53 protein-coding genes and 3 tRNA genes (1 of these 56 only partly in view) are annotated in these 56,373 nt (G+C 67.9%); 31 read left to right on the top strand and 25 right to left on the bottom strand.

The window, feature by feature from the left end; genetic code table 11:
* A protein-coding gene (locus HGBR_RS16510) for a tyrosine-protein kinase domain-containing protein (protein ID WP_019158275.1) crosses the window boundary here: on the bottom strand, nt 1–1,048 show its 5' portion. It extends 584 nt beyond the left edge of the window; 1,048 of the gene's 1,632 nt are visible here — the first part of the coding sequence; it begins with the start codon at nt 1,046–1,048; its stop codon lies beyond the left edge, outside the window.
* Between the two features lie 168 nt (nt 1,049–1,216).
* On the opposite strand from HGBR_RS16510, the gene HGBR_RS05230 reads away from it, so the two are divergent.
* Nucleotides 1,217–2,503 carry an adenylosuccinate synthase gene (locus tag HGBR_RS05230; protein WP_026077360.1) on the top strand — a complete coding sequence of 429 codons (1,287 nt, stop codon included), beginning with the start codon at nt 1,217–1,219 and terminating at the stop codon, nt 2,501–2,503.
* 11 nt (nt 2,504–2,514) lie between these two features.
* Here the strand turns inward: HGBR_RS05230 and HGBR_RS16505 are convergent, their stop codons facing one another.
* Both HGBR_RS16505 and purL read right to left on the bottom strand, forming a co-directional pair.
* Nucleotides 2,515–3,750, bottom strand: coding sequence for a hypothetical protein (locus HGBR_RS16505; protein WP_019158273.1), 1,236 nt, complete (start codon nt 3,748–3,750; stop codon nt 2,515–2,517).
* A gap of 21 nt (nt 3,751–3,771) precedes the next feature.
* On the bottom strand, nt 3,772–6,105 hold the full coding sequence (purL, locus tag HGBR_RS05220) for a phosphoribosylformylglycinamidine synthase subunit PurL (RefSeq protein ID WP_026077359.1): 2,334 nt from the start codon (nt 6,103–6,105) through the stop codon (nt 3,772–3,774).
* 119 nt (nt 6,106–6,224) lie between these two features.
* On the opposite strand from purL, the gene trhO reads away from it, so the two are divergent.
* Entirely contained in the window at nt 6,225–7,112 is an 888-nt protein-coding gene (gene trhO / locus HGBR_RS05215) for an oxygen-dependent tRNA uridine(34) hydroxylase TrhO (RefSeq protein ID WP_019158271.1), read from the top strand.
* Between the two features lie 15 nt (nt 7,113–7,127).
* On the opposite strand, the gene HGBR_RS16500 is transcribed toward trhO, so the two are convergent.
* The 5 genes from HGBR_RS16500 to purD form a co-directional block, all read right to left on the bottom strand.
* The gene (locus HGBR_RS16500; RefSeq protein WP_019158270.1) at nt 7,128–8,186 is read right to left on the bottom strand and encodes a DUF6882 domain-containing protein; all 1,059 of its coding nucleotides are present in this window, start codon (nt 8,184–8,186) and stop codon (nt 7,128–7,130) included.
* A 27-nt stretch (nt 8,187–8,213) separates the two neighbouring features.
* A complete protein-coding gene (gene purQ, locus HGBR_RS05205; RefSeq protein WP_245533273.1) occupies nt 8,214–8,975 on the bottom strand; it encodes a phosphoribosylformylglycinamidine synthase subunit PurQ in 762 nt (253 codons plus the stop codon).
* Nucleotides 8,976–8,989: 14 nt separating this feature from the next.
* Complete coding sequence (gene purS / locus HGBR_RS05200) at nt 8,990–9,256, bottom strand: phosphoribosylformylglycinamidine synthase subunit PurS (RefSeq protein WP_019158268.1); 267 nt, start codon at nt 9,254–9,256, stop codon at nt 8,990–8,992.
* Between the two features lie 93 nt (nt 9,257–9,349).
* Nucleotides 9,350–10,312 (bottom strand): glycosyltransferase family 2 protein, encoded by a 963-nt coding sequence (locus HGBR_RS05195; RefSeq protein ID WP_019158267.1) that lies wholly within the window; start codon nt 10,310–10,312, stop codon nt 9,350–9,352.
* The gene (gene purD, locus HGBR_RS05190; protein ID WP_026077357.1) at nt 10,309–12,510 is read right to left on the bottom strand and encodes a phosphoribosylamine--glycine ligase; all 2,202 of its coding nucleotides are present in this window, start codon (nt 12,508–12,510) and stop codon (nt 10,309–10,311) included. The genes HGBR_RS05195 and purD overlap by 4 nt, the downstream gene beginning before the upstream one ends.
* A gap of 105 nt (nt 12,511–12,615) precedes the next feature.
* On the opposite strand from purD, the gene HGBR_RS05185 reads away from it, so the two are divergent.
* Genes HGBR_RS05185 through HGBR_RS05165 form a run of 4 tightly spaced genes read left to right on the top strand, consistent with a single transcriptional unit; the run spans nt 12,616 to nt 16,310 of the window.
* Nucleotides 12,616–13,482 carry an ABC transporter permease gene (locus tag HGBR_RS05185; RefSeq protein WP_019158265.1) on the top strand — a complete coding sequence of 289 codons (867 nt, stop codon included), beginning with the start codon at nt 12,616–12,618 and terminating at the stop codon, nt 13,480–13,482.
* Complete coding sequence (locus tag HGBR_RS05180; protein WP_026077356.1) at nt 13,466–14,239, top strand: ABC transporter ATP-binding protein; 774 nt, start codon at nt 13,466–13,468, stop codon at nt 14,237–14,239. The genes HGBR_RS05185 and HGBR_RS05180 overlap by 17 nt, the downstream gene beginning before the upstream one ends.
* Nucleotides 14,236–15,327 carry a glycosyltransferase family 2 protein gene (locus HGBR_RS05175; protein WP_019158263.1) on the top strand — a complete coding sequence of 364 codons (1,092 nt, stop codon included), beginning with the start codon at nt 14,236–14,238 and terminating at the stop codon, nt 15,325–15,327. The genes HGBR_RS05180 and HGBR_RS05175 overlap by 4 nt, the downstream gene beginning before the upstream one ends.
* A gap of 8 nt (nt 15,328–15,335) precedes the next feature.
* Complete coding sequence (locus HGBR_RS05165; RefSeq protein ID WP_147522250.1) at nt 15,336–16,310, top strand: hypothetical protein; 975 nt, start codon at nt 15,336–15,338, stop codon at nt 16,308–16,310.
* Between the two features lie 33 nt (nt 16,311–16,343).
* Here the strand turns inward: HGBR_RS05165 and HGBR_RS19340 are convergent, their stop codons facing one another.
* On the bottom strand, nt 16,344–17,480 hold the full coding sequence (locus tag HGBR_RS19340) for a glycosyltransferase (RefSeq protein ID WP_161601839.1): 1,137 nt from the start codon (nt 17,478–17,480) through the stop codon (nt 16,344–16,346).
* A 112-nt stretch (nt 17,481–17,592) separates the two neighbouring features.
* Here HGBR_RS19340 and HGBR_RS05155 point away from each other — a divergent pair, with 112 nt between their 5' ends.
* The 10 genes from HGBR_RS05155 to HGBR_RS05110 all read left to right on the top strand — a co-directional run bounded on the left by HGBR_RS05155 (nt 17,593) and on the right by HGBR_RS05110 (nt 26,974).
* Nucleotides 17,593–18,057, top strand: coding sequence for a DUF3151 domain-containing protein (locus tag HGBR_RS05155; RefSeq protein ID WP_019158260.1), 465 nt, complete (start codon nt 17,593–17,595; stop codon nt 18,055–18,057).
* A 5-nt stretch (nt 18,058–18,062) separates the two neighbouring features.
* Nucleotides 18,063–19,082: an asparaginase gene (locus HGBR_RS05150; protein ID WP_019158259.1), complete on the top strand. Its 1,020-nt coding sequence runs from the start codon at nt 18,063–18,065 to the stop codon at nt 19,080–19,082.
* Nucleotides 19,079–19,477 carry a sterol carrier family protein gene (locus HGBR_RS05145; RefSeq protein ID WP_019158258.1) on the top strand — a complete coding sequence of 133 codons (399 nt, stop codon included), beginning with the start codon at nt 19,079–19,081 and terminating at the stop codon, nt 19,475–19,477. Before HGBR_RS05150 ends, HGBR_RS05145 begins: the two co-directional genes overlap by 4 nt.
* Before the next feature lie 55 nt (nt 19,478–19,532).
* Entirely contained in the window at nt 19,533–20,975 is a 1,443-nt protein-coding gene (locus HGBR_RS05140) for an aldehyde dehydrogenase family protein (RefSeq protein WP_026077353.1), read from the top strand.
* A 19-nt stretch (nt 20,976–20,994) separates the two neighbouring features.
* Nucleotides 20,995–21,990, top strand: coding sequence for an acyltransferase family protein (locus HGBR_RS05135; protein ID WP_083882724.1), 996 nt, complete (start codon nt 20,995–20,997; stop codon nt 21,988–21,990).
* Nucleotides 21,991–22,064: 74 nt separating this feature from the next.
* Nucleotides 22,065–22,487: a hypothetical protein gene (locus tag HGBR_RS18690; RefSeq protein ID WP_019158255.1), complete on the top strand. Its 423-nt coding sequence runs from the start codon at nt 22,065–22,067 to the stop codon at nt 22,485–22,487.
* 13 nt (nt 22,488–22,500) lie between these two features.
* Entirely contained in the window at nt 22,501–24,018 is a 1,518-nt protein-coding gene (gene purF / locus HGBR_RS05125; protein ID WP_019158254.1) for an amidophosphoribosyltransferase, read from the top strand.
* The gene (gene purM / locus HGBR_RS05120; protein WP_019158253.1) at nt 24,018–25,133 is read left to right on the top strand and encodes a phosphoribosylformylglycinamidine cyclo-ligase; all 1,116 of its coding nucleotides are present in this window, start codon (nt 24,018–24,020) and stop codon (nt 25,131–25,133) included. The genes purF and purM overlap by 1 nt, the downstream gene beginning before the upstream one ends.
* A gap of 107 nt (nt 25,134–25,240) precedes the next feature.
* Nucleotides 25,241–25,870: a glycosyltransferase family 2 protein gene (locus HGBR_RS19335; RefSeq protein WP_083882723.1), complete on the top strand. Its 630-nt coding sequence runs from the start codon at nt 25,241–25,243 to the stop codon at nt 25,868–25,870.
* A protein-coding gene (locus tag HGBR_RS05110) for an IS3 family transposase (protein WP_147522246.1) occupies nt 25,824–26,974 on the top strand; the annotation gives its coding sequence in 2 pieces (ribosomal slippage) (nt 25,824–26,094 and nt 26,094–26,974; 1,152 coding nt in all). The genes HGBR_RS19335 and HGBR_RS05110 overlap by 47 nt, the downstream gene beginning before the upstream one ends.
* A 332-nt stretch (nt 26,975–27,306) precedes the next feature.
* Here HGBR_RS05110 and HGBR_RS05105 read toward each other — a convergent pair.
* Nucleotides 27,307–27,513 carry a DUF3073 domain-containing protein gene (locus HGBR_RS05105; protein WP_019158250.1) on the bottom strand — a complete coding sequence of 69 codons (207 nt, stop codon included), beginning with the start codon at nt 27,511–27,513 and terminating at the stop codon, nt 27,307–27,309.
* 214 nt (nt 27,514–27,727) lie between these two features.
* Between HGBR_RS05105 and HGBR_RS05100 the strand changes: the two genes are divergently transcribed.
* Genes HGBR_RS05100 through HGBR_RS05090 form a run of 3 tightly spaced genes read left to right on the top strand, consistent with a single transcriptional unit; the run spans nt 27,728 to nt 30,984 of the window.
* Entirely contained in the window at nt 27,728–28,546 is an 819-nt protein-coding gene (locus tag HGBR_RS05100) for a DUF8083 family protein (RefSeq protein WP_019158249.1), read from the top strand.
* 16 nt (nt 28,547–28,562) lie between these two features.
* Nucleotides 28,563–29,849 (top strand): MFS transporter, encoded by a 1,287-nt coding sequence (locus HGBR_RS05095; protein ID WP_019158248.1) that lies wholly within the window; start codon nt 28,563–28,565, stop codon nt 29,847–29,849.
* Nucleotides 29,850–29,907: 58 nt separating this feature from the next.
* The gene (locus tag HGBR_RS05090; RefSeq protein ID WP_019158247.1) at nt 29,908–30,984 is read left to right on the top strand and encodes an acyltransferase family protein; all 1,077 of its coding nucleotides are present in this window, start codon (nt 29,908–29,910) and stop codon (nt 30,982–30,984) included.
* Here HGBR_RS05090 and HGBR_RS05085 read toward each other — a convergent pair.
* From HGBR_RS05085 to HGBR_RS05075, 3 genes are all read right to left on the bottom strand, one after another.
* Nucleotides 30,967–31,950, bottom strand: a complete 984-nt coding sequence (locus tag HGBR_RS05085; RefSeq protein WP_161601838.1) for an acyltransferase family protein — start codon at nt 31,948–31,950, stop codon at nt 30,967–30,969. The genes HGBR_RS05090 and HGBR_RS05085 overlap by 18 nt on opposite strands.
* A gap of 36 nt (nt 31,951–31,986) precedes the next feature.
* On the bottom strand, nt 31,987–33,096 hold the full coding sequence (locus HGBR_RS05080) for a fatty acid desaturase family protein (RefSeq protein WP_019158245.1): 1,110 nt from the start codon (nt 33,094–33,096) through the stop codon (nt 31,987–31,989).
* Nucleotides 33,097–33,297: 201 nt separating this feature from the next.
* On the bottom strand, nt 33,298–33,501 hold the full coding sequence (locus HGBR_RS05075) for a cold-shock protein (RefSeq protein WP_019158244.1): 204 nt from the start codon (nt 33,499–33,501) through the stop codon (nt 33,298–33,300).
* Between the two features lie 521 nt (nt 33,502–34,022).
* Between HGBR_RS05075 and HGBR_RS05070 the strand changes: the two genes are divergently transcribed.
* Nucleotides 34,023–35,234, top strand: a complete 1,212-nt coding sequence (locus HGBR_RS05070) for a globin domain-containing protein (protein ID WP_019158243.1) — start codon at nt 34,023–34,025, stop codon at nt 35,232–35,234.
* A gap of 93 nt (nt 35,235–35,327) precedes the next feature.
* On the opposite strand, the gene HGBR_RS16485 is transcribed toward HGBR_RS05070, so the two are convergent.
* Entirely contained in the window at nt 35,328–36,041 is a 714-nt protein-coding gene (locus HGBR_RS16485; RefSeq protein WP_161601837.1) for a helix-turn-helix domain-containing protein, read from the bottom strand.
* Between the two features lie 191 nt (nt 36,042–36,232).
* Here HGBR_RS16485 and HGBR_RS05060 point away from each other — a divergent pair, with 191 nt between their 5' ends.
* The 4 genes from HGBR_RS05060 to HGBR_RS05045 all read left to right on the top strand — a co-directional run bounded on the left by HGBR_RS05060 (nt 36,233) and on the right by HGBR_RS05045 (nt 39,609).
* Nucleotides 36,233–37,864: an AMP-binding protein gene (locus tag HGBR_RS05060; RefSeq protein ID WP_019158241.1), complete on the top strand. Its 1,632-nt coding sequence runs from the start codon at nt 36,233–36,235 to the stop codon at nt 37,862–37,864.
* 78 nt (nt 37,865–37,942) lie between these two features.
* Nucleotides 37,943–38,317: a YidH family protein gene (locus HGBR_RS05055; RefSeq protein ID WP_019158240.1), complete on the top strand. Its 375-nt coding sequence runs from the start codon at nt 37,943–37,945 to the stop codon at nt 38,315–38,317.
* Complete coding sequence (locus tag HGBR_RS05050) at nt 38,317–38,661, top strand: DUF202 domain-containing protein (RefSeq protein ID WP_019158239.1); 345 nt, start codon at nt 38,317–38,319, stop codon at nt 38,659–38,661. The genes HGBR_RS05055 and HGBR_RS05050 overlap by 1 nt, the downstream gene beginning before the upstream one ends.
* 66 nt (nt 38,662–38,727) lie before the next feature.
* A complete protein-coding gene (locus tag HGBR_RS05045; RefSeq protein WP_019158238.1) occupies nt 38,728–39,609 on the top strand; it encodes an alpha/beta hydrolase family protein in 882 nt (293 codons plus the stop codon).
* 170 nt (nt 39,610–39,779) lie between these two features.
* Here HGBR_RS05045 and HGBR_RS05040 read toward each other — a convergent pair.
* The 3 genes from HGBR_RS05040 to HGBR_RS05030 all read right to left on the bottom strand — a co-directional run bounded on the left by HGBR_RS05040 (nt 39,780) and on the right by HGBR_RS05030 (nt 40,146).
* Nucleotides 39,780–39,852, bottom strand: a tRNA-Phe gene (locus tag HGBR_RS05040).
* Between the two features lie 90 nt (nt 39,853–39,942).
* Nucleotides 39,943–40,016 (bottom strand) — tRNA-Asp (locus tag HGBR_RS05035).
* Between the two features lie 57 nt (nt 40,017–40,073).
* Nucleotides 40,074–40,146, bottom strand: a tRNA-Glu gene (locus HGBR_RS05030).
* A 181-nt stretch (nt 40,147–40,327) separates the two neighbouring features.
* Between HGBR_RS05030 and HGBR_RS05025 the strand changes: the two genes are divergently transcribed.
* Complete coding sequence (locus HGBR_RS05025; RefSeq protein ID WP_019158237.1) at nt 40,328–40,687, top strand: metallopeptidase family protein; 360 nt, start codon at nt 40,328–40,330, stop codon at nt 40,685–40,687.
* A gap of 78 nt (nt 40,688–40,765) precedes the next feature.
* Entirely contained in the window at nt 40,766–41,263 is a 498-nt protein-coding gene (gene ybaK / locus HGBR_RS05020; RefSeq protein WP_019158236.1) for a Cys-tRNA(Pro) deacylase, read from the top strand.
* Nucleotides 41,264–41,266: 3 nt separating this feature from the next.
* Here the strand turns inward: ybaK and HGBR_RS05015 are convergent, their stop codons facing one another.
* On the bottom strand, nt 41,267–41,893 hold the full coding sequence (locus tag HGBR_RS05015) for an IMPACT family protein (protein ID WP_019158235.1): 627 nt from the start codon (nt 41,891–41,893) through the stop codon (nt 41,267–41,269).
* Between the two features lie 190 nt (nt 41,894–42,083).
* On the opposite strand from HGBR_RS05015, the gene HGBR_RS05010 reads away from it, so the two are divergent.
* Entirely contained in the window at nt 42,084–43,436 is a 1,353-nt protein-coding gene (locus HGBR_RS05010; RefSeq protein ID WP_019158234.1) for an aspartate aminotransferase family protein, read from the top strand.
* On the top strand, nt 43,436–44,239 hold the full coding sequence (locus HGBR_RS16480) for a GOLPH3/VPS74 family protein (protein WP_019158233.1): 804 nt from the start codon (nt 43,436–43,438) through the stop codon (nt 44,237–44,239). Before HGBR_RS05010 ends, HGBR_RS16480 begins: the two co-directional genes overlap by 1 nt.
* A gap of 6 nt (nt 44,240–44,245) precedes the next feature.
* Here HGBR_RS16480 and HGBR_RS05000 read toward each other — a convergent pair whose 3' ends face one another.
* From HGBR_RS05000 to HGBR_RS04975, 6 genes are all read right to left on the bottom strand, one after another.
* Nucleotides 44,246–45,898 (bottom strand): amidohydrolase, encoded by a 1,653-nt coding sequence (locus tag HGBR_RS05000; RefSeq protein WP_019158232.1) that lies wholly within the window; start codon nt 45,896–45,898, stop codon nt 44,246–44,248.
* 273 nt (nt 45,899–46,171) lie between these two features.
* Nucleotides 46,172–47,878 (bottom strand): thiamine pyrophosphate-dependent enzyme, encoded by a 1,707-nt coding sequence (locus tag HGBR_RS04995; protein WP_019158231.1) that lies wholly within the window; start codon nt 47,876–47,878, stop codon nt 46,172–46,174.
* 23 nt (nt 47,879–47,901) lie between these two features.
* Complete coding sequence (locus HGBR_RS04990) at nt 47,902–48,726, bottom strand: amino acid ABC transporter ATP-binding protein (RefSeq protein ID WP_019158230.1); 825 nt, start codon at nt 48,724–48,726, stop codon at nt 47,902–47,904.
* A 51-nt stretch (nt 48,727–48,777) separates the two neighbouring features.
* Nucleotides 48,778–49,596, bottom strand: a complete 819-nt coding sequence (locus HGBR_RS04985) for an amino acid ABC transporter permease (protein ID WP_019158229.1) — start codon at nt 49,594–49,596, stop codon at nt 48,778–48,780.
* A gap of 138 nt (nt 49,597–49,734) precedes the next feature.
* Nucleotides 49,735–50,562: an ABC transporter substrate-binding protein gene (locus HGBR_RS04980; RefSeq protein ID WP_019158228.1), complete on the bottom strand. Its 828-nt coding sequence runs from the start codon at nt 50,560–50,562 to the stop codon at nt 49,735–49,737.
* A gap of 221 nt (nt 50,563–50,783) precedes the next feature.
* Entirely contained in the window at nt 50,784–51,995 is a 1,212-nt protein-coding gene (locus HGBR_RS04975; RefSeq protein WP_019158227.1) for an MFS transporter, read from the bottom strand.
* Nucleotides 51,996–52,253: 258 nt separating this feature from the next.
* On the opposite strand from HGBR_RS04975, the gene HGBR_RS04970 reads away from it, so the two are divergent.
* Both HGBR_RS04970 and HGBR_RS04965 read left to right on the top strand, forming a co-directional pair.
* Nucleotides 52,254–53,141 carry a lysophospholipid acyltransferase family protein gene (locus HGBR_RS04970; RefSeq protein ID WP_019158226.1) on the top strand — a complete coding sequence of 296 codons (888 nt, stop codon included), beginning with the start codon at nt 52,254–52,256 and terminating at the stop codon, nt 53,139–53,141.
* A gap of 198 nt (nt 53,142–53,339) precedes the next feature.
* Nucleotides 53,340–54,122, top strand: a complete 783-nt coding sequence (locus HGBR_RS04965) for a glucose 1-dehydrogenase (RefSeq protein WP_019158225.1) — start codon at nt 53,340–53,342, stop codon at nt 54,120–54,122.
* On the opposite strand, the gene HGBR_RS04960 is transcribed toward HGBR_RS04965, so the two are convergent.
* On the bottom strand, nt 54,085–55,452 hold the full coding sequence (locus tag HGBR_RS04960) for an MFS transporter (RefSeq protein ID WP_019158224.1): 1,368 nt from the start codon (nt 55,450–55,452) through the stop codon (nt 54,085–54,087). The genes HGBR_RS04965 and HGBR_RS04960 overlap by 38 nt on opposite strands.
* 109 nt (nt 55,453–55,561) lie before the next feature.
* Between HGBR_RS04960 and HGBR_RS04955 the strand changes: the two genes are divergently transcribed.
* Entirely contained in the window at nt 55,562–56,143 is a 582-nt protein-coding gene (locus HGBR_RS04955; RefSeq protein WP_218915936.1) for a TetR/AcrR family transcriptional regulator, read from the top strand.
* Nucleotides 56,144–56,373 lie beyond the last annotated feature (230 nt).

Genomic DNA, 56,373 nt, shown 5'->3' with positions numbered 1-56,373 from the left:
GGAGCTGGCCCGCTGGGATGACGAACAATCCCTCGACGGGTGTGGCCGTGATGACCTGGGACAGGTCGACAGCGCCCGCGATGACCTGCGTCAGCCCCACTGTTCCGTCGACCTGGAAGGAGTGGTGCACGGTCGGCCGCCGGAGGTCCGCGTCGACCAGGACCACTCGTTGGCCTGATTCCGCAACGACGCGTGCCAGGTTGCCCGCGATCGTCGACTTGCCCTCACCCTGGAACGATGAGGTGATGACGATGGCCTGTGGGGGACTGTCCACGTTCACGTAGCGCAGGTTCGTCCGCAGCTTCCGCAGCGCCTCGCGGGCTGCGAAATCGTCCGGCTCGTCGATGAGGCCCTCTTCACGTTTCACTGCGGGAGCGGAGGGCAGGACCGCCAGATTCGGATGCTCGGTGATTGCCTCGAGGTCGCGTGTCGTGCGGATGCGCGTGTCGATCCGGAACCGGTAGTACGCGAAGCTGTAGCCCAGAAGGAGGCCGATGCCTCCCCCGGCCAGCACGAATGCGGAGTAGTTCGGAGAGACGGGGGAGCCGGGCAGTCCTGCATTCTGGTAGGGCTCCAGCGTGACCGGCGGGTTCTCGCGGACCTCGCCGCCGTTCTGCATCTTGTTGGCCTCTTCCGCGACTGCCTCGATTGCGGCATTGGCCCTCTGTTGTGCCTTCTCCGCCGTCTCCGCACGCGCGACGACGGTGATGATCGGCATGTTCGGGTCGACGGTCGCCTCGAGAGAACCGGCGATGGCTCCGGCGCTGTCCTCGGTCTCCGTGCGCTCTGCGACGCCCTCAGCGACTGACTGGGTGCCGAAGAGGGGGACGTAGGTCTGGGCGACCGACAGAGTGGCGGTGTTCAGATTGCTGATCCCCTGAGCGTCACCGCCGGTGCTGGCAGTCACCACATAGCCCAGAGCGGAGGCCTCGAACACCTGCGGGCGCGTCAGTGCGACGCCGAAAGCGATCACAGCGCCCACGACGGCGCACGCGGCGATGAGAACCGCATGCCGGATCGTCATGCGCAGGAAGTCTGAGACTGTCATCGAGTAGTCCTCGTCACGAGAGTTTTTCAGGGAGGAAAGGCGACCTTCATCGTACCGTGATCGGACCATCGCACTGCGCGAGTCGTGAAAGCTGTGGTGCGGGGGACTGGGCCGGGGGGAGCGGTAGGCTGTCTTCGCAGAGTCCGTCTATCGCATGAGGTGATCGCAGTGCCAGCTCTGGTCGTCGTGGGAGCCCAATGGGGCGATGAAGGCAAGGGGAAGACGACGGACATCCTGGGGACCCGCGTCGATTACGTCGTGAAGCCCAACGGAGGGAACAACGCAGGCCATACCGTCGTGGTCGCCGGGGAGAAGTACGAGCTGAAGCTCCTTCCAGCCGGAATCCTGTCGCCCAACGTGACCCCTGTGATCGGCAATGGAGTCGTCGTGAACCTCGAAGCGCTCTTCGAGGAGATCGACATGCTCGAATCACGTGGCGCCGACACCTCCAGGCTTCGCGTCTCGGCTGGCGCGCACCTCGTTGCCCCCTACCATCAAGTACTCGACAAGGTGACGGAGCGCTTCCTGGGTAAGAGGGCTATCGGCACGACCGGCCGCGGAATCGGCCCCGCGTACTCGGACAAGGCCGGGCGCCTGGGGATCCGAGTGCAGGATCTGTTCGACGAGTCGATCCTGCGGCAGAAGGTGGACGGTGCACTCCGCCAGAAGAATGAACTGCTCGTCAAGGTCTACAACCGCCGTGCGGTCCTCACAGACGAGATCGTGGAGTACTTCCTGTCGTTCGCGGCGCGGCTTGAACCCTACGTGTCAGACACGTCGAAACTCGTGAACGACGCTCTGGACCGCGATGAGCTGGTCGTCATGGAGGGCGGTCAGGCGACGATGCTGGACGTTGACCACGGCACCTATCCATTCGTCACCTCGTCCAACCCGACTGCCGGTGGTGCCTGCGTGGGCGCGGGGATCGGCCCCACGCGGATCGATCGGGTCGTGGGCATCGTGAAGGCCTACACCACGCGTGTGGGTGCGGGGCCGTTCCCCACCGAGCTGTTCGACGAGATGGGCGAGCACTTGCAGAAGAAGGGTGGGGAGTTCGGTGTCAACACCGGACGGCCTCGCCGCTGCGGATGGTACGACGCGGTCGTTGCCCGCTACGCGGCGCGGGTGAACGGCTTCACGGACTATGTCCTCACCAAACTCGACGTGTTGTCAGAGCTCGAGACGATTCCCGTGTGCGTCGCGTACGACGTGGATGGTGTGCGCCATGACGAGATGCCCATGACGCAGACCGGTTTCCACCACGCGAAGCCCATCCTGGAACATTTCCCCGGATGGCAGGAAGACATCTCCGGTGCAAGGACGTTCGATGAGCTCCCGCCAAACGCTCAGGCATACGTGGAGGCATTGGAGCGCCTGTCGGGATGCCGCATCTCCGTGATCGGAGTGGGACCTGACCGCGAGCAGTCGATTGTGAGGCACGACCTCATCGACTGACGCAGCGATGCTCAACGGGGTCGCGTGGTGCGAAGCGGTTTCAAATCCGGTCCTTGTTCGTCGCGCAACGCGACCAGCTCTGGATCGGTGGTTTCTGCGTACATCGCGTAAGCAAGGGCCAGCCCCCACCAGAGTGTGAAGAACACTTCGCCCAGCCGCGACGCGCATAGCAGCAGTGCGACCGCAAGAGCCTGAGATGCGAGGAGTTCGTGGCTCATCAGTGATTTGAACGGACGGCCCATGACGACGAGTGTGGTCAATACCGCAAAGGCCAGCCACACATATCCGCCCTCGACCTGCGCACTCCAGAACGAGTTGTGGAAGAACCACGTCCGGTCATCCAAGAACACATAGGCCTCACCTAGGCCGGTGCCATACCACGGGCTTTCGTCGACTTTGATCTGGGACGCTGCATCGATGCGCCCGCGCAGGAGGTCAGAACCGGCGCGATCCTCGAAAGCCCCGACCTGGGCGTAATTGTTCTCTATGAAGTCGATGACCCAGAACATCCCGATTGCCAGAACCCATTTGACAATGTTGGGGAGTTTTGGCGACAGAAGCACCCAGAGAATCGCGAACGCGAAAGCTGCCATCGATGTCCGAGAACCCGTGAGCCACAGGCACCCCAATGTAATGACCACCGTCATCGATCTGGAGACATACGACTTCTGAAAGGCGAAGACAAGAATGCCCAGGACGCAGTACGCGAGCCCTGCTACGTTCTTATCGCTGATGAGACCCGTCAGGTAGTCCCCGTAGACTGCGGAATACGCGACACCGAGGACATAGTTCGCAGGGACGTTCACGAGCAACGCCGCGGCGAAACCGTAGACAGTCGCTTTGAGGCTGATCCTTCCGGAGGCCAGGCAGAGCGCATAGGCGACGGTAGCGACGATGCGGATCAGCCGGAGCCTCCAGTCCGCGGCGTCGGGGGACGGGACTGCGGCCGCGGACACGACGGCGATATAGATGAAGCCAGCGCAGAAGACGGGGATCACAACCCGGGTGACCCGCAGTTCGTGAACTGGTGCGCGGAAGAACGCGATGGTGACCAGCCCTGCGATCAGGAGTTCTTGCGTGGGAACCCCACCCGCAGCGGGGATGAGCCCGGCGACGACGATGAGCGCGAACCCAGATAGGAAGTCGAAGAGGTTGAGGTCGCCGACGTCCTGCGCACCCGCCTTCAGACGGTCGCGCAAGCGCGCGCCGTGGTGCGCCGATGACTTATACGCGCGGTCGTCGGCCATCCTGCTCCTGCCGTCCTCGTATCAACCGAACTGGCGCGGCAATGTGCCCTGGTGGGCGGCCGCCAGTTCCTCCAGACCGATCGAGAAGTGATCGACGAACTCCAGTGCGTTCGGGTGCTCGTCGTCGCCCACATCGGTCATACCGATGCGTACGAACGGGATACCGCGAGCAGTGCACATGTCGGAGAATCGCACTTCTTCGCTGCGCGGCACAGCGACAATGGCGCGAGCGGTCGACTCGGAGTACAGCGCGGTGAAGAGGTCGATCCCGTCGCGCTCCAGCAGTTCCGTGACCCAGATCCGTGCGCCCGTGCCCCACCGGAGCGCGGATTCCACAAGGGCCTGCGCCAGCCCGCCCTCCGACAGGTCGTGGGCCGCGTCGATCATGCCGTCGCGGGACGCGTTGATGAGGATCTCGCCCAGCAGCTTCTCGTCCTCAGGCCGGTACTGCGGCGGGACACCGCCCAGGTGGCCGTGGACCACATCCGCCCAGGCGGAGCCGTCCAGCTCGTCCTGCGTCGTGCCCAGCAGGTAGATCGTTTGCCCCGGGGAGCGCCAGCCGCTGGGCGTCGCACGCAGCACGTCGTCGAAAACTCCCAGTACTCCTACGACAGGCGTGGGGTGGATCGCGGTGGTGCCCGTCTGGTTGTACATCGACACGTTCCCGCCAGTGACCGGAATCCCGAAATCGACGCACGCGGAGGAGAGCCCTTCGACGGTCTGCGCGAACTGCCACATGATCTCCGGGTCCTCCGGCGACCCGAAATTCAGGCAGTCGGTCACGGCCAACGGGCGTGCACCTGCGGTCACGATGTTGCGGTGGGCTTCCGCAAGTGCGAGCTGGGCTCCCAGAGCCGGATCGAGATAGCTGAACCGTCCGTTCGCGTCGGTGGCCAGTGCGATCCCCCGTCCGGTCTCCTCATCGACACGGATCACGCCTGCATCGTCAGGGAACGCGAGTGCCGTGTTGCCCTGGACGTAACGGTCGAACTGAGAGGTGATCCAGTCCTTCGCACACAGGTTGGGAGACGCGGCGAGGTCGAGGACCGTCTGACGGAGTTCGTCGTCGGTCGCCGGCTTCGCAAGGCCGGCCGCATCCACCGTGTTGGCGCGAGTCGCTTCCGTCCAGCTGGGCCGGGACATAGGGCGGTCGTACACCGGTCCATCATGTGCGACGGAACGTGGCGGAACGTCGACGATGATGTCGCCCTGCCACTCGATGACGAGACGCCCGGTGTCGGTGACCTCACCCAGAACGCTCGCCTCGACCTCCCACTTGTCCGTGATGGCGAGGAACTCGTCCAGCTTGTCCGGGCGGACGACTGCCATCATCCGCTCCTGCGACTCCGACATGAGGATCTCCTCAGGCGTGAGCGTGGGGTCGCGCAGCAGAACCTCCTCGAGGTTCACATGCATCCCGCCATCGCCGTTCGACGCCAGCTCGGACGTCGCACAACTGATGCCCGCAGCGCCCAGGTCCTGGATGCCCTCCACGGTGCCGGCGCGGAACAGCTCCAGGCAGCATTCGATGAGGACCTTCTCCGCGAAGGGATCGCCCACCTGGACGGCCGGTCGCTTCGACGGCTTCGAATCGTCGAAGGACTCGGATGCGAGAATCGAGGCTCCGCCGATCCCGTCGCCACCGGTGCGTGCGCCGAAGAGCACGACCTTGTTGCCGGTGCCGGATGCGTTGGCCAGGCGGATGTGCTCGTGGCGCATGACTCCCACGGCCAATGCGTTGACAAGGGGGTTGCCCTGGTAGCTGGAGTCGAAGACGGTCTCACCGCCGATGTTGGGGAGCCCCAGGCTGTTGCCGTAACCGCTGATTCCGCCAACGACGCCGGGGAGGACCCGGGCGGTGTCCGGGTGATCGATCGCCCCGAAGCGCAACTGGTCCATGACTGCGACGGGCCGTGCGCCCATCGAGATGATGTCGCGGACGATCCCTCCCACGCCGGTGGCGGCGCCCTGGTAAGGCTCGACGTAGCTGGGGCTGTTGTGGCTCTCCACCTTGAACGTCACGGCCCACCCGTCGCCGATGTCGACGACGCCCGCGTTCTCACCGATGCCGACGAGGAGGTTCTCCTTCATCTCGTCAGTCACGTTCTCGCCGAACTTCCGCAGATGCACCTTGGACGACTTGTACGAGCAGTGCTCCGACCACATGACGGAGTACATGGCCAGTTCCGCGGAGGTGGGGCGGCGTCCCAACACCTCCTTGATCTGCTGGTACTCATCCTTCTTGAGACCCAGTTCCGCGTACGGCTGCTCGACGTCAGGAGACTGTGCGGCGAACTCGACGGTCTCCTTCACAGTCTTGTCCGACGATGCGCCAGTGGAAGCTGTAGTGGTCATCGCAGTAGAACGCCCCTTCGGCAGAGTCCCAGGTCGGTATCCACCCCATCGTAGCCGCACCGATGCGCCGGAATGCGCCCCGTCATCGACGGTGCAGGAGTTCCGCTACCATCGCGGCCATGGCCACCCCCAAGATCCTCCTCTTCTACGTCTTCACGCCGCTCGCGGACCCTGAGGCCGTCCGTCTGTGGCAACTGGCACTCGCAGAGAAGAACTCACTGACAGGCCGCGTGATCGTGTCGCGTCAGGGCATCAACGCAACGCTGGGAGGGGACGTCTGGGATCTCAAGCAGTACGCGAAGGTGACGAAGTCATACGCACCGTTCCGCGACGCCGACATCAAGTGGTCGGACGGAACCGGTGACGACTTCCCTCGGCTGAGCGTCAAAGTGCGTGATGAACTCGTCACCTTCCAAGCGCCGGACGACATCGTCGTGACCGCGGACGGAGTCCGGGGCGGTGGCACTCATCTGAGCCCCGCGGCCCTTCACGAACTCGTCGAGGAGCGCGGCGACGATGTCGTCTTCTTCGACGGTCGGAACTCAATGGAGGCGCAGATCGGTCGGTTCCGCGACGCGGTGGTACCGGACGTCCGGACGACACGAGAGTTCCTCGACGAGATCGAATCCGGGCGCTACGACCATCTCAAGGGGAAGCCGGTGGTCACCTACTGCACGGGCGGCATTCGGTGCGAAGTGCTGAGCGTCCTCATGAAGAACCGCGGATTCGATGAGGTGTACCAGCTCGACGGAGGGATCGTCCGCTACGGAGAGGCGTATGGCGACACCGGTCTGTGGGACGGATCGCTCTATGTCTTCGACAACCGGATGCACATGGAGTTCAGTCCGGAGGCCCAGTCGTTGGGTTCGTGCGTGGGGTGCGGTGAGCGGACACCGCTCTTCGTCAACTGCTCGAACCAGGACTGCCGTACCCAGTATCTGCGCTGTGAGGCGTGCACGGCCCACGGCCGTGCCGTGACCTGCGGCGTCTGCACAGTGCCGGCTTGACGCGGGCTCCGTGCCTCAGCGACCGAAGAGGCGCTTGAAGAAGCCCTTCTTCTCTGGTTGCTCGTCCACCTGCTCTGACTGCGGCACTGCCTCAACAGGGCTGGGGCTGTCGGAGGGAGCGGTCTGCTCGGCGGGCGACTGCTGAGTGGCCGGAGACGCCGGGTCTTGCGCGGGGGTTTCGTCGGCCTCAACCGCGTCAGCGCCATCGTCATCGGGGACCTGCGTCGTCTCCGCCGGAGTGGCGGGAGCCTCGACCGTCATTTCTTCGACCCGCTTCGACGGGCTCGAGGCGACCAGTGGCTCCTCGCCTTCGTCGACGGCGAGTTTTCCGAAGGCCGCGGTTCCGGCGACGTGACCGGCAGCTTCGTACTGCTCGGCGGCCTCACCTTCGAGCGGCTGATGTGCTTGGCACGAGGAGACCCTGCCGGCATCGTCGAAGGTCACGTCCGCGGACCCGTCCGCGCACAGCAGACGGACACCGCCGTCTGGCAACGGTGCGGTCCGCAGGCCGCGCAGTTCCGCGTACGCGGACAACGCTGTGCGATGGTCCGACACGTCCGTGGTGGTGATCGCGGACGCCAGGGCCTTGACGACCGGCTTGAGTTGGGGCTCTCCCGGGTCCAGCCTGGAGTCGTCCACCAGCACCCAGACGGTCGTACCGCCGCCCGCTGGCACCGGATAGTGCGCCCATGCTCCGGTGATCGCCTTCGCCGCCAGTGTGTAAGCGGTCGGCGTCTCTGCGGACTCCACCGGCAGCTCGGGCTGCGTGAGCTCGGTGATGTCGCGCGCGGCTCCGTACTCTCGGATCTGCTGGGACAGCGCGATGACCGGTGTCGGGAATCCGTTGAGGTTGTCCCATCCCCAATGCCAGGTCCGATCGGCCCGCCGGTCGACGGAGGACCCGATCATGTGCGGCCGGAAGTCGACCGGATCATCACCCGTGAACCGCAGGCGCGGAGCCGCAGAGAAGTCGATGTCGAAGTCGCTGCCCGCGATGAGCACGCCGAACTTCTGCTGGACCTCTGCGGACAGAATGGCGGAACGGTCGACCAGCGCCTGGAGGGAATCGTTCATGCGCCCCACACTAGTGGAGCGTCCGGATCACTTCTGGAGCAGGCTGGTGAGCACGGAGGTGAAGAACGGCTGCCCGTCGACACCCGCACGCATGCCCAGAGCGGAATCCGTGCCGAACCCGGCCTCGACAGCATGCTCCGGGTGCGGCATGAGCCCCACGACGTTGCCCGCCTCGTTCGTGATACCGGCGATGTCTCGCTGCGAACCGTTGGGATTGAGCTCGTGGTAGCGCGCAATGACTCGGCCCTCTCCCTCGAGTCGATCCAGGGTCGGGGTATCCGCAACGAAGCCGCCCTCGCCGTTCTTCAACGGGATGGTGATCGTCTGTCCCGCAGCGAAGTCGCGCGTCCACGCCGTCTCCGCGTTCTCGATGACCAGGTCCTGGTCACGGCACACGAACTTCTGGTGGTCATTGCGGATGAGCGCACCGGGCAGCAGGTGCGATTCGCACAGAACCTGGAAGCCGTTGCAGATGCCCAGCACCGGCATGCCGCCCTTGGCCGCATCGACGACCGCAGTCATGAGCGGGGCGAAGCGGGCGATCGCGCCGCAGCGCAGGTAGTCGCCATAGGAGAAACCGCCGGGCAGGATCACCGCGTCCACACCGAACAGCGACTCGCTGCCGTGCCACAGCGCGACCGCCTGCGCGCCGGACAGGGTGACAGCGCGCATCGCGTCACGCTCATCAAGCGAACCGGGGAACTGGACGACGCCGATCGTGAGTTCCTGGGCGCCGGGAATCGTGCCGGTCTCGCCCGTGCCGCCCACCAAAGGTGTCGCGGTATCCATCGCCACGCGTGCGCTCATCGGTCGTCGACCTGGTCGTCCGCCGCGCGAACGGACACGACGTCCTCGATGACGGGGTTCGACAGAAGAGAGGTCGCCGCCTCGCGTGCGGTCGCCAGTGCCTCCTCCGTGACGTCGCCGTCCACTGAGAGATGGAAGAGCTTGCCCTGGCGGACAGCGGAGAATCCGGTCAGTCCCATCCGCTCCAGACTCGTGCCGATCGCCTTGCCCTGGGGGTCAAGGATCTCTGGCTTGGGCATGACTTCGACGACGATGCGACCCATGCGCGCGTGCTCCTTCTGCGGTGGAAAGACGTGATGGAGTTCAGTCTAGTCTGCGTCCTGGGCGGGAGAAGCATGAGCACCAGACCCCGACCATCAGAAGGTGCGCTTCAGATTCTGCTCTGTCTGCTGACCAGCGAGGCTGGCGGCCTCGACCCCGGAAGCGACGAGCTTCTCAGCGATATAGCGAGGCAGGAAAGGGATGACGCAGTCGATCGCGGCCCCGGCCTTTTCAACGGTTCCGGTGGAGAGCACTGTCGATTCGAGGGCGACGAGTTGTTCCCACAGTGTCGACGACCTGGTCTCTTCGACTGCCTGACCGTTCAATGCGGTGGGGTGCTTCTCATCGAACAGCCTGCGGGCTGCTCCTGAGTAATACGCGCGCTTCATGCGGACCCGAGTCGTGACAGCGGCCGCGTTGTGGGTGGTCTCAGCCGCCGGCGCCAGGATCACTCGGACGCCTGCTTGCCGCAGCCGGAACCCGTAATCGATGTCCTCCCAACCGTAAGCGCTGTAATCCGCGTCGTACTCGCCGACGCGGTCGTAGGTCGCTCGCGTGACTGAGCTGTTGCCCGCCCAGTAGACCCACGACTCGCCCACGGGGCGTGTGTATGCCTCCTCCCGAAAGCGGACGTCGCGCGGCCTCCCGTAGACACGGGCGTACCGGGTGTCGGAGAAGCGGTTCCGGTACAGCCCCACGACTCCCGCATTCGCGTTCTGCTGGTGCGTCTCGACATGGGCGTCGACGAACTCGGGGGCGGGTTCCAAGTCGTCGTCGCACCGAATGAGCACGTGTCCGCGGGCCTCGGCGAATCCTGCGTTGAGCGCGGCCACCCGCCCTCGGTTCTCCGGGAACTCGACGATGCGCAGCCGGTCCCCGAACGCCGCAATGAACCGTTCGACCGCGATCCGCGATCGGTCGATGTCGCCGTCCAGGACGATGATGACCTCGAAGTCGTCCCGTTCCTGCCGGTGCAGTCCCCCCAGCAGGATCGGCAGGCGCCGCACACCGCCGCGCGAGGGCACGACGACGCTGGCGGCCGGCGACGCGCTCGTCACGCCGGGAACTCTCGCCCCGTCAGACGCGTGAAGGCGTCGAGGTACCGCTGGCGCGTCCGCTCGACGACATCCGCCGGCAGGGGCGGAGGGGGCACGTCCCCGGACTTGTCCCAGCCGGACTCTGCTGATGTCAGCCAGTCGCGGACGAACTGCTTGTCGAAGCTGTCCTGCGCTTCGCCCGCCACGAACGACTCCGCGTCCCAGAAGCGAGACGAATCGGGGGTCAGCACCTCGTCCGCCAGCACGATCGCACCCTGCGCGTCCCGTCCGAACTCGAACTTCGTGTCCGCCAGCAAGATGCCCCGCTCCGCGGCGATCTGACGCGCCCGCTCGAACACCTGCAGCGTGAGGTCCCGCAGGCGCTCCGCGTCCTCCTCGCCCAGCAATCGCACGGTCGCGTCGAAGTCGATGTTCTCGTCGTGATCGCCCACCGCGGCCTTCGTTGCCGGGGTGTAGATCGCGGGGTCCAGCGGGCTCGCCTCGCCCAGGCCCTCCGGCAGCGCATTGCCGCCCACCGTGCCGCTGGCGCGGTAGTCGGCCAGGCCGGATCCCGTCAGATGCCCGCGCGCCACGCACTCGACGGGGAACATGTCCAGACGCGTGCAGATCATGCCTCGTCCGGCCACCTCCTGCGGCACATCGACGCTCACAACATGGTTGCCCACCAGATCGGCCGACTGGTCGAACCACCACAGGCTCAGCCCCGTCAGCACCTTCCCCTTGTCAGGGATCTCCGTGGGCAGCACCCAGTCGTAGGCGCTGATTCGGTCGGAGGCGACCATGAGCACCTCCGTCGCCAGCTCCAGCGCCTGCTCACCTTCGCGGATGTAGAGGTCGCGCACCTTCCCGGAGTACGCGTGCACCCAGCCGGGCACGGCTGGCGCGCTCGCCTCCTCAGTCGCGGACTCCGCCACCGCCGAGGCCCCGGGCACCGTGATCTGCCCGCGCTCGGCCTTGAGCGCGATGTCGGTCCGGTGCTGCACGCCGTCCCAGCTGATGTAGCCGGCCGCTTCGTAGGCGCGGGCTCGCGCCGCCGCCAGATCATCGCCCAGCGCGACGACGGACAGGACCCGTCCGCCACTGGTGACGAACTGGCCGTCGGCGTCCTTCGTCGTCCCCGCATGCAGGACGTCCACGTCGGGAAGCGCCAGCGCCTCCTCGAGCCCCGCGATCGGGTCGCCTGTCTGCGGAGCGTTCGGATAGTCCGCCGCGGCCAGGACGACCGTGACCGCGGGGCGCGGATCCCACTCGAGTGCGGGGTGATCGGACAGCGTGCCCTGCGCGGCGGCCAGCAGCAGCCCGCCCAGCGGAGTGCGCAGGCGCGTCAGGACGGACTGCGTCTCCGGATCGCCGAAGCGCACGTTGAACTCGATGACCCTCATGCCGCGGGAGGTGAGCGCCAGTCCGCAGTACAGGAGGCCCACGAACGGGCTTCCGCGTCGGGCCATCTCCTCGACGACCGGCTGGGCCACACGGGCGATCACGTCGTCCTCCAGGCCCGCGGGGACCCAGTCCAGCGGTGAGTACGCGCCCATTCCCCCGGTGTTGGGGCCGGCGTCGTCATCGCCGATCCGCTTGAAGTCCTGTGCGGGGGACAGGGGGACAGCCGTGGTGCCGTCGCAGACGACGAAGAGGGAGACCTCCGGCCCGTCCAAGTACTCCTCGATGACGACGCGGTCGGCCGCTGCCAGGCAGCTCTCCGCATGCGCCAGCGCCTCGGCACGGTCCTCGGTGACGACGACACCCTTCCCGGCCGCCAGGCCGTCGGCCTTGACGACGTAGGGAGCGCCGAAGCGGTCCAGTGCTTCCGCTGCCTGCGCGGGATCAGTGGCGGCCACCGCCTGCGCGGTCGGCACCCCCGCCGTCTCCATGACCTCCTTCGCGTAGGTCTTCGACCCCTCGAGGGTCGCGGCCTCCTGGCCGGGGCCGAACACGGGGAACGACGCCTCGCGCAGCGCATCCGCGACGCCGGCGACCAGTGGGGCCTCAGGGCCCACCACGATGAGGTCGACGTCCAGTTCGCGGGCCAGCGCCACGGCGGCCTGCGGGTCTGTCTGGTCCAGCGGGCGGGTGTCGCACAGCAGGTCGATGCCTGGGTTCCCGGGTGCGGCGATCACCGCGCCGACCTGCGGGTCGCGGGACAGGGCAGAGACGAGGGCGTGTTCGCGGGCGCCGGAACCGATCACAAGTACCTTCACGCGTCTCACAGTAGTCGGTGCGGCGCGCCGGTGTCCGTGAAGGGGCACAGGGTTCGAGGGCTAGAATCGCCGTGTCCGTGTCCCTGAGGAGAGCGCTTCCACTCGATGAGCAAGAGTTCCGAACTGGCGGAGAAGGCCGAACGTTTCGGCCTCGCCCGCGTCGGTGCCCGACCACCCCTCCCCACCTACCTCAAGCAGGTCTGGGAGCGTCGGGACTTCACCCTGTCCCTGGCCCGGTACCGGATCCAGAGTGAGAACGAGCGCAATCGGCTGGGGATGGCGTGGGTGCTTCTGCGCCCCAGCTTCCAGGCGCTTGTCTACGGAACCGTGTTCGGCTTCATCATGACCGGGGCCAGCCGGCCGGACAATTTCGTGTCGTTCCTGGTGATCGGTGTCTTCTCGCTGGAGTTCTTCAACTCGTCGATGAACGGCGGTGCGAAGGCGATCATCTCCAACACGAGCCTCGTGCAGTCCCTGCCGTTCCCCCGCATGGTGCTGCCCGTGGCGAAGGTCCTGGAGAACCTCATGAACTTCATGCCCACGCTGGCACTGATGTTCATCCTCGCGATCATCTTCGGCTCGCGCCCCGACTGGTCCTGGTTCCTCTTCATCCCCCTCGTGCTGCTCTTCACGATCTTCAACCTGGGGATCGCCTTCATCTTCTCGCGACTCACGGTCCACTTCCGCGACCTCAGCCAGCTCATCCCCTTCGTCTCGAGGATGATCTTCTACACATCGGGGGTGTTCTTCGATCCCAGCCGTCTGCTCGAGGGACGGCCGCCCATCTTCGCGGCCATCTACGACTGGCACCCGTTGCACAACGTGCTCTCGATCGCGCGCGGGATCCTGCTCGAGGACCATGAGATGCCCGTCGAGTACTGGTTCAACTTCAGCGTGTGGGCGGTCGTGATGGTGTCCGTCGGCACGGTCTTCTTCTGGAAGGCGGAGGAGCGCTATGGCCGAGCCAACTGACGCGGGGGCCCGTGATGGGGTGACGGCCGAGGATCCGGTCGTCATCTGCGACGACGTGCACGTCGAGTACAGCACCCTCGCGACGGGCAAGAAGGCGACAGCGTCGAGTGTGGGCGGTCTGCTGAACCGCGGCCGGTCGCTGCAGACGGTGCATGCGCTCAAAGGCGTCTCCTTCGTCGCGAACGCCAATGAGTCGATCGGCATCATCGGGACCAACGGGTCCGGCAAGTCGACGCTCATGCGGACGATCACCGGGCTCACACCCGCCACTCGGGGAGCCGTGTACGCGAAGAGCCGGCCTAACCTGCTGGGCATCGGTGCGGCTCTGTTGAACGATCTCTCCGGCAGCCGGAACATCATCCTGGGCGGTCTGGCGCTGGGCATGACCCGGACGGAGATCGAGGAGAAGTACGACGACATCGTCGAGTTCACCGGTCTGCGGGAGTTCATCGACATGCCGATGCGCACGTACTCTTCCGGGATGACCGCCCGGTTGAAGTTCGGCATCGCGACGGCGAAGCACCACGAGATCCTCATCGTCGACGAAGCGCTGAGCGTGGGTGACCGCGAGTTCCAGAAGCGGTCCGAGGCCCGCATCCGGGAGATCCGCGAGGCGGCCGGCACGGTGTTCCTCGTCTCTCATTCGATGCGTTCGATCAAGGACACGTGCAACAGGACGATCTGGATCGAGAAGGGCGAACTGCGTGCGGACGGAGAGACGGACGCGGTCGTCGAGGAGTATGTGAAGCACAAGTGAACCGGACGACGCACTCCGCGCAGGCGGGTCCCACCCTCGACGCACTGCCCGCTCTGCCTTCGCTTCCTGGCGTCTCCTACATCATGCCGATCCTCAATGAGGCGGGGCACGTGGAGGAGGCGATCACGACGATCCTGGCGCAGGAGTACGCGGGCCCGCAGGAGATCGTCGTGGCGCTGGGGCCGTCGACGGATGGGACGACGGAGATCGTCACCCGCATGGCGGCCGCGGATCCGCGCGTCGTCGTCGTCGACAACCCGCGCGGTGATACCCCGATCGGTCTGAACCTCGCCGTTGCACGCACGACGCATCCGGTCGTGATCCGGGTCGACGCGCACTCGGAGCTGACAGCCGACTACACCTCCCGCGGCATCGACATCCTGCGGGACACCGGCGCCGCCAACCTGGGCGGGCTCATGGAGGCCCGAGGCCGTGGGGCCTTCCAGCGAGCGGTCGCCCGCGCCTACATGTCTCGGATCGGTCTGGGCGGACCTGCATACCACGCGGGCGATGAGGCCCAGGAGGCGGAATCGGCGTACCTGGGTGTCTTCCGTCGTGAAGTGTTCGACGTGCTGGGTGGCTTCGACGAGACCCTGCGACGTGGTCAGGACTGGGAGCTCAACCTCAGGATCCGGGAGGTCGGGGGGCTGGTCTGGTTCGACCCGGACCTGCGTGTCACCTACTGGCCGCGGGCGTCCTGGTCGAAGCTCGCTCAGCAGTTCTACGCGACCGGGGTGTGGCGTGCGGAGATCGTCCGTCGCCACGGCTCGCGCAACTCCCTGCGTTACTTCGCTCCACCGCTGCTGGTGCTGGGCGTCGCTGCAGCCCTCATCGAGGCGCTGCTGCAGCTGGGCGGTGCGACTCGCCGGTGGCCCCGGCTGCTTCGGCGCTTCACGGCACTCGTGCACGTGCCCAGCCTCTCGTATGTCGCCGGGATCGTGGCGGCGGCCTGGCGCGCGCCCGATGCGGGCCTGCGCGAACGGTGCTGGTTCGCTCTCGTGCTGCCCACCATGCATTTGAGCTGGGGCACAGGGTTCCTGCGCGGCCTGCTGACGGGTGCGGCGTCCAACAGAGATCGGAGCAGGTGAGCCTCGAGGTGGCCAAGAGGAAGCGCGGTCGTGATCGCAGTGACCGGATGGAGACGCTGGCGGATCTGACGCCGGAGAACCTGAAGAAGTCGACCTCGGAGGACGCGCGGAAGGCGCGTACCGCAGGTCAGGTGAGTTCGGAGGAGCAGGCGGATTGGGACGCGCGTGTCGCAGAGGCGAAGGCGAATCGTTCGAGTCGCCGGACGCTGGCTCCGCTCGTCATCGCGGGGGGCGCGGTCGCCGCCGTCGTGGGTGTCATCGTCTGGAGCGCCGTGAGTTCCGGCGGTCCGGTGACCGTGGAGTCGATGCCCACGCCTGTGATCGCGGCGGACGAAGCAGGTTCTGCTGTGTACCCGGCGAACTCTGCCGAGGCGGTCCGTGAGAACGTCCGGTTCGGTTTCGCTCCGGCCATCGATCTCGTCGAGCTGAGAGATGGAACCGTCGTGCTGGGAGCCGGAGACGGTGAAGACGTCTACTCGGCCCCATACGGTGAGCTGACGGCGGAGGAATTCGCAGACGCATCGATCCCAGCGCCGCGAGACGATACGAACGCGGGCACTCCTGCAACCTGGGCGGAAGTCTTCGCAGACTACGGTGAGGACACGATCTTCCTGCCGGCCGTGGACACCAGCGGGGAGCTCGAGGCAGTGCTGTCGAGCGCAGCAGAGGCGGAACGGCAGGACGCGATCATCGTTCGCACGTCCGACGAGGGACTCGCGCAGCAGGCCGCCCAGGCAGGCGCCGTCGCACTGTTCGACGGGGACGTGGAGAGCAGCACGCCGGACGAGCTCGCGGCCGCGGGCTATTGGGGCGCGGCAATACCTGCGGATACAAGCGGGCTGGACGACTGGACCGATACCGTCCTGTCGATCTGGGTGGAGGGCCAGGTGCCAGCCGACGACATGCAAGAGCTGGTCGACGCTGGAGTCGACGGCGTTCTCACTGCCGACCCATTCGCTGTCCGCGGCGACGAGGAGGCGTGAGGATTCCTCTCTCCTGAACGATGTGGTCGGATGTCAGTCTTGCACGACCTCGCGGATGTGAAGGACTCGACGTCGGAACTCTGTTTCGAAGGTGTGCCGTGAAGCGAAATCAATGCCTCGTTCGCCCGCAGCTCTGACCTGCTGTGGAGATCGCGCGAGCTCCTTCAGTTTCGTGGAAAGCGCACTACTGGTCCGCATGCGAACGGTCCAGCCGATTCCGTGCCGATCTGCCAATGGTGAGAGCGCCTGATTCGCGAAGCCAACGACAGGGACGCCTAGAGCAGAAGATTCAATGTACGTACCTGCGGGGTCGCCCTGTGTATGGGGGAGCAACATGACGTTGACGTGTTGCCGAATGAACTCGACCCACTCGGTCTCGTACGGAAGGTGTCCTACGAAGTCGACGCGATGGCCGATCGCGCGTGACTGCCGCTTGAGAGATTCGGCCATGTCGCCGTCACCCAGCACGAAGATCCGGTCGATATCTGACTCCGAGACGCTCTGAATAGCCTGAATCGCATACTGCGGTCCTTTCATCGCGATCAGTCGACCGGAGAATGCCGCGGTCAGAGGTTTTGTCGCTGTTGAGGTCGCCGCGAACTCACTCTGCGATTTCGCGATCTGAGTATCCGTGACCCTGCTGTCGAAGAAGAGGATTGGATTATCGGAGAGGTGAGCGTAGGCGTTCCACGTCGGGTAGCCGTTGCACTGGATTCCTCCTGCAGCGCGGACCATGTTCCACAGTGCCGGCGCGCGACGCAGATGGCCGATTGCGGAACGCGCGCCGCCTACGGCTGAGTTCCCGATGAAAGAGGTCGCAAGGCGCTGCCTCAGCGGGTTCTCCGTCAGTAAGATCAGGCGATGCGGCTCGAAGCGCAGGAGGGGTACGTTTCCGACTGTGTGGAGAGCAAGAGTCGCGGACGCTCCACGCCGATGCGCGGGGTTGAAGAGGTCGTCGCTGAGGATCACGTCGAACTGTAAAGAGGCGATTCTGGTCTGCACGAGGTGGGAAGGCGGATCGCCGGTCGCGGGTCGCGCGACGACTGTGACGTCACCTGGCCACTGGCGAGCGAACGCTGTCACCCCACTGAGGGTCTTTGCCTCGAGAAGTAGATCTGTGCCGCGACGGTGGAACGAGTCCGGTTGGATGACGACGAGTCGGCCTGCCATGCAATGCTCCTCATTTGACGATGTCACACGTACGACATTCGAGTGAAGTCTAAACTCGAGTGGCGGAGCAGATGGGGGATGCGCGGCGCTCAGTGCCCGGTACCCTGAACGCATGAGCCAGAACCTGGGGAATCCCTCGCACATCGGCAACCTCGACGCCTCGCAGCTGGGGCCGCAGCCCACCTACCTGCCGGATGACCACCCGGACGTCGACGCACTCAAGCGCCTGGACGCGGGGACGGAACCCACCGACGTCGCCGCGGCTCTGCCGGCGTCCAGCCTCGCCTGGGCGGAGCTCGCGGACGAAGCCTTCGACGAAGGCCGACTGGTCGATTCGTATGCCTACGCGCGCGTCGGCTACCATCGCGGGCTCGACGCGCTGCGCGGCGCGGGCTGGCGCGGCACCGGCCCCATCCCGTGGTCGCACGAGGTGAACCGCGGATTCCTCCGCGCCCTCTACGCGCTGGGTCGGGCGGCGGCCGGGATCGGGGAGGCGGAGGAAGCCGCTCGCGTGGAGAAGTTCCTCCGCGACTCTGACCCCACGGCGATGGATCAGATCACCGGTACCGGCAACTGAGCCGCATGGCACTCCACACCTTCTCGTCTCAGGACGCCGTGGAACTGGCCGTCGTCGAACGGTCCGGTTTCATCGAGTCCCGCCACGTGGGCTCCGCCGTCCTCCTGGACCCCGAGGGAGTTCCAACCGCAGCGCTGGGCGCGACCGATCAGCCCGTCTTCGTCCGGTCGACTCTCAAGCCGCTGCAGGCGATCGCCAGTATGCGGGCAGGCGCAGAGCTCGACGGGCCGGCCGCCGCTCTCGCCACGGCATCCCATCGATCCGAGCAGCGCCACATCGACGTCGTGACAGCCATGTTGGCGTCCGCGGGGCTCGATGAGTCGGCGCTCCAGTGCCCGTCCGTCATTCCTGCGGATCGTGCGACGTGGGAAGCGCGAGCAGCTGACGGGCACGTGCGATCCCCTCTTCACTTCAACTGCTCCGGCAAGCACGCGGCATTCCTCCTGGCCGCCGTCGCTGGAGGACATGACCCCCGCACGTATCTCGACCCCACGCATCCGGTGCAGCAGGAGGTCGAAGCGGTGGTTCGCACCTACACCGGTGGGCCGCCGCAGGCTGTCGGCACGGACGGGTGCGGTGCGCCGGTCTATGCGCTCACTCTGCGCGCACTCGCAACGGGAATCAGCCGGGTGGCGCAGCGGATGGACACGGAAGCCGCGTCGCTCATGGACGCAGTGCTGGAGCACCCATGGGGGGTCGAAGGCGCGGGCCGGCCCAACACCACGGTGATCGAGGAGCTGGGCATCTTCGCGAAGTTCGGAGCGGAAGGCGTCATGGTCATGGCGACACCAGAAGGCTGGTCCGTCGCCGTCAAATGCCTCGACGGCTCGTCCCGTCCCACCACCCGTGTGGCGTTGGCGCTGCTGGGGTCGGTCGGCGCCGTCGACCCGGATGCCGCAGAGGACCTGGGCCGTCGACTCACCACTCCCGTCACCGGAGGCATCGATGACGGTGGCGAGCCGCAGACGGTGGGAGCCGTGTGCTTGGGCGAAGCCGTCACCGCGGTGCAGAGGAGCAGATCGTGAGCCCGAAGCGCCGCACGAACCCGCAGGTCGGACGTTCGGCACTCGACACATGGTGCGCGGCAGTCGTCTGCGGTTCTTCCGGCGTCGACCGGCAGACGCTGGCGACCGCAGTGCGCTTCACCCTCGAGGAATTCGCCCACCGGCATCCAGGCGGAAGCGTCGAAGTGAGGGTGCCGCCGTTCGGAGTCATCCAGGCAGTGGAAGGCCCCAAGCACACGCGCGGGACCCCTCCCAACACCGTCGAGGCCGACGCAGGGACATGGCTGGCGCTCGTCACCGGTCGCCTCGACTTCGAGGACGCGATGCGCACCCACGCAGTCGCAGCATCGGGAATACGGTCGGACTTGAGCGGCCTGCTGCCGCTGTTCGATCCGCAGGGTCGCGCGCTCGCCTGACTCGCTCATCGGACACCCGGTGACCGGGCGGGCAGTGCTGGTGTTCAATGAAGACATGACACCTCGCACAGTGCAGACCACATCCTTCATCGGCGGACGGCATCTGCCGTCCCTGCGGACCTACTCCAACATCGACCCCGCGACAGGGGAGGAGATCGGACAGGTCGCACGGTCCGGCGAGGACGAGGTCGACGCAGCCGTGCAATCGGCCGCCGCCGCGCAGAAGGAGTGGCGCCGCAGCTCCCCGGAGCAGCGCTCGAAGCTGCTGGTGGCGACCGGAGCGCTCATCCGCGCGAACCGCGAGGAACTGGCGCGGCTGGAATCGGAGGACACGGGCAAGCCGCTGACGCAGGCCTACGCGGACGTGGACGTCTGCGCCCGCTACTTCGACTTCTACGGCCACACGATCGAGGCCTACTACGGCCACCAGATCCCACTGGGCGACGACATGCACGTCTACACCCGTCGCGAGCCGTACGGAGTGACGGGGCACATCGTCGCGTGGAACTACCCGCTGCAGCTCATCGGCCGTGCAGCGGCGACGTCCCTGGCCACCGGGAACTGCGCCGTGGCGAAGCCGGCGGATGAGACCCCTCGCACCACGGTGCGACTGGCAGAGCTCATCCATGAGGCTGGATTCCCGGCGGGCGCCTTCAACGTCGTCGTGGGCTTGGGGGCGGAGGCCGGCGACGCGCTGGCGAAGCACCCCCGAATTGCGCACCTGGGCTTCGTCGGGTCGACCGCGACCGGGTCACTCATCGCCCACGCCGCCGCGGACCGTGTCATTCCCACCGTCCTGGAACTGGGCGGCAAGTCCGCCAACGTCGTGTTCGCGGATGCGGACATCGACGGCGCGGTGCCCAGCCTGGTGAGGTCATTCACACAGAATGCGGGACAGACCTGCTCTGCTGGATCGCGACTCCTGGTCCACGCCTCCGTGCACGACGAGGTCGTAGAGAAGATGAGCCGGGCCTTGGAGGCGATCACTGTGGGCCGCGGCATCGACGATCCCGGGCTGGGGCCGCTGGTCTCCGCGAAGCAGCGGGACAGGGTCCAGGGGTTCCTCGATGAGGTCGATGCCTCGCAGATCCTCGTGGGCGGAGGTCGTCCGGAAGGCCTCGCAGAGGAACTGGCAGGAGGGGCCTTCGTCTCGCCCACGATCGTGGCGGATGTGGATCCGTCGCAGCGTATCTTTCACGAGGAGGTCTTCGGTCCCGTCGTCGCTCTCACCCGATTCGAGGATGACAACGAGGCCCTCGCCCTGGCGAACGGCACGGAGTACGGACTGGTGTCAGCGGTCTGGACGACCAACTTGTCGCGGGCGCACCGGATGGCGCACCAGATCGAAGCCGGCCAGGTGTTCGTGAACACGTACGGCGCCGGTGGCGGGGTGGAGCTACCCTTCGGCGGCTTCAAGAAGTCCGGCTACGGCCGCGAGAAGTCGATCGAGGCGTTCGACGAGTACACCCAGACGAAGACCGTCGTCATGAAGCTGTGACGCGCGACGGAGACCACACATGAGATCAGGCGAGCAAGGGGACGCGTCGCGTCGGCAAGCGCGGACAGATGATGGCCGGATCGTGTGGATCGACTTCGTCCGCGGATCAGCGATCATCGCCCTGCTCGTATGGCATGCGAGTGCAATCCCTCAGCTCTACCACGGGATTCCGGCTCCCGTGGCCGTCGGCTGGATCAACGAGTTCCTCGGGCCGTACAGGATGCCGGTGCTCATGTTCTTGTCCGGAATCCTTCTCCCGCACTCACTCACCAAGTCGATGGGCGAGTTCTACGGCGGGAAGGTACGCAAGCTTCTTTGGCCGTATGTGGTGTGGGCTGTCATTCTGCTTGCGTCGACGGGTCAACTGGGGTTCCTCTTCATGCCCCATGAGTGGATCCCGGTCTCGTACATCTGGTTCCTGCTCTTCGTATTCCTCTACTACTGTGCTGCGCCACTGTTGACAAAGATTCCCCCTGGTGTCGTCCCCATCGTCGCGATCGTCGTGTCCATCGTGATCGCGGATCGGGGGTTCATCAGCAAGTTCGTCTTGTTCTCAGCCTTCTTCTTCCTCGGCGCTCAGTTCCAGTCGTCTGTCCGTCTGCGCGCCTTCATCTCGTACAGAGCGGTGCGCTGGACGACTCTGCTCGCAACGCTTCTGCTGAATCTTCTGCCGTTGCCGAGCTCGCAACTCGTCTCGATCAGCGTGACTCTGACTGGCATCGCGACGGCGGTGGGCTGGGCATCAGAGTTCTATCGTTGCCGCTGGGGTAGCGCGGCTGTCGAGTGGGTGGGCAGGCGGTCCATCGTCTTCTATCTGGCTCACTATCCGCTGATGCTGTGGGTGGGCGCTGGATTGGTGGCTGTGGGGGTCGATGAGCCGTACGTTGTGGTTGCAGTCAACTTCTCGGTAGCTCTCATGGCAGGGTCGATTCTGGCCTACTGCTCGACGACGCTCCCGGTCCGACTTCTGTTCGAGCTTCCCCGTCTGAAGTTCAGTTCATTGGCTCAGTCGTGAGTGGCATGATCCTTCGCATCGCCACCCACTAGACTGTGTGTCCGACCCCCGCACCGTGCCTGAAGAAGGAATCGATGACCGACGACGATGCCATCCGGATGACCGACGACCTGGACGTCGTCGTCCGGCGCAGCCCCCGCTACGGCGCCTTCATGGTCGCCGGTCTGATCCTGGGCTTCATCGTCGCCGGTGTCCTCGTCCTGCTGCCGGTCGACACCTCGCAGCTGACGGCCGATTACTCTCTGGGTGCCTCGATGGGACTGCTCATGATGCTCCTGGGCATCCTGGGCCTGGGCCTCGGAGGAGCCGTCGCCCTCGTCCTCGACCGGATCAATGCGAAGAAGGCCAAGCAGTACACGGTGCGGGCGGAGTACACCGCCCGTCGCCCGGCGTCTCCCTCGGTGAACGGGACCGCCCCGGGCTGGTCGCCGGACCAGCGGGACGGTGCGGACCGGCCGGACGCGGGTTCGACCATCGCCCCGCGTGTGGAAGACTGAGGCAGTGCCAGCAGTGAACCTGTCTCGCGCCCAGCACGCGACGACCACCCCCGCACCCACGCAATCAGCAGTAGACAACAGTGCCCTCGATACCCCTCCCGGCGAGGAGTGCGGTGTCTTCGGCGTCTGGGCTCCCGGCGAAGAAGTCGCCCGCCTCACCTACTTCGGCCTCTACGCCCTGCAGCATCGCGGGCAGGAGTCCGCCGGCATCGCCGCCAGCAACGGCCAGCAGATCCTCGTCTACCGCGACATGGGCCTCGTCTCCTCCGTCTTCAAGGAATCGGATCTGGAGACCCTGCCGGGTCACATGGCGGTGGGCCACACGCGCTACGCCACGCACGGCGCCTCCTCGTGGGAGAACGCGCAACCCACTCTGGGGCCCACGCCCTTCGGCACGCTGGCGCTCGCCCACAACGGCAACCTCACGAACGTCGAGACCCTCGAGGCTCTGGCGGACGAGTACCGCGACGACCACCGGCAGACCGTCGCGCAGGCCACGAACAAGCCGCTGCGCACACGCGGGCACCGTGACTCGTCCAGCGACACCTCGCTCATCACGGAGCTTTTCGGATCGGCTGGGGAGGGGTCGCTGCGCGATGCGGCGCTCAACCTCCTGCCCAAGCTGGACGGCGCCTTCAGCCTCGTCTTCATGGACGAGGGCACGCTCTACGCCGCCCGCGACCGGCACGGCGTGCGCCCGCTGGCACTGGGCCGGCTGGAGCGCGGCTGGGTCGTCGCCTCGGAGACCGCAGCCCTCGACATCGTGGGTGCCACATTCGTCCGCGAGGTGGAACCCGGCGAGCTCATCGCGATCGACGAGCAGGGACTGCGGTCGGAGCGATTCGCGGAGAAGGACCCCAAGACCTGCGTCTTCGAGTACGTCTACGTCGCCCGTCCGGACAGCGTCATCGGCGGCCGCACGGTCCACGCCGCCCGTGTGGAGATGGGTCGTGCCCTGGCCCGCGAGCATCAGGTGGATGCGGACATGGTCATCGCGACCCCGGCCTCGGGCGTTCCCGCCGCCGTGGGCTACGCGGAGGAGTCCGGCATCCCTTACGGGGAGGGCCTCATGAAGAACGCCTACGTGGGCCGCACCTTCATCCAGCCCACCCAGTCGCTGCGTCAGCTGGGCATCCGCCTCAAGCTCAACCCGCTGCGCGAGAACATCGAGGGCAAGCGCCTCGTCGTCGTCGACGATTCGATCGTCCGCGGCAACACGCAGCGGGCCATCGTGGGCATGCTGCGCGCCGCCGGGGCCACGGAGGTCCACGTGCGGATCTCGTCCCCGCCGGTCAAGTGGCCGTGCTTCTACGGCATCGACTTCGCCACCCGCGCGGAGCTCATCGCGAACGGCCTCGACACCCAGGAGATCGCCGCCAACCTGGGCGCGGACTCCCTGGGCTACATCTCCCTGGACGGGATGATCGAGGCCACCCGCCAGCCCGCGGAAGGACTGTGCACGGCCTGCTTCTCCGGCAAGTACCCGATCCCCGTCGAGGGACCCGGGATGGAACTCACACACACGAGGTGATGGACATGACCGGTTCGACCGGTGCAACGCCCGCACAGGGCACCACCTACGCCGCCGCCGGCGTCGACGTGGAGGCCGGTGACCGCGCCGTCGAACTCATGAAGGCTGCGATCACCACCACCCACGGGCCCGAGGTCGTGGGCGGCTTCGGCGGATTCGCCGGCCTCTTCGACGCCTCGGCTCTCAAGGATTTCCGTCGCCCGCAGCTGGCGACGTCCACGGACGGCGTGGGCACGAAGGTCGCCCTGGCCCAGCAGCTGGACATCCACGACACGATCGGCCACGACCTCGTGGGCATGGTCGTCGACGACATCGTCGTGATCGGGGCGAAACCGCTGTTCATGACGGACTACATCGCGTGCGGCAAGGTGGTTCCGGAGCGGATCGCCGCGATCGTGCGCGGCATCGCGGAGGCCTGCGCCAGCGCCGGTGTGGCCCTGGTAGGCGGCGAGACCGCCGAGCACCCCGGCCTGCTGGGCGTCGACGAGTACGACGTGGCCGGCGCCGCGACGGGTGTCGTCGAGGCGGATGAAGTCCTGGGCGCGCACCGCGTCGAGGCCGGTGACGTGCTTGTGGGGCTTCCGTCCTCGGGCCTGCATTCGAACGGCTACTCGCTGGTGCGCCGCATCATCGCAGACGCCGAGTGGACCCTCGATCGCGAGGTGCCGGAGTTCAGCCGGTCGCTGGGCGAGGAAGTCCTCACACCCACGCGCGTCTATGCGGGACCGCTGCTGGCGCTCATCCGCGAGCTGCCGGGCGCGGTGCACTCGATCTCGCATGTGACCGGCGGCGGGCTGAGCGCCAACGTCGCCCGGATCCTGCCGCAGGGGACCGTGGGCGTCATGCGTCGCTCCTCGTGGACCGTGCCCGCCGTCTTCGACGTCCTGGGCGAGCTGGGCGGCGTCCCGCTGCTGGACCGCGAGCGCACGTGGAACCAGGGCGTGGGCATGGTGCTGTCCGTCGCCGCGGACCGGGTCGACGACGTGCTGCGTGCCTACCCCGGGGCGTGGACGCTGGGCGAGGTGCTGACCGACGACGGAGCGCACCAGGGATCGGACGCCTACGTGCAGGGCGCCAAGGGCGTCGACGCCGGCGCCGCGATCCTCATCGACTGACGGGCGGCAGTGCGAAGGTCGACGATAGGTGGAGTTCGGTGGACGTGAGAAGTGAGACTCTCGCGCGGTAGCGGAATTGGGATCTTTGATCCAGTAGTAGATGGAGTGTGGCGATACTGATGGATCAAGCTCAGTTCTCTGTGATCATTCCGACGTTGCAGCGAGCCGCGGAGCTCGAGCCACTGGTGAAGTTGTGCTCCGGGCATCCGTTGGTATCGGAGATCCTGGTGATCAACAACGCTCCGCAGCCGATCTCATTTGCGTATCCGAAACTTAGGGTTCTCGATCAGCGTGAGAACATCTATGTGAATCCGGCTTGGAACCTGGGTGCTGTGAAAGCGCGGTCACAGTTGCTCGCGATTCTCAATGACGACGTGTCCTTCGATGCCGAGCTGTTCGACATAGCTGCCCTTCAGCTGAGTCGCAAGTGGGTAGGAATCGTTGGAATCGACGGTGCGTACCTTAACCGGCCTCGACTCGAGGCGCCCAAGGTTCGTCTTGCAACCTATGAGCACGTGACTCTTGGCTTCGGAATGGCCATGTTCATGCGGCATGACGACTACGTGCCGATTCCTTCATCCCTCAGGATCTGGGGCGGTGACGACTGTGGGCTGACCCCGTTTTTTAGGTCCGGTGGTTCTGGGAGTCGTCCTGTCGCCCGTGGTTGCGGGCAGGGAGACTGGTCAGATCATGTCGAACAGCAGGAAGCGTCACACCCCGGAGCAGGTCGTCCGTAAGCTCGGGCAGGCCGACAGGATGCTCACCGATGGTCAGGACGTCGCGGCGGTGTGCCGGGAGCTGGGGGTGTCCGAGCAGACGTACTACCGGTGGCGGAACCAGTACGGCGGCCTCAAGGCCGACGACGCAAAGCGCCTGAAGGAGTTGGAGAAGCAGAACGCGACCCTGAAGCGTCTGCTCGCGGAAGCGGAGCTGGAGAAGGCCGCGCTCAAGGAGCTGGCTGAGGGAAACTTCTAAGCCCGGACAGGCGCCGCGCCGCCGTCGATCACCTCAAGCGCAAGTTGCGGGTGAGCGAACGGATGGCGTGCCGTCTAGCCGGGCTGAGCCGCTCCGCGTACCGTCGCCCGCTCAAGGGCGACACGGCTGCAGACCCGGATCGGGCGCTCAGGGAGTGGCTGCGCGCCTGGGCGAAGGACCATCCCCGCTACGGGTATCGGCGGGCGTATCACGACGCCCGCGCCGAGGGGTGGGTGGTGAACCACAAGAAGATCCAACGCCTGTGGCGTGACGAAGGGCTCCGGGTCCCGCAGCGGCGTCGACGCAAGCGCGTCGGGTCCTCGACCGTCGACGCGCCGACGGCGGACGCGCCGAACGTGGTGTGGGCGGTGGACTTCCAGTTCGACGCCGACGAGCACGGACGATTGATCAAGATCTGCTCCATCGTCGACGAACACACCCGGGAGTGCATCGGCGGCCTCGTGGAGCGCTCGATTACCGCCGACCGACTCACCGCCCACCTCGAGGACCTCGTCGCCGCCCGGGGCGCCCCGGCGGTGCTCAGGTCGGACAACGGGCCGGAGTTCATCAGCGAGGCGATGGCCGACTGGGCTGGCACCCGCACCGGCCTGTCCTACATCCCTCCGGGCTCGCCGTGGCGCAACGGATACGTCGAATCGTTCAACAGCCGCCTCCGCGACGAGTGCCTCAACATCAACAGCTTCTACTCACTGCTGCACGCCCAGGTCGTGATCGGCGACTGGAAGACCGAGTACAACCATCAGCGTCGGCACTCCTCGCTCGGCTACCTACCCCCGGCCGAGTACGCTCGGCAGTGCACCCATCAAATCGAAACCGACGACTCACAGAGCGACCGGACCGAATGAAGGGGGCGGCCCAACTGGCTTTTCATGCAGCAGCGGAGGCCTAATCTCGTTGTCGCGGGAGTGCGCTTCGACACAGAGGTGAGCGTCACCAGTGGGTCTCATGAGTTCAGCAGCATGCGAATGGCGGAGCATGACGAGACGGGGCGTCTGTTGAATTTGGTGCGCGGGAAGCGATGGTGGCATTGGCCGTCGAGCCGACTGGCAGCATTCCGCTCATGGAGGGGACGACAACTGCGTCAGGGTTGACGGATGTGGGTATGTGGCGGTTGCAACGCTGAGGGGGATGGGAACCGATCGGTTCCCATCCCCCTCAGCTGTGCTGCGTGCGACTGTCAGCGGTGCGTTCCGCTGTCGTCCTCGTCATCGAAGTCGTCGTACTTGTCCGCGTACTCGGAGTAATCGCTCTCACCGTCGAAGTCCGACTCTGCGGACTCTCCTCCCAGCTCTCGCTGGAGTGCGGTGAGGTCCGTCTCCGGGCTGTAGTACTTGAGCTTTCGAGCGACCTTGATCTGCTTCGCCTTGGCGCGACCGCGACCCACTGGCCTGACCCCCTCCGTGCTCATCCAGGGCGGGTGACACGAGGTCCCTGGTCCGTCTTCCATCGTTCTCCGCAGTATCGTACCCCGTTGGCCTGTGGTGAGCCATTCCGGGGAGCGTTCCGAGAGGACTCTGAGAGCGTCGGTATCGCGATGCGGACGCTCGTTCGGACGACCCTGCGACGCGCTGTCCGTGCCCGCGGATAAGCTGGAGCACATGTCGTTCTCCCGCCCGTACGAACTGGTCCTCCGCATCTTCGAGCCGCTCGCGGCCCACCCGCGCTGGCAGGACGAGGCCGCCGGCGGTGACCGCGAGCAGATCGAGGCGTCGCTGCACCAGGACGCGGACGAGCGCCTCCTCATCCTCCCGCCCTCACCGCTGCCCCCGGCCACGCCGCGCATGCGGATGGTGCTGCCCGGTGCACAGACCTGGGACGGGATCGACCGTGTCTGGCCCGTCCAGCAGGACGTGCTGTCGTGGGGCGCGATCCAGGAGCTCGAGGAGTCCACCCCGCAGGCTCTCCTGGATCCGCTGGTGCCGCGCAGCGTCCGCCGGGTCGCCTCGATCGACCGGATGGACTGGCTGCGCCGGGAGAAGGGCGACCAGATCTACTCGCAGATCGCCCGCTGGCAGGTGCCGTTCCAATGGTGGCTCGCCTTCGACGACTCCGTCGACCAGGTCATCGAGGAGGAGGAACCGGACGGCACGACGCGCATCCGACTGCGGGCGGACATCATGGCGGCCTCGGCCCGGGTCGATTGGGCGAAGGACGTGCTGGCGGAATCCACTCCGCCCAGCGGCCCCGTCACCATCGTGCGGGAGTTCGCGGAATGGCTGGACAGCTTCGACTTCAACTCGATCGTGGAGCTGGACCTGGGCGGGATGTCCGCCCTCCACTGGGAGAGCGACATGCGGCGGCTGCTGGACGAGTGCGTGAGCGCACTGGCAGACGATGACGCAGATAAGGCGCAGGAGACGTTCGCCCGCTACATGCGCGCGGCCGACACCCAGCAGTTGCTCGCCCACTCGAACTGACGGAGGCCTGACCACGGTGGAGGAACCGCACGGGGAACGGCGCACACCGTGGCTGTGGTTGCTGGTGGGCAGCGCCATCCTCACCCAGACCACACTCAACCTCGTGCGACCCACGGTCAGCTACCAGCTGCTGGGGATGGGCGCGGATGCGGCGACCGTGGGTCTCGTGACCTCCGCCTACGCCCTGCTGCCGCTGGTGCTCATCATGTGGCTGGGACGCCTGGCGGAGCGTCTGTCCCGCCTGTCGCTGCTCATCGCGACCGGTGCTCTCATCTTCGCGGGAGCCTGCCTGTTGCTGTCCTACGCCCACACGATCCTGCTGGTCGCAGTGGGGTCCGTCATCCTGGGCGTCGCGCACATCGTCTTCACGATCGGCGGACAGTCCGCCATCGCACGCCACATGCCGTCCGGCGATCTGGACCGCGGCTTCGGCTGGTTCACCGCTGGTTACGCCGTGGGGCAGCTGGTGGGTCCCCTGCTGGGCGGCTTCCTGCTGGGCAGCGGGAGCGATGCGGACGACCGTGCGGCCGGCATCCGACTGGCGATGCTCGTGGGCATGGTCGTGGCTGCCGCCGCGGTGCCGGTCATCGCCCCACTGCTGTTCGGCCGGGCCCGTCCCCAGGATGACGGCGCGGCGAGCGCATCGGCGAAGCTCGCCGACGATGATGGTGCGGCGGCAGAAGGAGACGCGGCGGCCTCGGCGGCGGAGCCGGCTGGCAAGCCGACGATGCTGGGGATCCTGCGACTGCCGCGGATCCCGTCGCACATGGTCGCCTCGCTGGCGCTGCTGACGATGATGGACCTGCTCATCGCGTTCCTGCCGGTCGTGGGCGAGCAGCACGGCGTCGCCCCGATGTGGGTGGGTGTCTTCCTGGCCGTGCGCGCGGGCGCGACCATCGCCTCCCGCATCTGCCTGCCGTGGCTCTCCGCACGCTTCCGCCGCAGCGACCTCGTCATCGTCAGTCTGCTGGGTGCGGGTCTCATGTTCGTGTCGACGCCGTGGACGCTCACGTGGACCGTCGTCACGATCATCCTCATGGCGGTGGGCGGCTTCTTCCTGGGGCTGGGCCAGCCGCTCACCATGACCCTCGTGGTGCAGAGCGTTCCCACCGCGTGGCGCAGCACCGCACTGGCGGTGCGGCTGCTGGGGAACAGGCTGGGACAGGTGGCGCTGCCGGTCGCGGCGGGTGCGATCGCGACGGTCGTGGGACCCGGCGGTGCGATCTGGTTCGCCTCGGCGCTGCTGCTGGTCAGCGGTGCGGAGAAGGCGATCAGGCGGCGGCCGGGCGGTCTGCGGCGGTGAATGGTGTGACACGAATATAGGATGATCGGCGGAGGAGCCCGCCGACCGTAGGAGTGAGATGCAGCGGAATCAGGAGATCGACATCTTCCGCGGCATCGCGGTCATCGGAGTCGTCTTCAGCCACGTGGTGGGCGGGGTGCGCGGCGCTGGTCTCCTGGACCCCTCCGCACCGCTCTACCTCTTCAACGAATGGTTCTATGCGTTCCGCATGCCTGCCATCGCGCTGGTGCTGGGCATGTTCATCTCCTACGGGGCGGAGAAGTACGGCTCGAAGACGTACATCGCGCGGCGGGCGGTCTTCGCTCTGTACATGTACGTCATCTGGTACGTCATCCAGATGAGTGCAGAGGTGCTCACCTCGTCGCTGAAGAATCACCCCGTTACGATCAGGCAAGCGCTGAGTATCTGGGAGCCCGTGGCCCACTTGTGGTTCGTGCCCTATATCGCTGTCTCCGCTGCAGTCATCGCTGTGGTCAGACCGTGGGAGCGTGCCCCGTGGCTCACTGCGCCACTTCTGGTCCTGGCGAGTGTCGCGGTCTGGGGATGGTCCCCTGGCTTCATCGGCCTGTCCGGACTTGCGCTCATCGGGTTCAGCACGGTCGGTGCGATGATCGGCGTGCGCCGTGCCCGCGTCGTCTTCACGGAGAATCGCGGGTGGGTGCTGATCGTCGGTGCACTGGCTCTCCTCGCGGCACTGCCGTTCTTCGGCACGGAGATCGTGCCCGCATCCGTGGGGGCTACCCCTGAGCAGATCGAAGCGGGTCGACAGGCGTGGCTGTTTCCGTCTGTGATCCTGTCGTGGCTGGGGCAGTTCATCATCGCCGGTGTGGTGGTGATCATCATGTTCATCCCGCGCGTGCGAGAACTCTTCGCACTCGTGGGGCGACACACACTGTCGGTCTACTTGGCTCACATCATCGTGATCGCCGGACTCCGCATCGTCCTCATGGCGATCGGTGTCGACTCGCTGGTGGTTCTGGTGCCGGTGCTGCTGATCGCGGGGGTGGTGGTTCCTCTGATCGTCGAGCGGGTGGTCCGATCGTCTCCCCTGAGGTACGTCTTCGAGATCCCCGATTCATGGTTGCCGGGATCAAGCATCCAACGGCAGGATCGGTCGTCAAGCTCGTCGAAGTGACCGCCGTGCCGGCCAGGTGAAGAGGACGGTGCGGGACAGCGGCACCATCGCGACCGGGATCACCAGGCCCGCGACGATGAGGATGAGAGTGATGAGCCACGGCTGCTCGATCCCCAGGGCATCGATCGATTCGAAGGCGAGCGTGATCGTCGTGAGGTTCACCAGGTAGACGACGATCGAGCCCCGGCCCGCCCATTCCAGGAAGCGGATCCGCGGCACGCGGGGCGCCAGCCACGTGATCCCCAGGACGCCCACGAGCGACATGATGAACGACGCGAAGCCCAGCGTCGTGCGCAGCTCCTGATCCTGCGCGGCCAGGTACCCCCACGCCAGCGCGAGCGCCAGCATCCCAGCCGGCACCAGTGGTGAGAGGCGCTGCCAGCGGGTGACGACCTCGGCGACGGCGGCACCCGCGAAGAAGAACGCGCCGTACCAGAGGACCTTCTCCCCGTACTCCACCCACGGGGCGTCCGAAGTGAGGAACGACGACGCGAAGGCCATCGGCAGGGGCAGGACCCAGGCCGGCACCAGACGGGTGAGCGGCGCCAGCGCATAGCAGACGATGAGCACCGACAGGAACCACAGGTGCTGGAAACCGGTCAGCATGGCCGTCGCATCCGTGAGCAGCCACCAGCGGTCCTCGTCGCGCCAGAGCGCCTCGAAGGTGATCGCGACGATGACGGTCCACAGCACGAACGGCCAGACGAGGCCGCGCAGCTTGCCCGTGACATACGTGCGCGGCGGCTTCGCCAGTGAACGGGGCAGCAGCAGACCGGACAGGAAGAAGAGGAGCGGCATCCGGAACGGCTGCATCGATTCGCCCACGCGCAGGAGCACGTCCGGAGTGCCGGGCACCCGCTCCATGAGCGGGTACTGGATGTGGAAGACCGCGACCAGCAGCACGGCCAGACCGCGCAGCATGTCCATCCAGCCGGCGCGCGCGCCTGAGGATTCCGTTGCCGCCATCATGGTGAGCGTACGCGAGCGAAGGCGACCGTGCGATCAGGCCCTGCGGAACTCCGCGACCATGGGGCAGTCGAACGGGTCGCGAGCGGCCAGCCCCACACGATTCAAGTAGGAGATGACGATCCCGTACGACTTCAGGAGGCTCGTCTCCGTGTACGGGACACCCAGCTCACGGCACTTCTCGATGACGATCTGACGAGTCCGTGCCAAGTGCGGGCGCGGCATGCTGGGAAACAGGTGGTGTTCGATCTGGTAGTTCAGGCCACCCATGAACCAGGTCGCCCACCAGCCGCCTCGGATGTTGCGGGACAGGCGGACCTGCTTCGAGAAGAAATCGATCGTGACGGCGCGGTCGATGATCGGCATGCCCTTGTGATTGGGTGCGAATGACGCCCCCATGTAGACGCCGAACACGGCCAACTGGACGCCCAGGAAGGCGAACGCCATGCCCAGTGGCAGGAAGAAGAAGATCGGGAACAGGAAGAGGACCGTCCGAACGGTGAGGAGGGTCAGCTCCTGCCAGCGGTGCTTGACCTTCCCCCGTGAGCACAGGTGGGCGTAGCCCTGCACGTAGAGGTTGAGGCCCTCAAGGGTGAGCAGAGGGAAGAACAACCATCCCTGCCGTGACTGCAGCAGGCGGAGGAGCCCCTTCGACTTGGCGGCATCCTCTGCGGCGAACGACAGGACTCCCGGCGCGATGTCCGGATCCCTGCCGACGACATTCGGGTTTCCGTGGTGCCGGGAGTGCTTCGAATCCCACCACGAATAGCTCATACCGACGACGGCCCCCAGGACCAGTGCGAGCCTGTCGTTCGCCGGGCCGGTCGACAGGACCGTGCGGTGCGCGGCTTCGTGAGCGAGGAACGCCACTTGTGTCAAGAGGATGCCCAGAGCGGTGGCGATGAGCAGCTGGAACCAGCTGTCACCCAACAGGATGAAGCCCGTGATGCAGCCGGCCAGACCCAGCACGAGCCCCGCGCCCACCATCGTGTAGAACCAGGGGGTGCGCGCCAGCAGGCCCTCACCGCGGACGATCGTGGACACCTCCAGATACGACTTCGCCAACGGAGGGAACGGTCGTGTCCGGATGACACCGGATTCTCTGACGGGGGAGTCCGTGACGGGATCACGGGTGATCGAGGTCATGTGCCGGCTGTCTGTGAGCGGACGGGAGGACGGGGCGGATGCAGGCATAGGACGTACCGCTTCTCTTCGGGGCCGTCTTCGAACGGGTGGAAGACGTGAGACAGGGTGGGCGTCGGAGGGTCGTGCAGCTGCGTGACGCAGTGGGAACAGAAGAGCGGGGGCCGCCGGTCCAGGACCGTCGACCCCCGCTCTGCAGGAGAATCAGAGAACGCGAACGCTCGTCGCCTGCATGCCCTTCGGGCTGGACTCCGCCTCGAAGTCCACCGACTGGCCCTCTTCGAGGCTGCGGTAACCCGAGCCCTCGATAGCGCTGAAGTGGGTGAAGACGTCAGCGGATCCATCGCTGGGCTCGATGAAGCCGAAGCCCTTCTCAGCGTTGAACCACTTGACGGTACCTGTAGCCATACTGCTTATCCTTTGTGTACGGGCCACCCACCTGAGTGACCGTGTTGCCCGAACCGAGTGCCGGTCCGGAGTTCATTGGGATGCGCGTCAGCAGACGCGCGGGACGCCCGGCGGGGTGTGCCGGGAGAATCGGGGGAGTCGCAGCGACCGCACGGTATGACGCGCATCGATGCGCGCTGTGGCGGACTGCGTCTGTGGGGGTGAAGCGAAGAAGATGATCAAGATTCGTTTCGTCGGGCCTGTGCGGCTGTGTCGAATGGTCTCCGGGTACTGATGGACATGTCGACCGGAGTGGACCCCCGACGAACCCGCCAGCCGGTGCCTGTTCGCGTTGTGCGCGGCGGACCGCCCTGCTGACAGAGTCAACCGTAGCACGCTCTCGACCCGTGTGGGGGTTCTCGTCTGCAAGATGGCAGGCGAAGACGCGGTGAATAAACACGGTCGAAGGCCCAGCGGGACAGGGCGGGTCCGGGAGACGGTGGAGGCACACGGCATCCACCGTCGAACGAGAGGAACCCGTCATGCAGCTGTCACCCGATTCCGCGGAAGTCGTCGCCGCGACCGCCGGTGTCGTCGCCGAGCACGCGGAGGAGATCACGAAGGTCTTCTACCCCGACATGTTCGAGGCGCACCCGGAGCTCCTCAACGTCTTCAACGTGGCGAACCAGGCGGTGGGGGAGCAGCCCAAGGCGCTGGCGGCCTCCGTCGTCGCGTTCGCCGTCCAGCTGCTGGATCCGGACGCCCCCGACTTCACTCCCGTCCTGCAGCGGATCGCGCACAAGCACGTGTCCCTGGGCATCAAGGCCCCGGAGTACACGATCGTGGGTCGCTACCTCATGGGCGCGATCGGCAAGGTGCTGGGCGACGCGGTGACACCGGAGGTCGCGCGGGCCTGGGACGAGGTCTACTGGCTCTTCGCCACCGCGCTCATCGCGGAGGAGGCCAAGCTGTACGCGCAGGCCGGCACCGATCCGGAACAGCCGTGGCGCCCGTACCGCGTCGTCGAGCGCTTCGAGGAGTCCGATGAGGTGTTCTCGCTGCTGCTGGCCCCCGTGTCCGGGCAGATCCCCAGCCACCGCACGGGCCAGTACGTGGCGATCGCCGTCGACGTTCCCGGTGGGACGCGGCAGCCGCGGCAGTACACGATCTCCTCGGGCCCGCGGGGCGACTCGCTGCGGGTGACGATCAAGCGGGTGCGCGGGGTCGACGGTGCGCCGGACGGTCAGGTCTCCGGCTGGCTGCACGAGAACGCGCAGCCCGGCACGATCCTGGACGTGTCGCAGCCGGCCGGCGACGTGGTGCTGGACGAGTCCGACGCGCCGGTGGTCCTCGTGTCCGCGGGCATCGGCATCACCCCGGTCGCTGCGATCATGGAGGACCTGTCGCGGCGTCAGCCCGACCGCACCGTCCGCCTCTTCCACGCGGACAAGGCGCACAGCTCGCATGCGCTGTACGACGGACTGCGCCGCCAGGTGCTGGCGATGTCCGACGCCCGCGCGCAGAACTGGTACGAGGAGGGTGCCGACGAGGCTCCCACCCTGCACCCGGCCCGGTCCGGCTTCATGGACCTGACGGACGTGGAGCTGCCGGAGGAGGCGCAGGTGTTCATGTGCGGCCCGCTGCCTTTCATGCAGATCGCCCGCCGCACCCTCATCGATCAGGGGGTGCCCAGCGACAACATCCACTACGAGGTCTTCGGTCCGGACCTGTGGGCGCAGAACCCCGACGGGTGAGCGGGTGCGTGAGCCGGCCGACTGAGTGCGGCGGGCAGTGACGGAGAACCGGCCCCGGCCTCGGCGAATGCACCGAGGCCGGGGCCGGCCGTCTCAGTTCTGGTGGGAGCGCATCGCGGCGACGGCGTGCCGTTCCAGCACTGCCTCGTCCTGATCGCCGCCCACTCCGCCGGTCCGGCGGGTGCGCGGTTCCTTGCCGGCGAGGGCGAGGACCAGCAGGCAGCGGTCCTTCTCGACGAACGGGTGGAGTCGTGCGAGTTCGAGCGGTCCGTGGACCTGCTCGAGCTGATGGCGGACCAGCTTCGCGTGGACGGAGCAGACGAGCGGGCGGTCCTCATCGATGAGGTCCTGGTACAGGCACGGGAGCAGGCCGACGGTGAGGCGGGACTCGTCGACCTCCGGCTGGAGGCCGGCGTCGTCCAGGTGCTCGTACAGCGCATCCAGCTGGTGGGTGGCGTCGGGACCGAGGTCGTCGCTGGGGTCGAGCTCCGGAGCGACGGTGCGGAGCATGCGGCCGCGGTGCTTCGCCTCGTCCGCCCGGCGCTGCGCCTGCGGGCTGTGGTCCGCGCGGCGGACGGGGGAGTAGCCCAGGGGTGGGCGGCCTCGGCGGCCGGTCTCGACGGGGGCGCTCACGATGAGCCCCTCCTCCTCGAGGACGCGCAGGTGGTCACGGGCGGTGTTGAGGTGGACCTGGGCCTCGTCCGCCAGCTCCTGCAGGAGCCGTCCGGGCTTCCGCTGCACCGCGCGCAGCAGGCGCAGTCGACTCACCTGGGTGAGTCCCCTGTAGTCTTCGACTCTGCGTGGCATGCCTCCAGTGTGCGCCCGGTTCAGTGGCGGGGGAACCGGTGAGACGGGCGGTGAGATGAGGCATCTCGTGCCGATGGGCGGGTGAGGTTCCGCGTGTGCAGGTGTCTCGTCCTGCGGAGGCCGATGCTGTGCATTGCGGGACGGGAGTAGATTCCAGAGTGTCCGTGTCGATGGCGATACAAGGAGCATCTGTGGCACCCACCAGCAATCCGATCCGGCTGCCGGACATCCACCCGTTCCTGGGGATGGACGTGTGGTCGATGCTGACCGGACGAGCCGATGAGCATCCGGACCGCACTCTCCTCACATGGGAGTCGTTCGACGATGAGCCGCAGATGTGGACGTACGCCCAGTTCGTCGATGAGTCCGCCTCCGTGGGCGCCGGGATGCAGGCGCGCGGCATCGAGGCCGGCGACCGCGTCATCATCCACATGCAGAACCGTCCGGAGTTCCTCTTCACCTGGTTCGCGTGCGCCGCGATCGGAGCCGTGGCGGTCACGACGAACTCCCGGTCGTCCGCGGACGAACTCGCCTACTTCATCAGCAACAGCGGTGCCCGCGCCGTCGTGACCCAGCCGGACTTGGAGCCCGTGGTCCGCGAGGCCGATGCGCCGCTCGACTGGGTCGCGGTGATCCAGACGTCGGGCGAGGACGGTTTCGACGCACTGCGCTCGTCGCCGGCGGGACTCCGCGCGGTCGCACCGGATCCGGCAGCACCGCTCAGCATCCAGTTCACCTCCGGGACGACGTCACGGCCCAAGGGCGTGCTGTGGACGCACGCGAACGGACTCTGGGGCGCCCGGGTGAACGCGCTGCACGAGGACCTGCGCAGCACGGACGTCCACCTCGTCTACATGCCGCTGTTCCACACGAACGCGATGGCCTACTCCGTCCTGGCGAGCATCTGGGTGGGCGCCCGCTTCGTCCTGCTGCCCAAGTGGTCGACCAGTCGCTTCTGGGAGATCTCGCAGCGCAACGGCTGCACGTGGGCCTCGCTCATGGGGCTCTCCACCCGGGCGATCCTCGCCTCGGACGTCCCGGCCCAGCACACGTACCGCCTGTTCGGCGCAGGGGCTGACGTCCCGCTGCTGACCGAGCGGACCGGAGTCCCCATGATCACGTGGTGGGGCATGACGGAGACCATCACGCACCCGATCGTGGGCGACCGCCGCGGCTCTGCGCACACCGGCATCATGGGCCGCTGCGCCCCGGAGTACGAGATCGCCGTCAGCGATCCGCTGGGCACCCCGTCCACACCGGGCGAGGTGGGTGAACTGAGCGTGCGTGGTGTCCGCGGCCTGTCGCTGTTCGCGGAGTACTGGAACAACCCGTCTGCAACGGAGGACGCCTTCGACGGGGACGGCTGGTTCCGCACGGGCGACCTGGTCCGCCTCAACGACGACGGCACCCTCACCTTCATCGACCGGGCCAAGGACATGCTGCGGGTGGGAGCGGAGAACGTCGCGGCCTCGGAGATCGAGCGCGTCGTCCAGACCGTGACCGGCCCGCGCGAGGTCGCCGTCGTGGGTGCACCGCATGAGTCGCTCGACGAGGTGCCGGTCGTCTTCGTCGTCGATGCAGAGTCACCTGCCGATCTCGCGGAGCGGATCCTCGCGGAGTGCCGGGCGCAGCTGGCGGACTTCAAGGTCCCGCACCAGGTGCACTTCGTGACGGAGCTGCCCCGGTCCACCATCAGCAAGGTCAACAAGGTCGAGTTGCGGACCGTCGTGGCCGCCGGCACGTCGCTGGCCGAGGCGCAGGAGCGGTGGGAGCAGGCTGCCGTGCTCGATCCGTCGGGGGACGCGAGCACGACCGCGGGCTGACCGCGGGGCGGCGGAGCAGGTCAAAGTCGATGCGTGAGACGGGCGGCATAGACTCCTGAGCATGGAGACACTGCCGTCATGAGCGACGACGAACGCGGCGCACTGACGAAGCGCCTGCTGCCGGACGGGGTCGAGCCGGATCCCCGGTTCACGCTGGCGAACGAGCGGACGTTCCTCGCCTGGGTCCGCACCGCACTCGCCTTCATCGCCGGCGGCATCGCCGTCGAGGCATTCACCGGTGACCTGTTCCCCACCGCGATCCGCCAGATCCTCGCGATCCTCCTGCTGGTCCTGGGCATGCTGCTGGCCGGGGGAGCGGCAGTGCGCTGGCTGAACGTCGAGCGGGCTATGCGGCGGAAGAAGCCGCTGCCGGTGCCACTCATCGTCCCGATCGTCAGTCTCGTGTCCGCCGTGGCGGCCGGCGCGCTCGCCCTCGTCATCGCGAACCTGTGATGCGGGTGCGCGCCGGTCGTCCCGTCCCGGACCCGCACGGTGATGCGGGCCTGCAACCGGAGCGCACCTCGTTGGCCTGGACCCGGACGACCTTCGCACTGCTGACCGCCAGCGCGATCTTCCTGCGCTGGATCTCCCACCACGGTCCCCTCACCCTGCTCCCGTTCCTCGTCTGCCTGGTGGCGGCACTGGGGATCGAGATCACGCAGCGCGCCCGCTATCACCGGGGAGTCGCGGCGATCAGCACGGAGTGGGCGCACCCTTCCCTCCTGTCGATCATGGGGCTGGCCGGCATGACCGTGCTGCTGGGCCTGCTGGGTGTGGGCGTCGTCCTCCTGGGGTGATGACACGGGCGCGTGACGAGGGCTGGGACCGGGCGACGGCCTCGGCGGATCGATAGTGTCGGAACCATGCAGAGCGACCTGACCCACGAGGACTTCGCCGTGCCGGTCGACGGCGCCCTGATCCGCGGAACGCTGGTGCGGCCGGGCGGCGAGCCGACCGCGGTCGTGGTCGTCCACCCGGCCACCGCCACACCCCAGGGGTTCTACGCGGGGTTCGCAGACGCGATCGCCGCACGCGGGGCCGTGGCCGTCACCTACGACTTCCGCGGCACGGGACGCTCGGGCGACCCTCGGCGCTTCTGGCACCTGCGGATGCGCGACTGGATGAGTCAGGACGTACCCGCCGTCGCCCGTTGGGCCGCCCAGCGCTTCCCGGACGTCCCGCACCGCGCGCTGGGGCACAGCATCGGCGGTCACGCGATGGCCCTGGGCAACGGGGTGGCGTCCGTGGACCGGTTCGTTCTGGTCTCCTCCCACCTGGGTGTCACGCAGGAGATCGAGCCCCTGGGGGAGCGCCTGCGGGTGGCCTTCATCCTGCGCGTCGTGGGACCTGTGCTCAGTCGAACGCTGGGGTACATGCCGGGCCGGCGCCTGGGGTTGGGGGAGGACATCCCCGTCGCCGCGATGATCGAGTGGGGACAGTGGTCGCAGCTGCCGCACTACTTCTACGACGACGACACGATGGACGCGGCCGCCAGTGCCGCGACCGTCGACGCGGACGTCCTGGCGGTGGGGGTCTCCGACGACGCCTGGGCCTCGCCGCACCAGATGGACGCGCTCACCGCGCGGATGACCGGGGCCCGCGTGGAGCGGCGCACCGTCACGCCCGAACAGGTGGGCCTCTCGCGGCTGGGCCACCACGGGCTGCTGAGCCGGCGTGCCGGCGATGCCGCATGGGATCCGATCCTCGACTGGCTCCTGGGCGCTGAGGCGCACCCGGAGGGCTGAAGGCTGTGGCCGTCAGGTTTGCATCGAGTGGCGGGTTCCGGGATTGAGTGTCGGCTCGACGCCGGTCGGAGGTGCTGAAACCCGGATACTCAGGCGTGGAGCCCGCAGGGGAACGAGCCCTCGAGGAAACAGAGAAGGACCCCTGGTGATCCAGGGGTCCTTCCGAGCTGTGGCTCCGACCGGCGTCGATCCGGTGACCTTTCGATTTTCAGTCGAACGCTCTACCAACTGAGCTACAGAGCCATATTCACTTCTCGCGTTCCGTCGGGCTGCCTGCGGCAACCCTTCGGGAGAACAAAAGGCTCCTCTGCAAGAGAAGAGCCTTGTGCTCCGCGACCCTGACGGGACTCGAACCCGCGACCTCCGCCGTGACAGGGCGGCGCGCTAACCAACTGCGCCACAGGGCCATATTCACTTTCGACTGAAAGGTGCTGTGTCGATGACACGAATGATCATCATACACGTACCCCCAACGGGATTCGAACCCGTGTCGCCGCCGTGAAAGGGCGGTGTCCTAGGCCACTAGACGATGGGGGCTTCTCAGCCGGTCTACCGCCTTCCGGCCTTGAACCTCCGTAAGCCTACCCCGACTCTTCCGATCGCCGCAAACTCGGGCGACGGTGGCCTTGGTCACAGTGTCTGGCGTACCCCACTCGAACTCGCTCGTGACCCCCCACGCGCCCTCCGCGCGGCCACCGCCATCCCCTAGACTCGCAGCATGGATCCGGGCGAGGTGAGCGACGAGCTCTTCGATCAGCTGGTCGATGAGGCCGTCGCGCAGCTGCCCAGCGGGATCGGCGACTTCATGGACAACGTCGCCCTCTTCATCGAGGACGACTCCCCGCCGGACGGGCCCACTCTGCTGGGCGTCTACGACGGCATCCCGCTGACGGAGCGCGGCGGCACCTCCCTGTCCTTCGTTCCGCCGGACACCATCACCCTCTTCAAGAACCCCCTCATCGACTACGCGGAGGACGCCGACCATCTGCGCGAGGAGATCCTCGTGACGATCGTCCACGAGATCGCCCACCACTACGGGATCGAGGAGGAGCGCCTCCACGAGCTGGGCTGGGGCTGACCCGCTTCGCCCCAAACCCGTGTGATCTGCGTCGCATGATTCGCTCCGCAGGAACGCATCTCGTATCGTGGGCGCATCATGTCCCGACTCACCCATGCGTCAACCGCCACACCCGCGCTGCGCGTACTCAGCCTGGCCGGCGTCGACTACACCGTCCACGAGTACGACCACGACCCCCGCGCCCGCCGCTACGGCAGCGAGGCCTCAGAGAAGCTGGGCGTCGACCCGCAGCGCGTGTTCAAGACCCTGCATATCCTGGTCGACGGCGAACCCGTGAACGCACTGGTGCCCGTGTCCGGACAGCTCGACCTCAAGGCACTCGCCTCCGTCGCCGGCGGCAAGAAGGCCACACTGGCCGGTGTCGCCGAGGCCGAGCGCCGCACCGGCTACGTCTCCGGCGGTATGAGCCCCTTCGGCCAGCGCGTCACACTGCCCGCCTTCATCGACGAGTCCGCCGCCCAGCACGAGACCGTGTTCGTCTCCGCCGGCCGCCGCGGCCTGGAGATCGAGATCCGCCCGCACGACCTCTTCATGCTCACGAACGCGGGCGTCAAGCGCATCGCGCAGCTGGACTGACCCTCACCGAGCCCACACAGGCTCGCCCACCTGCGGTTCCGCCGTCCCGCCGCTCACATCCGCGAGGCTGCGCAGGCCCGCATCCACCTGGGCGGGCGGGATGAAGACGGTGACCGCGACCTCGGCGGCGTAGTCCGCCTCCGTCGACCAGCCGGCGGCCTGCGCCATCCGGTCGATCGCGGCCGCCAGCGCGTAATCGACCGTCACGCGCACCGGCACCCGCTGGGAGTACGTCACCACCGCCGAGGCCGCCACGGCCTCCGATGTCGCCTCACCGTACGCGCGGACCAGTCCGCCCGCCCCCAGCAGTGTGCCCCCGAAGTAGCGGGTCACGATCGCGAGGGTGTAGGTCAGGTCGTGCCCGGTCAGCACGTCGAGGATGGGTGCGCCGGCGGTGCCGGCCGGCTCGCCGTCGTCGCTGAACCGCCGCGTGCGCGCATCCGGATCCAGCACGAACGCGGTGCAGTGGTGGCGGGCCTTGGGGTGCTGGGAGCGACGCTGCGCGATAAGGGCACGGGCCTCGTCCTCGTCCGCGATGGGAGCCAGGAGGGCGAGGAAGCGCGAACGCTTGATCTCGATCTCCGCCTCCACGGGGCGGGCCACGGTGCGGTAGGTCGTCGGAGCGGACATGGGCCGAGCCTATCGGGGTGCCGTCCGGGCCGGTGCGGGGCGGGGTCACGTCGTGCGACACGGCAGTGGGCGCCGGAATGCGGGCGGACGGGTGCTTACGTCTGCGGTCCGTCGTACGGTGGAGGGAGCGGGCCGCGGGCCCGGCGGCGCACCTGGGCCGGGTGCGCGGTGGAACCCCAGGAGGTGCGTCATGTTGGAATTCACCGAGGACGAGCTGGAGGACATCCGGGCGGAGTCGCAGCGGGCCTACGATCTGGACCGCGCACACGTGTTCCACTCGTGGTCCGCGCAGAAGCAGATCACGCCCATGGTCGTGTCGCGGGCGGCGGGTTCGTACGTGTACGACGGGGACGGGCGGCCGTTCCTCGACTTCTCCTCGCAGCTGGTCAACACGAACATCGGCCACCAGCACCCGAAGGTCGTCCAGGCGATCAAGGACCAGGCGGACGTGCTGTGCACGATCAACCCCGCGCACGCGAACGACAAGCGGTCGGAGTCGGCCCGTCTCATCACGGAGCGGCTGCCGCAGAACCTCAACCGCGTGTTCTTCACGAACGGCGGCGCGGACGCGATCGAGCACGCCGTGCGCATGGCGCGCCTGCACACCGGCAAGCGCAAGGTGCTCTCCCGCTACCGCAGCTACCACGGCGGCACGGAGCAGGCCATCAACATCACCGGCGACCCGCGCCGCTTCCGCAATGATGTGGGCGATGCGGGCACCGTCCACTTCTTCGGGCCCTTCCTCTACCGGTCGGAGTTCCACGCGACCACGCAGGAGGAGGAGACGCAGCGTGCCCTCACCCATCTGCGCCGCACGATCGAGCTCGAGGGACCGCAGACGATCGCCGCGATCGTGCTGGAGTCGATCCCCGGCACCGCCGGCATCATGATGCCCACGCCTCAATACATGCAGGGCGTGCGCGCGCTGTGCGACGAGTTCGACATCGTCTACATCGCGGACGAGGTCATGGCCGGGTTCGGACGCTCGGGCCGCTGGTTCGCGTTCGAGCACTTCGACGTGGAACCGGATCTCGTCACCTTCGCGAAGGGCGTGAACTCCGGCTACATCCCGCTGGGCGGTGTCGCGATCAGCGACGCCATCTACGACACCTTCGCGGACGTGGCGTACCCGGGCGGGCTCACCTACTCCGGCCACCCGCTGGCCGCCGCATCCGCCGTCGCGACGATCACCGCGATGGAGGAGGAGCGGATGGTCGAGAACGCGCGCACCCTGGGCGAGGAGGTCGCGGGTCCGCGTCTGCGCGAGATCGCCCAGGCCTCCCCGCTGGTGGGCGAGGTCCGCGGCACCGGCATGTTCTGGGCCATCGAGCTGGTGAAGGACAAGGAGACGCGCGAGCCGCTGGCACCCTACGGCGGGTCGTCACCGGAGATGAACGAGGTCGTCTCCCGCATCAAGGGCGAAGGCGTCCTGCCGTTCGTCAACTTCAACCGCATCCACGTCGTCCCGCCGCTCAACATCACGGAGGCGGATCTGCGGAAGGGCCTGGACGTCCTGGAGCGCGCCCTGACGGAGGCCGTCTGATGCTCATCTGCGAAGACATCCTCCTCCTGCTCACCCGTGACGACGGCCGGACCGAGGCCTGGGTCACCTACCGGCCCTACGCCCTGGCCGCGGGCCTGCTGGCCGATCTGGCACTGGCGGACTGCGTCGAGTTCGAGGCAGACAAGAAGAACCCGAAGGTGACGCTGGCGGGTGAGCCCGCGGGGGCAGGTGGGGCGCTCGGTGCCGGTGGGCCGGCTGCGGGTGCCCCGGGGGGCCGCCCCGGTGGGCCTGACGGGATCGGCGAGGCGCCCGCGGTGCCGGACGGTCCCGGCGCCATCATGGACTTCGGGCTGCGCGCCCTGGCGGATCGGAACAAGCCGCCGCGCGTTCAGACCGTCGTGACCGCCGGCTGGTTCAACCCACAGGAGGTCGTCTCCCGGTCGCTCATGGCGCAGGGCGTCGTGGGACTCGAGGAGAAGAAGCTCCTGGGGCTGAAGCCGGAGCGCTACCCGGTGATCGACCCGGAGCCGGAGGCCGGGACCCGTGCGCGCCTGACGGACGCGCTGGCCGGCCGCGGCCCGGTGGCGCCGGCGGACGCGATGATCCTGGGGATCATCCAGGGCATCGGTGCCGTCAAGCACGTGCTCTCCGACGAGGTCCAGCAAGTGGGTCTCAAGGAGCGCGAGGCGAAGAAGCGGATCGAGTCCCTGGCAGACGAGCTGCCGGACGACGCCCGGCAGGGCAGCCGCGCCGTCAAGGGCGTCATCGACAGCATGAACGCCGCGATCATGGGGGCGATCGTCGCGTCGACGGCCGCGGGAACGGCCTCCGCGGGGAGCTGAGGCGCGTCAGAGCGTCGTGTGGGTGAACTCCCCGCCGGCCAGGGTCGCGACGACCGGGATGTCGTGGATCGTCGCGGGGTCCACGGTCAGCGGGTCGTCCGCGAGGACGACCATGTCGGCGAGCTTCCCCGCTGTCAGGGTGCCCTTGTCAGCGGCGTCGCCCGCGGCCTCGGCGGCGGTGCGGGTGTACGCCGTCAGGGCCTGCTCGACGGTCAGTCGCTCCGCGGCATCGCCCATGATGTCGCCGGACGCCGTCAGGCGGTCGACGAAGGCCTGGATCCCGCGCAGGGCGGTGCCGTCCGCGCACGGGCGGTCCGAGGAGCCGGCCAGCATGACGCCGGCGTCCACGAACGACCGGGCGCGGTAGAGGAGGCACCGGCGGTCCGGGCCCACCGACCGGTGCATCGCATCGCCGATGTTCTGCGCGAACGCGGCCTGCGGGGTCACCGCGATGCCGTGGGCGGCCAGCGTGGCCAGGTGCTCGTCGTGCAGCATGCCGGCGTGCTCGATCCGGTTGGGTACGCGGCGGCGGCCGAAGGTCTCCTGTGCCTCGACCAGATGGGCGACGGCCAGGTCGACGGCGCGGTCGCCGATCGCGTGCACCGCCAGCGACCAGCCTGACCGGTACGCCTCGAGGATCGTGCGGCGCAGGTGCTGCTCGTCCTCCTGCAGGTAGCCGGACGCGGTCCCGGCGGCGCGGCCGGCCTGGGTCGCGGTGGCGTACGGCTCGCGCAGGGCGGCGGTCTCGCTGCTGAGCGCCCCGTCGAGGAAGACCTTTGCGGGGCCGATCCGCAGCCATTCGTCGCCGAAGCCCGTGCGCAGGCCCAGGTCCAGGCCTCGGGTCATGTCGTCGTGAGCGTGCGCGGTGACCGCGTGGAGCGCGTCGACGGAGGGCATGAGCTGAGCGCGCGCGTGCAGGCTGCCGGCCTCGCGGGCCAGCTGGTAGGCGTGCAGCTCGATGGGGGAGTGGCCGATCCAGCCGGCGGCGATGCCGGCCTCGCCGAAGCTGGTGATGCCTTCGGCGGCATACGCGGACGTCGCGCGGTCCAGGGCGTCGACCAGTGACAGGAGCGAGTAGGGGCGGATGAGGTCCTGGACGAGCTCCTGCGCGGTCTCCTCGATGAGGCCGGTGGGGTTGCCGGCGGCGTCGCGGACGACGCGGCCGCCCTCCGGGTCGCGGAAGCCCGGCTCCAGCATGCCCGCCAGCCGCATCGCCGCGGTGTTGACGAACGACGTGTGCCCCGACTGCTGCCGCAGGAACAGGGGGCGGTCACCCGTGATCCGGTCGAGGGTCGCGAGGTCCGGGTACTGCCCGTCGTAGTCGCGCAGTCCGTAGCCGGCGGCCTGGATCCAGTCGCCCTCCGGGGTGCGCGCGGCGGCGGCCTGGATCTTCTCGTAGACCTCCGGGAGACCACCGGGCAGGGCCGTCACGTCGACGCCGGCCAGCGTGAGTCCGTACCACGCCGTGTGGCAGTGCGCGTCGTGGAAGCCGGGCAGGACGGTGGCGCCGTGGAGCTTGAGGCGGCGGCGGGCGTTGAGGCTCCGCACGTCGTCGTCGAAGCCCACGATCCGTCCGCGCCAGATGCCCACCGTGCGAGCGCGCGGACGGTCGTCGTCCATCGTGCGGATCACGGCGTCGTCCAGGATGAGATCCAGCAAGGGGGCCTCCGAGCGTGCGAGGGTCTGTGGCTGCCCTCAGCTTCTCATGTGCGAGTGGTGCCAGGGCAGCCGTCCCGGCTTGCTCATGCGCTGCCTGGGAACGGTTCTCGCGAAGTACGAGAATGCTTTCCCACAGTTCGAGAGCGAAGTGCGAGGTGGGCGGAGGGGTCGAGTCACCCCCGAACGGTTCTCGCGAAGTACGTGAAAGCATTCCCGCAGCTCGCGAGCGAAGTGCGAGGTAAACGAAGTGCGAGGCAGCGGTGGGAACACCCCTCACGTGCGGGGGAGGCGGACCTCCGGGTCCGTGCGGATGTGCAGCAGCGCGGGGCCCTCGTACGCCATCGCCTCCTGGAGCATCGGCACGAAGTCCTCCGTGCGCGTGACGGAGAAGCCGCGCCCGCCGTAGGAATCCGCGAGTGCCGCGAAGTCCGGATTCGTCACCGAGGTCCCGGACGGCCGGCCCGGGTACTCCCGCACCTGGTGGCCCACGATCGTGCCGAACACGGAGTTGTCGTCCACGATGACCGTGATGTTCAGGCCCTGGTCCACGGCCGTCGCGAACTCCTGCCCGTTCATCATGAAGCAGCCGTCCCCGGCCAGGCCGATGACCGGACGGTCCGGCTGCGCCAGCTTCGCCGCGACAGCCGCCGGCGTGCCCATGCCCATCGCCCCGTTCCGCGGTGCGGCCACGGATCCCGGACCCTGCAGGGGCCAATACCGCAGCGCCCACGCCGAGTAGTTCCCCGCCCCGTACGTCACCACCACATCCCGCGGCAGCACGTCCGCCGCGTCCCGGTACGCGCGGTCGCGGTCGAGGAACTCGTCGCTGCGCTCGGCGCCCACGACGCCGGTCCGCCACTCCTGGTACCGGTCCCGGTACGGCCGGTACCACGCCGCCGAGGTCCCGGTCCCGGAGGTCTGCCCGGTCACCGAGGTCCCCGTCGCCGGGACCTGCGCGGCCCCGGGGCCGGTGCCCAGGGCCGTCGCGAGGGTCTCCGGAGTCGCGACGATCAGCTGGTCGAGGGGGCCGAAATGCCCGTGCGCGTCCGGGTCCGGGACCGCGACGATCGTGCGGTCGGGGCTGGTGCCGAACGCGTAGCTGCCGGTCATGATGTCCCCCCGCACGCAGCCCACGAGGATCTGCAGGTCCGCATCCGCCATCGCCTCGCGGGTGCCCGCGAAGCTCGAGTAGCCCAGCGGCCCCAGGAACACGTCCTGGGCGTGGTCGATCGCGTCGTGGGCGCGGAAGTCCGCGACGATGCCCACGCCGCGGGCGCTCGCCCACGCGGACAGGGAGGTCGCGGCGGCAGGTGTCCACCCCTGCCCGCCCACGACCAGGAGGGGGCGGGCGGCGGAGGCGACCGCGTCCTCGAGCGCGGCGACCTCGTGCGGTGCCGGGGACGGCGACGCCAGGGGGCGCGGCGGCACGGGCGGGGAGGAGGTGAGCTCCAGGAGCGTGTCCTCCGGCAGCCCGACGATGACCGGTCCCGGTCGGCCGGAGGCGGCGGTGTGCAGCGCATCGGAGACGATCCGGGCCGCCGAGTCCGGATGATCGAGGATCAGCACCTTCTTCGCGGTCGATCCGAACCAGGCGTGCGGGTCGAACTCCTGGAAGGCCTCGCGCCCGCGCTGCTCCGTGGGGATGAGGCCCATGAAGAGGACCAGCGCCGTCGCGTCCTGGTACGCAGTGTGGATCGAGATCATCGCGTTCGCCGCGCCCGGCCCGCGCGTCACCATCGCGATGCCGGGGCGGTGGGTGAGGCGGGCCTCGGCGAGAGCGGCGAACCCGGCCCCGCCCTCCTGCCGGCACACGACGGTGTGGACCGGCGAGTCGTACAGACCGTCCAGCACGTCCAGGAACGACTCCCCGGGGACCGTGTAGACGCGCCGCACCCCCTCCGCCTCCAGCTGCCGGACGATGAGGTGGCCGGCGGACATCGGGGTGGGGGCGTCGGACGGGGGTGGTGTGACGGCGCTCATACCCTCATCCCTATCACGCGGGCTCAGCCGTCCAGCGTGCCGTCCGCATGCAGGACGCGGGCCAGGAACGACTGGGTGCGCTCGTGCTGCGGGTTGCCGATGACCTCCTGCGCGGGGCCCTCTTCGACCAGCACGCCGCCGTCCATGAAGACGACGCGGTCCGCGACATCGCGGGCGAAGCCCATCTCGTGGGTCACGACGACCATCGTCATGCCGGCCTCCGCCAGCTGGCGCATGACGCCCAGCACGTCGCCCACCGTCTCCGGGTCCAGTGCGGAGGTGGGCTCGTCGAACAGCATGAGCGACGGCTCCATCGCCAGCGCCCGGGCGATCGCGACGCGCTGCTGCTGACCGCCGGACAGCTGGTCCGGGTAGCGGTCGGCCAGGTGCGCCAGGCCCACGTTCTCCAGATTCGTGCGCGAGACGGCGTCCGCCTCCTCCTTCGACCGCCCGCGCACGCGCCGCTGCGCGATCGAGCAGTTCTCCAGCGCGGTCATGTGCGGGAACAGGTTGAAGCTCTGGAAGACCATGCCCACCTGCGCGCGCATCGCATCGATCTGCACGTCCGGGTCCGTCGCGTCGAAGCCCGCGACCGTGATCGACCCGCCGTTGGGCTCCTCCAGCAGGTTGATGCAGCGCAGCAGCGTCGACTTGCCGGATCCGGACGGGCCGATGAGGCACACGACCTCGCCGGGCTCCACATTCAGGCTGATGCCCTTGAGGACCTCGACGTCGCCGTAGGACTTGTGAAGGTCCGTGATCGTGCAACCCTGCGCCGAGGCCGTGGTCACCGGACCGGGTCGGCCTGCGTCAGCGGGCTGCGAAGGGGAGGATGTGGAGGTGGTCATGAAGGCTCCTAGTGCGGGTGCCGGAGGGGCGGGGTGGGGCGGACCCGTCCCCTATTCTCGGGACAGCTTCGCGGTGCGGGACTCGAACTTGCGGGCCAGGATGCCCAGCGGGACTGTGATGACGAGGTACGCGGCACCGGCGACGACCAGGGGGGTGAGGCCGGCCTCGGGCGAGGAGATCGCCTCGCGGCCGAATTTCGCCAGCTCGTACTGGCTGGCGGTCAGTCCCAGCAGGTAGATGAGCGAGGAGTCCTTCGTCATCATGATGATCTCGTTGGTGAGCGGCGGCAGGATGATGCGCACCGCCTGCGGGATGACGATCGTGATCATCGCGCGGCTGTTCGACATTCCCAGGGAGCGGGCGGCCTCGTACTGGCCCTTGGGGACGGCCTGCAGTCCGGCGCGCAGCGTCTCTGCGATGTAGGCGGACTCGACGATGCCCAGCGCCAGCATGACCGTCATGTACGTGTCGATCCGGATGCCGAACGCGTAGGGGACGGCGTAGCCGAATGCGATGAAGACCAGCAGTGCGGGCACGCCGCGGAAGAACTCGATGTAGAGGGTCGCGATCCAGCGGTAGGGCGCGACCGGGGAGATCTTCATGAGCGCCAGCAACAGGCCCAGGGCCAGGCCCAGGACGAAGCCCAGCGCGGTGTAGATGATCGTGTTCTTGAGCGCCGTCGTGACGACCTCGGGGAACTGGTCGGCGATGACGGCGGGGTTGAAGAACTTCTCGCCCACCGTGCCCCAGTCGGTGAGGACACCGGCGATCAGCACGACCGCGATGAGGATCGCGTACTGGACGTTCCGGTTGATCTTCGCGCGCTGGCGCGGACTCAGGGACGTGCGCTGGCGGATGGCGGTTGACACGGGAGGACTCCTCGGTCAGAGGCGGATGCAGTGTCGGGGCTCCGACGGGGCGCCGGAGTGAATGGACGCCGGGGCCATCGGCACACAGTAGTGCACGATGGCCCCGAGCGCCCTCCACGGGATGCGGGGCGCTGCCGGTCAGGAGGCCGCGTCCGCCTCCTCCTGGCTGAGGCGTGCGGCGTCGGCGACCTCGCCGAACCACTGGTCGACCAGGTCGTCGTACTCGCCGGTCTCGCGCAGATCAGTCATCGTCGTCTCGAACTGCTCCAGCAGCGCGGTGTTGCCCATCTTGACGGCCGCACCGATCACCTCGCCGGTGTCGTACTCCTCGACGAGGGTGAGCGAGTCGTCGGACTCCGTCGCCGCGTAGATCGTGGAGATGTTCGCGATGACCGCGTCGACCTGACCGGACTGGATGCCCTGGGTCATGAGACCCGCGTCCTCGAACTGGACCGGCTCCACGCCGTTGTCCGTCGCGTACGCCTCACCGGTCGTCGCCTGCTGGACGCCGGCCTTCTCACCCTGCAGGTCCTCGATGGACGTGATGTCCGAGTCCTTCTTGGTCATGAGCGCCAGGTTGTCCTTGAGGTACGGCTTCGAGAAGTCCATCTGCGAGGCGCGCTCCTCCGTGATCGTCATGCCGGACAGCGCGATGTCGCACTGGTCGGTGTCCAGGGCGGAACCGGACTGGATCGCCTCGAACGCGGTCGTGATGACCTCCAGCTCGACACCCAGGTCGTCGGCCGTGGCCTGCGCCAGGTCGATGTCGAGGCCCACGTTCTCACCTTCCTGGACGAACTCGAACGGCTCGTAGGGGATGTCGGAGCAGAGCGTCAGCGTGCCGGCGTTCACCAGCTGCACGCCACCGGCCTCCGTCTCCGCTTCCTCATCGCCGCCACCGCCGCACGCGGACAGGGCCAGCAGGGCCGCGGCGCCCAGGGCGCAGGCCGGAAGGATCTTCTTCACAGGTGCCTCCAGAAGAGCAGGGTGCGGCACGTGCGTCTGATCGTCATGGTCCGACCTGCCCGGGCCGCGGACATACCACTGGAATATACCTGTGCACTGCGTCACGCGTCACCACTGGGCACGGGCGGTGCCGCATTCGTTACGCGACCGTACTCACGGGGACGCGTGCAGGGCCTTCGTATGATGCGGACCGGTCCTCACACAGCGCGGGTGCGGTGTCCTCACACGACGCGCGTGCGGTGCCGGCGACGGCCCAGCCCCAGTGCCAGGATGAGGATCGCGGTGCCGGCGATCGAGCACAGGACACCCACGGCGGCCGGTGCTCGGTAGCCCAGTCCGGCGGCCACGACGAGGCCGCCCAGGTAGGCGCCCAGCGCGTTCGCCGCGTTGAAGGCGGCGTGGTTCATGGCAGCGGACATGTTGGGGGCCTCGGGCGATTCCCGCAGCAGGCGCGCCTGCAGGCCGTTCGTGAAGAGGCTCGTCGCGATGCCGATGAGGAACAGCAGCGGCAGGGCGACCCACCACAGGTGGGCGAAGACCGCGAAGAGGGCGAGGATGACACCCATGCCCACGACGCCGGCCAGCGCGGACTTGTCGATCGAGCGATCCAGGCAGGGTCCGGCCACCAGCGAGCCCGCGGTCATGCCGCAGCCGTAGAGGACCAGCACCCACGGCAGCAGGCTGTGCGGGATCCCCGTCACCTGGGTGACCGTGGGCGTGATGTAGGTGTAGAGCGCGAAGGAGCCGCCGAAGCCCACAGCACCCGCCAGCAGCGGCAGCCAGATCTGCGGGCGCAGCATGCTGGCGAGCTCCGCACGGGCGGACGAGGTGGGTTTCGCGGGGACGGCCGGCAGGAACGCCAGCAGTCCGACGATCGTCGCGAGTCCCACGCCCGCGATGACGATGTAGGCGGCCCGCCAGCCCAGGGCGCTGCCCAGTGCGGTGGCTGCCGGCACGCCCACGATGTTCGCGATCGTGAGCCCCAGCATGGTCCGGGAGATCGCAGTGCCGGACTTCTCCGGCGGGACCAGGGAGGCCGCGACGATCGCTGCGATCCCCAGCGTGATCCCGTGCGGCAGGCCCGTGATGAAGCGGACGGCGACCAGAACGGGCAGAGTGGTCGAGAGGATCGTCGCGAGGTTGCCCAGGGTGAAGACCGCGGCGGCCAGGATGAGGAGCAGGCGGCGGTCCATCCGCGGGGTGAGTGCCGTGAAGAGCGGTGCGCCCACGACGACGCCGATCGCATAGGCGCTCACAGCCATCGCGGCCTGCGGGATCGTGGTCCCCAGGTCCTCCGCGATCCACGGCAGCAGAGTCATGGAGGCGAACTCCGTCGTGCCCACCGCGAAGCCGCCGGCGGCCAGCGCGGTGAGCGCCAGACCGGTCGAGCGGGGAGCGGCGGCGGGGCCGCCGGCGGACGGGGCACGCGACATGGGGACTCCGATCAGGGCGAGCCGAGGAGGAGGGGACGCAGGGGATGGGGACGCCCAGCGCGCAGCGATGCCGGCGCCGCGGCGACCGCACAAGCCTACGACTCGAAGCCTGCGGGGCACAGGTGGAACGGGCGTCCGTGAGCGGACTCACCCGCAGCGCGACGCACGGCGTCATACGCAGGGTGACGTCGTGCCTCGCCCCGGCGTGGACCGGGGGCGAGTCAGCGATGCGCGTCCCGCGCGCAGCGGGTGGTTACGATGTTCTCAACGATCGATCAGAAATGGATGCTGGTGCAGTCCGGATCGCGCGACCCGCGGGTCGCGCATCGCGTCTGCGCACGGGAGGACGACAGCCACGTCATGAGTCACGACACGGACGACACCACGGGCGAGCAGCGACCGGTGGGCTCGGAGATGGAGGTCGCCCCGAAGACGTCACCGTCGAAGGCGCGCCGGCGCGTCCTGACCGGCGGTCTGGATGACGAGAGCAGCCTCCGGTACCGCGCGATGCGCTCCGTGTTCCGCGGGTCGATCAAGACTGCGCACCGTCCCACCGTCACGGGGGTCACGAACGTCCCCAAGACGGGTCCCGTCATCATCGCCAGCAATCATCGGTCCTTCGCGGACTCGATCTACCTGTCCGCCCTGGCCCCCCGGCGCGTGAGCTTCATGGCGAAGGCGGAGTACTTCGAGCGACGCAATCCCATCAACATGATGGTGGGCGGATTCATGACGGCCGTGGGCGCGTTCCCCGTGGAGCGCGGCTCTGCCGCCGCTGCGGTCAAGGCGCTGGAGGTGGGCGAGGAGATCCTGCGCGCCGGCGGCGTCTTCGGCATCTACCCGGAGGGCACCCGCAGCCGCGACGGCAAGATCGGGGCCGGCAAGACCGGTGCCGCAGAGCTTGCGATCCGCACGGGCGCGACGATCGTGCCCGTGGGTCTGGTGGGCACGGAGGACGTCATGCCCGTCGACGCGAAGGCCCCGCAGCCCAAGACCTTCTCCATCACCTTCGGCAAGGCGATCCCGGCGCCGCCGCGGGCCAATCCCGCCGGTCCCCAGCGTCGCGAGCTCACCGAGCAGATCATGTCCGCCATCCGTGCCCTCGTCGCCGAGGCCGAGGCCGAGAGGGCCGCCCGCCGCCGCTGACCCCGGGGCCCGGTCCGGTGCCTGTGCCCCCGCTGATGGGGGGCTGTGCCCCAGTTCATGGGGAACCGTGGAATGTCGCGCTTCGTTCGTCCGTTGTGCCTGGTGAGGGGTATGAACCCCTCACCACCGGGTGAGTGGCGAGGCTGAATGCACAGGCCGAGGTGCTCACCGATCGACGTCACAGGAGTGAGATCGCACATGGCACGATTCGACGGGAAGACAGTCATCATCACGGGCGCGGGCTCGGGTCTGGGACAGGCCACCGCCGTCCGCCTCGCACAGGAGGGCGCGAACCTCGTGCTCGTCGACATGAGCGAGGAGGGCCTCGCGCAGACGAAGCAGCAGATCGCCGAGGCCGGCGGGACCGGTGGTGTCGAGGTCGTCACCGCGAACGTGACGAAGTCGGAGGACGTCCAGCGCTACGCCGACGTGGCGGTGGAGACCTTCGGCTCGATCGACGGGTTCTTCAACAACGCGGGCATCGAGGGGAAGCAGAACCTCACGGAGGACTTCGGGGACGACGAGTTCGCCAAGGTCGTCGCGGTCAACCTCACGGGTGTGTTCGCGGGCATGGCGGCGGTCCTCAAGCAGATGCGGAAGCAGGGCTCCGGCTCGATCGTCAACACCGCGTCCGTGGGCGGCATCCGCGGCGTGGGCAACCAGTCCGGCTACGCCGCCTCGAAGCACGGCGTCGTGGGCCTGACCCGCAACTCCGCGCGCGAGTACGGCGAGCACGGCATCAGCATCAACGCGATCGCGCCGGGCGCCATCATGACTGCGATGGTCGAGGGGTCGTTGCGTCAGCTGGGCGGCGAGAACTGGGAGGCGGCCGGCAAGGAGTTCGTGTCGGTCAACCCCATGAAGCGCTTCGGCCAGCCGGAGGAGGTCGCGGCACTCGTCGCGTTCCTGCTGTCGGACGACTCCGGGTTCATCAACGGCACCGTCATCCCGATCGACGGCGGCCAGCACGCGATGTACTGACCACCTCTCGCCGCGCGCCCTGGTCCACGGGGCGCGCGGCGCGCGCGGTCGGGATCGCCAGCACCATGACGGCCAGCGGGATGAGGAGTGCCGCGCGCAGCCCCCAGTGCTCCCCGGCGAAGCCCAGGACAGGCGGTCCCGCGAGCAGCGCGAGGTAGCCGATCATGGACGCGACCGCGATGCGCGATGCGGCGCCGGGCCCGCTGGAGCCCGCGGCAGAGATCGCCACCGGGAAGCCCAGGGACGTGCCCAGGCCCCACAGCACGACCGCGGCGATCGCGAGCGGAAGGTGCTCGACGAAGGAGACGAGCCCCAGCCCCAGGACGCCGAATCCCGCGCTCACCGCCAGCACCCGGGTGCGACCGAACCGGGCGACCACCGGGTTGCCCAGGAACCTCCCCACCGTCATCGCGGCCGCGAACACCGCGAACATCGCCGATCCCGCGCGGGGGTCCAGGCCGTGGCCGTCGACCATGACGAGCGGCAGCCAGTCGTTCGCGGTGCCCTCGGTCAGGGCCATCGCCAGCGTGATGAGCGCGATGAGCAGCAGGCGCGGGCCCACGACGCTCCGGAGCCCGTGGTGGGCCGCGGTGGCATCTGTCCCATCCACGGTCGGTGACGTCGCAGCGGGAGCAGAGGCGGCCACCCGTGCGGGCGGCGGCGGGCCGCTGTCCTCGGGACCTGCGGTGACGGTGGCGGCGGCGGTGGCGGTGGTGACCGGGGCAGTGGGCCGGGTGCGGCCGGTGGCCGGCGGGAGTTCGCGGGCCGCGCGCAGGAGCGCGATCGCGATGAGCGCGCCGATGACCGGCAGGTGGACGAGCGGCATGATCCCGGAGCTCACCGCCACGATTCCCAGCCCTGAGCCCACGAGTGTGCCCAGGCTGTAGCTGCCGTGGACCAGGGAGAGGAACGGGCGGCCGGTGCGGGTCTCGACCTCGGCGCCCTCGACGTTCATGGCGACCTCGGCGCAGCCCATCCCCAGCCCGAACACGGCCAGGCCCGCCATGACGACGGTCGCGCTGCCCAGTGCGGTGCCGCAGGTGATGATGCCCAGGCTCGCCGCGATCCCGGCGGTCCCGGACACGATGACGGGGCGGGCGCCCCAGCGGGCGACGAGGGCCCCGGAGGCGAGGATCCCGGCCATCGATCCCAGGGACACCCCGAAGAGGACGATGCCCATCTGCGCGGTCGTCGCGCCGATGAGGTCGCGGATCACCGGTGTCTGCGTCACCCACGAGGACATGCCCAGGCCGGACAGGAGGAACGCTGAGGCGACGGCGAGCTTGAGACGACGGACGCCGGAGTGCGTGCCGGTGGCGCGGTCGGTCATGGGGAGCCTCCTGTCGGGTGATCGGGCAGCAGACGGGGGAGTGCGGCCGGAATGTGTACAGATGTACACTGCGGGACGACAGGCGCAGTCGGACCGGAGGGGTGTGAGCATGGCGACGCGCGACGAGCCGCCCGCCGTCATGAGCGACGACGAGTGGAACCAGGAGGCTCCGCGCAGGCGACTCATCATCGACACTGCTCTGGACGTCATCGCGGACCGCGGGGTCGATCGGACAACGCATCGGGCCATCGCCGAGGCCGCCGGGATCCCCCTGGGGTCAATGACCTACCACTTCGACAGCCTCGATGACGTCATCGTCTGCGCGTTCCGCAGGCTGGCGGGAGTTCTTGCCGCGCGCTATCGCGGCGCGGTTGCGGAGGCGGAGTCGCGGGAGGCGGCGTGCGCAGCGGTGGCGGACCTCATCTGCGGTGACGCGTACGCGGATGAGCGGGAGATGGTCGTGCTCCTCGAGCTCTACGCCTACGCGAACCACAGTGCGGGGGCGGAGCGGGTGCGCCGCGAGTGGATGGCCGTGAGCTGGGGCAGCCTCGCCGTCCACTTCGACGAGGACGCGCAGAGGGCTCTCGACGCGCTCATCGAGGGGTGGACGATCCACCGGCTCTTCGCGCATCGCGCACCGGACCGCGGGGTCGTGCTGCGCGCGGTCCGCGCGATCGCGGATGGGGCGTGAGACGGCGGCCTCGCGGCTGTGGTTTTGACTCACGATCGGGGAGGGCGCGGCCGGCTGAATAGTGATCTGGCGCACAGTCGGTGGCGATATCAGACTGTCCGCAGATGCTCCGCGCGCCCGGACCGACCCGGTTCGTGGGCCGCGTTGCGGGCAGCGAGGGGGGGGTGTCCCTATGGTGGTTGTCAAGCAGCTGCAGGGACTCGGGGCTCGTAGAGTGTGCCGGTCTTCAT

Source organism: Brevibacterium senegalense (assembly GCF_000285835.1).
GTDB lineage: Bacteria > Actinomycetota > Actinomycetes > Actinomycetales > Brevibacteriaceae > Brevibacterium > Brevibacterium senegalense.
This window is presented reverse-complemented; position numbering and strand designations above follow the sequence as displayed.

Excerpts from the sequence above, each read along its gene's own strand:
- HGBR_RS05140 (WP_026077353.1), top strand. The coding sequence starts at position 19,533 with ATGACACCTCGCACAGTGCAGACCACATCCTTCATCGGCGGACGGCAT.
- HGBR_RS05100 (WP_019158249.1), top strand. The coding sequence starts at position 27,728 with ATGTCGTTCTCCCGCCCGTACGAACTGGTCCTCCGCATCTTCGAGCCG.
- purQ (WP_245533273.1), bottom strand. The coding sequence starts at position 8,975 with ATGGATACCGCGACACCTTTGGTGGGCGGCACGGGCGAGACCGGCACG.
- HGBR_RS05015 (WP_019158235.1), bottom strand. The coding sequence starts at position 41,893 with ATGTCCGCTCCGACGACCTACCGCACCGTGGCCCGCCCCGTGGAGGCG.
- HGBR_RS16480 (WP_019158233.1), top strand. The coding sequence starts at position 43,436 with ATGCTCATCTGCGAAGACATCCTCCTCCTGCTCACCCGTGACGACGGC.
- HGBR_RS16500 (WP_019158270.1), bottom strand. The coding sequence starts at position 8,186 with ATGAACGATTCCCTCCAGGCGCTGGTCGACCGTTCCGCCATTCTGTCC.
- HGBR_RS05055 (WP_019158240.1), top strand. The coding sequence starts at position 37,943 with ATGAGCGACGACGAACGCGGCGCACTGACGAAGCGCCTGCTGCCGGAC.
- purL (WP_026077359.1), bottom strand. The coding sequence starts at position 6,105 with ATGACCACTACAGCTTCCACTGGCGCATCGTCGGACAAGACTGTGAAG.
- HGBR_RS05045 (WP_019158238.1), top strand. The coding sequence starts at position 38,728 with ATGCAGAGCGACCTGACCCACGAGGACTTCGCCGTGCCGGTCGACGGC.
- HGBR_RS04995 (WP_019158231.1), bottom strand. The coding sequence starts at position 47,878 with ATGAGCGCCGTCACACCACCCCCGTCCGACGCCCCCACCCCGATGTCC.
- HGBR_RS05155 (WP_019158260.1), top strand. The coding sequence starts at position 17,593 with ATGAGCCAGAACCTGGGGAATCCCTCGCACATCGGCAACCTCGACGCC.
- HGBR_RS05090 (WP_019158247.1), top strand. The coding sequence starts at position 29,908 with ATGCAGCGGAATCAGGAGATCGACATCTTCCGCGGCATCGCGGTCATC.
- HGBR_RS05075 (WP_019158244.1), bottom strand. The coding sequence starts at position 33,501 with ATGGCTACAGGTACCGTCAAGTGGTTCAACGCTGAGAAGGGCTTCGGC.
- HGBR_RS05135 (WP_083882724.1), top strand. The coding sequence starts at position 20,995 with ATGAGATCAGGCGAGCAAGGGGACGCGTCGCGTCGGCAAGCGCGGACA.
- HGBR_RS16505 (WP_019158273.1), bottom strand. The coding sequence starts at position 3,750 with ATGGCCGACGACCGCGCGTATAAGTCATCGGCGCACCACGGCGCGCGC.
- HGBR_RS04965 (WP_019158225.1), top strand. The coding sequence starts at position 53,340 with ATGGCACGATTCGACGGGAAGACAGTCATCATCACGGGCGCGGGCTCG.
- HGBR_RS05010 (WP_019158234.1), top strand. The coding sequence starts at position 42,084 with ATGTTGGAATTCACCGAGGACGAGCTGGAGGACATCCGGGCGGAGTCG.
- HGBR_RS05025 (WP_019158237.1), top strand. The coding sequence starts at position 40,328 with ATGGATCCGGGCGAGGTGAGCGACGAGCTCTTCGATCAGCTGGTCGAT.
- HGBR_RS05185 (WP_019158265.1), top strand. The coding sequence starts at position 12,616 with ATGAGCAAGAGTTCCGAACTGGCGGAGAAGGCCGAACGTTTCGGCCTC.
- HGBR_RS04955 (WP_218915936.1), top strand. The coding sequence starts at position 55,562 with ATGGCGACGCGCGACGAGCCGCCCGCCGTCATGAGCGACGACGAGTGG.
- HGBR_RS05150 (WP_019158259.1), top strand. The coding sequence starts at position 18,063 with ATGGCACTCCACACCTTCTCGTCTCAGGACGCCGTGGAACTGGCCGTC.
- trhO (WP_019158271.1), top strand. The coding sequence starts at position 6,225 with ATGGCCACCCCCAAGATCCTCCTCTTCTACGTCTTCACGCCGCTCGCG.
- HGBR_RS04960 (WP_019158224.1), bottom strand. The coding sequence starts at position 55,452 with ATGACCGACCGCGCCACCGGCACGCACTCCGGCGTCCGTCGTCTCAAG.
- ybaK (WP_019158236.1), top strand. The coding sequence starts at position 40,766 with ATGTCCCGACTCACCCATGCGTCAACCGCCACACCCGCGCTGCGCGTA.
- purM (WP_019158253.1), top strand. The coding sequence starts at position 24,018 with ATGGACATGACCGGTTCGACCGGTGCAACGCCCGCACAGGGCACCACC.
- HGBR_RS05080 (WP_019158245.1), bottom strand. The coding sequence starts at position 33,096 with ATGACCTCGATCACCCGTGATCCCGTCACGGACTCCCCCGTCAGAGAA.
- purS (WP_019158268.1), bottom strand. The coding sequence starts at position 9,256 with ATGGGTCGCATCGTCGTCGAAGTCATGCCCAAGCCAGAGATCCTTGAC.
- HGBR_RS04975 (WP_019158227.1), bottom strand. The coding sequence starts at position 51,995 with ATGTCGCGTGCCCCGTCCGCCGGCGGCCCCGCCGCCGCTCCCCGCTCG.
- HGBR_RS16485 (WP_161601837.1), bottom strand. The coding sequence starts at position 36,041 with ATGCCACGCAGAGTCGAAGACTACAGGGGACTCACCCAGGTGAGTCGA.
- HGBR_RS05180 (WP_026077356.1), top strand. The coding sequence starts at position 13,466 with ATGGCCGAGCCAACTGACGCGGGGGCCCGTGATGGGGTGACGGCCGAG.
- HGBR_RS18690 (WP_019158255.1), top strand. The coding sequence starts at position 22,065 with ATGACCGACGACGATGCCATCCGGATGACCGACGACCTGGACGTCGTC.
- HGBR_RS05070 (WP_019158243.1), top strand. The coding sequence starts at position 34,023 with ATGCAGCTGTCACCCGATTCCGCGGAAGTCGTCGCCGCGACCGCCGGT.
- HGBR_RS04970 (WP_019158226.1), top strand. The coding sequence starts at position 52,254 with ATGTTCTCAACGATCGATCAGAAATGGATGCTGGTGCAGTCCGGATCG.
- HGBR_RS05085 (WP_161601838.1), bottom strand. The coding sequence starts at position 31,950 with ATGGCGGCAACGGAATCCTCAGGCGCGCGCGCCGGCTGGATGGACATG.
- HGBR_RS04990 (WP_019158230.1), bottom strand. The coding sequence starts at position 48,726 with ATGACCACCTCCACATCCTCCCCTTCGCAGCCCGCTGACGCAGGCCGA.
- HGBR_RS19340 (WP_161601839.1), bottom strand. The coding sequence starts at position 17,480 with ATGGCAGGCCGACTCGTCGTCATCCAACCGGACTCGTTCCACCGTCGC.
- HGBR_RS05050 (WP_019158239.1), top strand. The coding sequence starts at position 38,317 with ATGCGGGTGCGCGCCGGTCGTCCCGTCCCGGACCCGCACGGTGATGCG.